This window comes from Roseovarius sp. MBR-154 (assembly GCF_053628595.1).
The window spans coordinates 565,715-623,385 of record NZ_JBRJGR010000001.1 but is presented as its reverse complement, the minus strand read 5'-3'; the positions used below and the strand labels follow the sequence as shown (position 1 = coordinate 623,385).

Annotated in this window: 50 protein-coding genes (2 of these 50 running past the window's edge); 24 read left to right on the top strand and 26 right to left on the bottom strand. The window is 64.5% G+C overall.

Annotated features, from left to right (window positions below; all coding sequences use genetic code 11):
• The 3 genes from ACSSV4_RS02910 to ACSSV4_RS02900 all read right to left on the bottom strand — a co-directional run.
• Positions 1–191, bottom strand: partial view of an ABC transporter permease gene (locus ACSSV4_RS02910; protein ID WP_454273287.1) — the start only. The gene continues 712 nt to the left of window position 1, outside the view; the window shows 191 of its 903 coding nt (coding positions 1–191); the start codon lies at positions 189–191; the stop codon falls past the left edge of the window.
• Between the two features lies 1 nt (position 192).
• Positions 193–1,110 (bottom strand): ABC transporter permease, encoded by a 918-nt coding sequence (locus ACSSV4_RS02905; protein ID WP_454273286.1) that lies wholly within the window; start codon positions 1,108–1,110, stop codon positions 193–195.
• A 95-nt stretch (positions 1,111–1,205) separates the two neighbouring features.
• Entirely contained in the window at positions 1,206–2,723 is a 1,518-nt protein-coding gene (locus tag ACSSV4_RS02900; RefSeq protein WP_454273284.1) for an ABC transporter substrate-binding protein, read from the bottom strand.
• A 171-nt stretch (positions 2,724–2,894) separates the two neighbouring features.
• Between ACSSV4_RS02900 and ACSSV4_RS02895 the strand changes: the two genes are divergently transcribed.
• Positions 2,895–3,686, top strand: a complete 792-nt coding sequence (locus ACSSV4_RS02895) for an IclR family transcriptional regulator (RefSeq protein WP_454273283.1) — start codon at positions 2,895–2,897, stop codon at positions 3,684–3,686.
• Positions 3,687–3,897: 211 nt separating this feature from the next.
• Here the strand turns inward: ACSSV4_RS02895 and ACSSV4_RS02890 are convergent, their stop codons facing one another.
• The 5 genes from ACSSV4_RS02890 to ACSSV4_RS02870 form a co-directional block, all read right to left on the bottom strand.
• Positions 3,898–6,999 (bottom strand): efflux RND transporter permease subunit, encoded by a 3,102-nt coding sequence (locus ACSSV4_RS02890; protein WP_454273282.1) that lies wholly within the window; start codon positions 6,997–6,999, stop codon positions 3,898–3,900.
• Positions 6,996–8,234, bottom strand: coding sequence for an efflux RND transporter periplasmic adaptor subunit (locus ACSSV4_RS02885; RefSeq protein WP_454273280.1), 1,239 nt, complete (start codon positions 8,232–8,234; stop codon positions 6,996–6,998). The genes ACSSV4_RS02890 and ACSSV4_RS02885 overlap by 4 nt, the downstream gene beginning before the upstream one ends.
• Positions 8,235–8,618: 384 nt before the next feature.
• Positions 8,619–9,845, bottom strand: coding sequence for an ergothioneine biosynthesis protein EgtB (gene egtB / locus ACSSV4_RS02880; protein ID WP_454273279.1), 1,227 nt, complete (start codon positions 9,843–9,845; stop codon positions 8,619–8,621).
• 1 nt (position 9,846) lies between these two features.
• Positions 9,847–9,987 carry an alpha/beta fold hydrolase gene (locus ACSSV4_RS02875; protein ID WP_454273278.1) on the bottom strand — a complete coding sequence of 47 codons (141 nt, stop codon included), beginning with the start codon at positions 9,985–9,987 and terminating at the stop codon, positions 9,847–9,849.
• A 140-nt stretch (positions 9,988–10,127) separates the two neighbouring features.
• A complete protein-coding gene (locus ACSSV4_RS02870; protein ID WP_454273276.1) occupies positions 10,128–10,817 on the bottom strand; it encodes a TetR/AcrR family transcriptional regulator in 690 nt (229 codons plus the stop codon).
• A gap of 163 nt (positions 10,818–10,980) precedes the next feature.
• Between ACSSV4_RS02870 and ACSSV4_RS02865 the strand changes: the two genes are divergently transcribed.
• The 5 genes from ACSSV4_RS02865 (at position 10,981) to ACSSV4_RS02845 (ending at position 16,930) form a co-directional block, all read left to right on the top strand.
• The gene (locus ACSSV4_RS02865) at positions 10,981–11,985 is read left to right on the top strand and encodes a Bug family tripartite tricarboxylate transporter substrate binding protein (protein WP_454273275.1); all 1,005 of its coding nucleotides are present in this window, start codon (positions 10,981–10,983) and stop codon (positions 11,983–11,985) included.
• Positions 11,986–12,115: 130 nt separating this feature from the next.
• The gene (locus ACSSV4_RS02860; RefSeq protein ID WP_454273273.1) at positions 12,116–12,691 is read left to right on the top strand and encodes a tripartite tricarboxylate transporter TctB family protein; all 576 of its coding nucleotides are present in this window, start codon (positions 12,116–12,118) and stop codon (positions 12,689–12,691) included.
• Positions 12,691–14,199, top strand: a complete 1,509-nt coding sequence (locus ACSSV4_RS02855) for a tripartite tricarboxylate transporter permease (protein WP_454273271.1) — start codon at positions 12,691–12,693, stop codon at positions 14,197–14,199. The genes ACSSV4_RS02860 and ACSSV4_RS02855 overlap by 1 nt, the downstream gene beginning before the upstream one ends.
• Positions 14,196–15,047 (top strand): shikimate dehydrogenase family protein, encoded by an 852-nt coding sequence (locus ACSSV4_RS02850; RefSeq protein WP_454273270.1) that lies wholly within the window; start codon positions 14,196–14,198, stop codon positions 15,045–15,047. Before ACSSV4_RS02855 ends, ACSSV4_RS02850 begins: the two co-directional genes overlap by 4 nt.
• On the top strand, positions 15,044–16,930 hold the full coding sequence (locus ACSSV4_RS02845; RefSeq protein ID WP_454273269.1) for a bifunctional sugar phosphate isomerase/epimerase/4-hydroxyphenylpyruvate dioxygenase family protein: 1,887 nt from the start codon (positions 15,044–15,046) through the stop codon (positions 16,928–16,930). Before ACSSV4_RS02850 ends, ACSSV4_RS02845 begins: the two co-directional genes overlap by 4 nt.
• A gap of 70 nt (positions 16,931–17,000) precedes the next feature.
• On the opposite strand, the gene ACSSV4_RS02840 is transcribed toward ACSSV4_RS02845, so the two are convergent.
• Entirely contained in the window at positions 17,001–17,804 is an 804-nt protein-coding gene (locus ACSSV4_RS02840; RefSeq protein WP_454273267.1) for a helix-turn-helix transcriptional regulator, read from the bottom strand.
• 119 nt (positions 17,805–17,923) lie between these two features.
• Here ACSSV4_RS02840 and ACSSV4_RS02835 point away from each other — a divergent pair, with 119 nt between their 5' ends.
• The 8 genes from ACSSV4_RS02835 to ACSSV4_RS02800 all read left to right on the top strand — a co-directional run bounded on the left by ACSSV4_RS02835 (position 17,924) and on the right by ACSSV4_RS02800 (position 26,955).
• Positions 17,924–19,069 (top strand): ABC transporter ATP-binding protein, encoded by a 1,146-nt coding sequence (locus ACSSV4_RS02835; protein WP_454273266.1) that lies wholly within the window; start codon positions 17,924–17,926, stop codon positions 19,067–19,069.
• A 40-nt stretch (positions 19,070–19,109) separates the two neighbouring features.
• Positions 19,110–20,264 (top strand): ABC transporter substrate-binding protein, encoded by a 1,155-nt coding sequence (locus tag ACSSV4_RS02830; protein ID WP_454273264.1) that lies wholly within the window; start codon positions 19,110–19,112, stop codon positions 20,262–20,264.
• Positions 20,265–20,280: 16 nt separating this feature from the next.
• Positions 20,281–21,138, top strand: coding sequence for an ABC transporter permease (locus ACSSV4_RS02825; protein ID WP_454273263.1), 858 nt, complete (start codon positions 20,281–20,283; stop codon positions 21,136–21,138).
• A 7-nt stretch (positions 21,139–21,145) separates the two neighbouring features.
• Positions 21,146–21,952, top strand: coding sequence for an ABC transporter permease (locus ACSSV4_RS02820; protein WP_454273262.1), 807 nt, complete (start codon positions 21,146–21,148; stop codon positions 21,950–21,952).
• Between the two features lie 21 nt (positions 21,953–21,973).
• A complete protein-coding gene (locus ACSSV4_RS02815; protein ID WP_454273261.1) occupies positions 21,974–22,729 on the top strand; it encodes an SDR family NAD(P)-dependent oxidoreductase in 756 nt (251 codons plus the stop codon).
• A 379-nt stretch (positions 22,730–23,108) separates the two neighbouring features.
• Positions 23,109–23,597, top strand: coding sequence for an oxidoreductase (locus ACSSV4_RS02810; protein ID WP_454273259.1), 489 nt, complete (start codon positions 23,109–23,111; stop codon positions 23,595–23,597).
• Between the two features lie 181 nt (positions 23,598–23,778).
• The gene (locus ACSSV4_RS02805) at positions 23,779–26,649 is read left to right on the top strand and encodes an error-prone DNA polymerase (protein ID WP_454273257.1); all 2,871 of its coding nucleotides are present in this window, start codon (positions 23,779–23,781) and stop codon (positions 26,647–26,649) included.
• 66 nt (positions 26,650–26,715) lie between these two features.
• Positions 26,716–26,955, top strand: a complete 240-nt coding sequence (locus ACSSV4_RS02800; protein WP_454273410.1) for an Lrp/AsnC ligand binding domain-containing protein — start codon at positions 26,716–26,718, stop codon at positions 26,953–26,955.
• A gap of 313 nt (positions 26,956–27,268) precedes the next feature.
• On the opposite strand, the gene ACSSV4_RS02795 is transcribed toward ACSSV4_RS02800, so the two are convergent.
• The 15 genes from ACSSV4_RS02795 to coxB all read right to left on the bottom strand — a co-directional run bounded on the left by ACSSV4_RS02795 (position 27,269) and on the right by coxB (position 43,269).
• Positions 27,269–29,785, bottom strand: a complete 2,517-nt coding sequence (locus ACSSV4_RS02795) for a cation:proton antiporter (protein WP_454273256.1) — start codon at positions 29,783–29,785, stop codon at positions 27,269–27,271.
• Between the two features lie 61 nt (positions 29,786–29,846).
• A complete protein-coding gene (locus ACSSV4_RS02790; protein ID WP_454273408.1) occupies positions 29,847–30,476 on the bottom strand; it encodes an ATP-binding cassette domain-containing protein in 630 nt (209 codons plus the stop codon).
• 13 nt (positions 30,477–30,489) lie between these two features.
• Entirely contained in the window at positions 30,490–32,139 is a 1,650-nt protein-coding gene (locus ACSSV4_RS02785; protein ID WP_454273406.1) for an ABC transporter permease, read from the bottom strand.
• Positions 32,140–32,235: 96 nt separating this feature from the next.
• Positions 32,236–33,453: an ABC transporter substrate-binding protein gene (locus tag ACSSV4_RS02780; RefSeq protein ID WP_454273255.1), complete on the bottom strand. Its 1,218-nt coding sequence runs from the start codon at positions 33,451–33,453 to the stop codon at positions 32,236–32,238.
• Positions 33,454–33,481: 28 nt separating this feature from the next.
• Positions 33,482–34,534: a phosphotransferase gene (locus tag ACSSV4_RS02775; RefSeq protein WP_454273254.1), complete on the bottom strand. Its 1,053-nt coding sequence runs from the start codon at positions 34,532–34,534 to the stop codon at positions 33,482–33,484.
• Complete coding sequence (locus ACSSV4_RS02770; protein ID WP_454273252.1) at positions 34,531–35,601, bottom strand: radical SAM/SPASM domain-containing protein; 1,071 nt, start codon at positions 35,599–35,601, stop codon at positions 34,531–34,533. The genes ACSSV4_RS02775 and ACSSV4_RS02770 overlap by 4 nt, the downstream gene beginning before the upstream one ends.
• A 149-nt stretch (positions 35,602–35,750) precedes the next feature.
• Entirely contained in the window at positions 35,751–36,338 is a 588-nt protein-coding gene (locus ACSSV4_RS02765; protein WP_454273251.1) for a GNAT family N-acetyltransferase, read from the bottom strand.
• On the bottom strand, positions 36,338–37,600 hold the full coding sequence (locus tag ACSSV4_RS02760; RefSeq protein WP_454273249.1) for a M16 family metallopeptidase: 1,263 nt from the start codon (positions 37,598–37,600) through the stop codon (positions 36,338–36,340). Before ACSSV4_RS02760 ends, ACSSV4_RS02765 begins: the two co-directional genes overlap by 1 nt.
• The gene (thrC, locus tag ACSSV4_RS02755; protein WP_454273248.1) at positions 37,597–38,985 is read right to left on the bottom strand and encodes a threonine synthase; all 1,389 of its coding nucleotides are present in this window, start codon (positions 38,983–38,985) and stop codon (positions 37,597–37,599) included. The genes ACSSV4_RS02760 and thrC overlap by 4 nt, the downstream gene beginning before the upstream one ends.
• Positions 38,982–39,665, bottom strand: coding sequence for an SURF1 family protein (locus tag ACSSV4_RS02750; RefSeq protein ID WP_454273247.1), 684 nt, complete (start codon positions 39,663–39,665; stop codon positions 38,982–38,984). Before ACSSV4_RS02750 ends, thrC begins: the two co-directional genes overlap by 4 nt.
• A gap of 105 nt (positions 39,666–39,770) precedes the next feature.
• The gene (locus ACSSV4_RS02745) at positions 39,771–40,571 is read right to left on the bottom strand and encodes a cytochrome c oxidase subunit 3 (RefSeq protein WP_454273245.1); all 801 of its coding nucleotides are present in this window, start codon (positions 40,569–40,571) and stop codon (positions 39,771–39,773) included.
• A gap of 24 nt (positions 40,572–40,595) precedes the next feature.
• Positions 40,596–41,183: a cytochrome c oxidase assembly protein gene (locus ACSSV4_RS02740; protein WP_454273243.1), complete on the bottom strand. Its 588-nt coding sequence runs from the start codon at positions 41,181–41,183 to the stop codon at positions 40,596–40,598.
• Complete coding sequence (locus ACSSV4_RS02735) at positions 41,183–41,347, bottom strand: hypothetical protein (protein WP_050664212.1); 165 nt, start codon at positions 41,345–41,347, stop codon at positions 41,183–41,185. Before ACSSV4_RS02735 ends, ACSSV4_RS02740 begins: the two co-directional genes overlap by 1 nt.
• Complete coding sequence (gene cyoE / locus ACSSV4_RS02730; RefSeq protein ID WP_454273241.1) at positions 41,344–42,300, bottom strand: heme o synthase; 957 nt, start codon at positions 42,298–42,300, stop codon at positions 41,344–41,346. The genes ACSSV4_RS02735 and cyoE overlap by 4 nt, the downstream gene beginning before the upstream one ends.
• 84 nt (positions 42,301–42,384) lie before the next feature.
• Complete coding sequence (gene coxB, locus ACSSV4_RS02725) at positions 42,385–43,269, bottom strand: cytochrome c oxidase subunit II (RefSeq protein ID WP_454273239.1); 885 nt, start codon at positions 43,267–43,269, stop codon at positions 42,385–42,387.
• A 205-nt stretch (positions 43,270–43,474) separates the two neighbouring features.
• On the opposite strand from coxB, the gene tldD reads away from it, so the two are divergent.
• Positions 43,475–44,896, top strand: a complete 1,422-nt coding sequence (tldD, locus tag ACSSV4_RS02720) for a metalloprotease TldD (RefSeq protein WP_454273238.1) — start codon at positions 43,475–43,477, stop codon at positions 44,894–44,896.
• Positions 44,897–45,053: 157 nt separating this feature from the next.
• On the opposite strand, the gene ACSSV4_RS02715 is transcribed toward tldD, so the two are convergent.
• A complete protein-coding gene (locus tag ACSSV4_RS02715) occupies positions 45,054–45,713 on the bottom strand; it encodes a hypothetical protein (protein WP_454273237.1) in 660 nt (219 codons plus the stop codon).
• A 587-nt stretch (positions 45,714–46,300) separates the two neighbouring features.
• On the opposite strand from ACSSV4_RS02715, the gene dprA reads away from it, so the two are divergent.
• The 4 genes from dprA (at position 46,301) to ACSSV4_RS02695 (ending at position 51,685) form a co-directional block, all read left to right on the top strand.
• On the top strand, positions 46,301–47,443 hold the full coding sequence (dprA, locus tag ACSSV4_RS02710) for a DNA-processing protein DprA (protein WP_454273235.1): 1,143 nt from the start codon (positions 46,301–46,303) through the stop codon (positions 47,441–47,443).
• A gap of 99 nt (positions 47,444–47,542) precedes the next feature.
• Entirely contained in the window at positions 47,543–50,179 is a 2,637-nt protein-coding gene (gene topA, locus ACSSV4_RS02705) for a type I DNA topoisomerase (RefSeq protein WP_454273234.1), read from the top strand.
• A 178-nt stretch (positions 50,180–50,357) separates the two neighbouring features.
• Entirely contained in the window at positions 50,358–51,053 is a 696-nt protein-coding gene (locus ACSSV4_RS02700; protein ID WP_454273232.1) for a CoA transferase subunit A, read from the top strand.
• 2 nt (positions 51,054–51,055) lie between these two features.
• A complete protein-coding gene (locus ACSSV4_RS02695) occupies positions 51,056–51,685 on the top strand; it encodes a 3-oxoacid CoA-transferase subunit B (RefSeq protein WP_454273230.1) in 630 nt (209 codons plus the stop codon).
• Between the two features lie 32 nt (positions 51,686–51,717).
• On the opposite strand, the gene ACSSV4_RS02690 is transcribed toward ACSSV4_RS02695, so the two are convergent.
• Positions 51,718–52,521, bottom strand: coding sequence for a lytic transglycosylase domain-containing protein (locus ACSSV4_RS02690; RefSeq protein ID WP_454273228.1), 804 nt, complete (start codon positions 52,519–52,521; stop codon positions 51,718–51,720).
• A 353-nt stretch (positions 52,522–52,874) separates the two neighbouring features.
• On the opposite strand from ACSSV4_RS02690, the gene ACSSV4_RS02685 reads away from it, so the two are divergent.
• The 5 genes from ACSSV4_RS02685 to ACSSV4_RS02665 all read left to right on the top strand — a co-directional run.
• Positions 52,875–53,102: a Flp family type IVb pilin gene (locus tag ACSSV4_RS02685; protein WP_454273227.1), complete on the top strand. Its 228-nt coding sequence runs from the start codon at positions 52,875–52,877 to the stop codon at positions 53,100–53,102.
• Positions 53,103–53,280: 178 nt separating this feature from the next.
• Positions 53,281–54,150: a Flp pilus assembly protein CpaB gene (gene cpaB / locus ACSSV4_RS02680; protein ID WP_454273225.1), complete on the top strand. Its 870-nt coding sequence runs from the start codon at positions 53,281–53,283 to the stop codon at positions 54,148–54,150.
• Positions 54,151–54,348: 198 nt separating this feature from the next.
• On the top strand, positions 54,349–55,782 hold the full coding sequence (locus tag ACSSV4_RS02675) for a type II and III secretion system protein family protein (protein WP_454273224.1): 1,434 nt from the start codon (positions 54,349–54,351) through the stop codon (positions 55,780–55,782).
• 14 nt (positions 55,783–55,796) lie between these two features.
• Positions 55,797–56,450 (top strand): OmpA family protein, encoded by a 654-nt coding sequence (locus tag ACSSV4_RS02670; protein ID WP_454273222.1) that lies wholly within the window; start codon positions 55,797–55,799, stop codon positions 56,448–56,450.
• Positions 56,451–56,715: 265 nt separating this feature from the next.
• A protein-coding gene (locus tag ACSSV4_RS02665) for an AAA family ATPase (protein WP_454273221.1) crosses the window boundary here: on the top strand, positions 56,716–57,671 show its 5' portion. The gene runs 271 nt beyond the window's last position; only the first 956 of its 1,227 coding nucleotides appear in the window; it begins with the start codon at positions 56,716–56,718; its stop codon lies off the right edge, out of view.

Sequence of the window (57,671 nt, the reverse complement as noted above, 5' to 3'; positions counted from 1 at the left end):
ATCAGGCTTTGGGCATAAGGGTCATGCGGGGCCAGGAGCGGCGCAAAGATCGCGACCAGCGTCAGGATCACCAGCACGCCCGCGCCGATCATCAGGCCCTGATGGCCGAACACGCGCTTGCGCAGCATCTGCCCCGGCGTCGGGCCGGTGATCTCTGCCAGAATCGGATCCTGAGTATCGAGTTGGGTCATCTCAGCTGCTCCGCATACGGGGGTCGAGCCAGGCATTCAGCACATCGGCAAGGAAGGTGAAGACGATGTAGAACATCGAAAAGACGAGGATCAGCGCCTGCACCGTCGGCAGGTCGTTGCGCGCGATGCTTTCCCAGGCAAGGAACCCCGCACCATGCAGCGCAAAGATCGACTCGACCACGATCGAGCCGCCCAGCATGAAGCCCATCTGGACGGCGGCCAGCGACACCACCGGGATGATCGCGTTGCGCAGCGCATGGCGGAACAGCACCCGGCCCTCCGGCGCGCCCTTGGCCCGCGCGGTGCGGATATAATCCGACGATAGCACGTCGAGCATCCCGGCCCGCGTCAGGCGCATGATCGCGGGCATCGCATAATAGCCCAACACAATGGTCGGCATGATGAAATGCGCAGGCGTGGATGCGCCCGACGGCGGCAGCCATCCCAGTTGAATCGCAAAGATCACGATCAGGATCAGGCCGAACCAAAAGCTTGGCATCGCCTGCCCCGCCACCGACAAAAACAGCGCCACCCGGTCAATGATCGAATTCGGCCGGATCGCGGCGGCCACGCCCAGCGGCACGGCGGTCAAAAGCGCAAAGGTGATCCCGCAAACCCCCAGCGTCATCGTCACGCCCAGCCGGTCCACGATCAGCGACGACACTGGCAGGCGGAAATAATAGCTTTCCCCGAAATCGAATTGCAGCGCCGAAATCAGCCATTCGCCATATTGCACCAGCATCGGCCGATCGAAGCCATAGAGCTTGCGGATCGATTCGATATCCTCGCCGCTCGCGGTCTCGCCCGCCAGCGCCGCCGCAGGATCGCCCGCCATGAACAGCAGGCTGAAGCTGATGAAGGACACGGTAAAGGCCACCAGAACGGCAAGGCCAAGTCGTTTTAGAATGAATAAGAGCACGGGCAGGCCCCTCGTTTTCTGGCAGATCGCTGAAGGCGCGGGCGTCGGGGGATACGGAGGGCCGCAGGCGCGGCCCCCCGATCAGAGGACGTGGTTCACTTCCACTCCATCGTGGTGAAGCGCAGCACCTCGTCGGCGGTCGGCGTGTATTCCACCTCGTTGGTGGACACGTAGTTGGTGTTGTACGAGAACATCGGCGCCCAATAGGCCTGCTCGGTGATCCGCTCGATGGCCTTGGCGTAATGCTCCTTGCGCACCTCCGGGTCGGTCGCGCTGTCGGCCACCTCTAGATCGGCCAGCACCTGATCGTCGCGCGCATCGTCGAGCGAGCCATGCTTGAAGAACTGGCTGACCATCGCCGAGGCGTCGTTGACCGAGAAGCTGCCCCAGGTCAGGAAGGCCAGCGGCACGTCGCCGCTCATGTTCATTTCCCGCAGCGCGGAATATTGCAGGAAGTTGAAATTCGCGTCGATGCCCACGGCATTGAGATAGCTCAGGATCGCCTCGGCATATTCACGGTCGCGATAGGCGTAGAACTCGGTCTCGAACCCGTCGGGATAGCCCGCCTCCGCCAGCAGGGCCTTGGCCTTCTCGGGGTCGTATTCATACTGTGTCGCGGCCTCTTCCACGCACCCGAACTGGCTCGGGAAGCACGGCGTCCAGACCACCTTGGATTCGCCCTTGAGCAATGCCGCCACCAGTTCTTCGCGGTTGATCGCGTGGTTGACGGCTTGGCGCACCTTGAGCTTGGTAAACGGCGTGTCGCCCGAGCGCCCGGCGGCATCCATCGACAGATACCCCACCCGCATGGTCGATTCGTTGGTGACCGTGAACTGATCCATCTCGGCCAGTTTCTCGGCCTGGTCCGAAGGCACTTGCCAGATCAGGTCAAGCGAGCCGCTGAACAGCTCGGCCATCTGCGTGTTGACGTCCGGAATGGTGCGGATGTCGACATGGGCGATCTCGGGCTGACCCTTGGGGCTGTCATGGTAATTCTCGTACTTCTCCAGAACGAAATGCTGCCCCGGCGTCACCGACACCACCTTGTAGGGGCCGGTGCCCACGGGCTCCAGACCCATGCCCGACGGACCCGCCTCGGCGTAATACTCGTTGGGATACATCGACACCGGGCCGGACAGGAATTCGATAGCCGCCGGGAACTTGTCCTTGAGGTGGATGCGAACGGTATAGTCGTCGATCTTCTCAGCCGATTTCATCCAGTTGACGTTCCGCTGCGTCTTGACGCCGTTTTCTTCCTTGGCGACGAAATTGACGGTGTAGACCACGTCATCGGCGTTGAACGGCTCGCCATTGTGAAAGGTCACGCCCTCGCGCAGCTTGAATTCAAGCGTCAGGTCGTCGATCCATTCCCACGAGGTGGCAAGGTTGCCCTGGTATTCGTTGGTGGCCGGATCGCGGTAGATCAACCCGTCCCAGATCGCGCGCTGCAAAACGACACCCTCACGCGAGGAGTTGAAGTAGCTGTCGACGTTCTCCAACTCCTTGGTAAAGGCCACGCGCAGCGTGTCGTTGGCCTTGTCGGCATAAGCCGCACCAGAGGCCGCGACAATCGCCAGACCGGCAATTGCATGTCTCAAAGAGGACTGTTTCATGTCTCTCTCCCTATGTTGGTCGCGCGCCGATATGGCGAGGCGCGTGAGGTTGGCTTTTCGTTGACGTATCATATTATGATACATATAATCGCCATATGATCCATTAAGGCGAACATCACGTATATCGTCAAGCCCGGCTTTGGGTGCGCGGCCAGATTTTATGAGAGATGCATGAAAACAAAGCAGGATACGCTCTACGTCGGCTCGCTCGCCAAGGGCCTGCGCCTGCTGCGCGCCTTCGACGAGGGCCATACCGACCTGTCGCTTGGCGAACTGGCGCAACGCACCGGGCTCGACAAGAGCGCCACGCAACGCCTCGCCAACACGCTGCATGTCGAGGGCATGCTCGACAAGGACCCGGCCACGCGCCGCTTTCGCCCCTCGCATGCCTGGCTGCAGATGGCCTATGCCTATTACTGGTCCGACCCGCTGATCGGTCAGGCCATGCCCAAGCTGATCAGCCTCAGCCAGGACTTGGGCGAGACCGTGAACCTTGCGGAAATCTCGGGCGATCACATCATCTATGTCAGCCGCCTGCCCTGCAAACGTACCTATTTCGCGGCCACCATCATCGGGCGTCGCCTGCCCGCGCTCTCCACCTCGGGCGGGCGCGCGATGATCGCCACCTTCCCCGAGGAGGAACGCCGCCACGCCATCGAGACATGGCCGATCACCCCCTTCACCCCCAGCACGACGCTCGACCGCGCGCAGATCGCCACCAGCATAGAAGACGCCGCCCGCGACGGCTTCGCCATCTCCACCGGGCAGATGATTCTCAACGAAATCGGCGTCGCCAGCCCGATCATCGGCCATGACGGGCGCGCCTTCGCCGCCGTGCAATGCTCGGTCTCGGCCCATACCTGGACACGCGAGCGTATCGTCGCCGAGATCCTGCCCAAGCTGCAGGACACCGCTAACGCGATTTCCCCCGCCTTCCGTGCGCATCGCGCAGGCTGGGACTGATCGGCGTGCACCGCAAACGACTATGCTCACCGGTGCGGCGGGCATCCGGACCGGCACGCGCAATGAACCCGCGTCGCGACAGGGCGGGCATTGCTGATCCTCCCGGTCTGAGAGCTGTGCAGTCTGGCCGTAAGATCCGGGCCGACGCCCTGCAATCGCCACCTCCGCGACCCGGCCGAGACGGCGAAGGCAGGTGTATCGGAGGCCGGGCTCAGCCCTTGCCGAGGCGACGCGCGCGGAGGTCCTCGACGATCACGTAGAGCACCGGCACAAGCAACAGCGACAGTACCGTCGTCGCGAGCATGCCTCCGATCACCGTGGTGCCCAGCGAGATGCGCGCATTGGCGCCGGCGCCGGTCGACAGGATCAGCGGCAGCGCGCCGAGGATGAACGACACAGCCGTCATCAGGATCGGCCGCAGCCGCAGCCGCGCCGCGCTCAATGCCGCCTCGACCGGTCCGAGGCCGTCCATCCGCTGGCTGCGGGCGAACTCGACGATCAGGATGGCGTTCTTGGCGCTCAGCCCCACCAGCATCAAGAGCCCGATCTGCCCGAAGATGTCGAGATCGAGCCCCGCAACGGTCAGCGCCCCGATCCCGCCGAGGGCGGCGAAGGGCACCGACAGCATGATCACGAGGGGCATGCTCAGGCTCTCGAGCTGCGCCGCAAGGACAAGGAAGACAAAGCCGATGGCGAGCGTGAAGATCAGCGGCGTCCATCCGGCGGACTGCTTTTGCTGAAAGGTGGCACCGGTCCACTCGAACCCGAAGCCGGGACCCAGAACCTCGTCGGCGGTTTCCTCGACGGCCGCGACGACTTCGCCCGAACTCGCCCCCGGTGCGGTCTGGGCCTGGATCTCGACGGCTGGAAACAGGTTGTAGCGCGAGATCGCCTGCGGCCCGGTCGCGACCCGCGCATCGAGCAGCGTGTCGAGCGGCACCGGCGCGCCATCACGGTTGCGCACCGACAGATCGGCAAGATCGGCGACCGAGTCGCGCGCGGCGGGTTCAGCCTGCACGAACACGTTGTAGGTCTGGCCGAAGCGCGTGAACTCGTTGACGAAGGCCGAGCCGAGATTGGCCTGGGTGACATCGAACAGCCGACGGACCGGCACACCCGCCTGCTCGGCCTTGTCGCGGGCGATGTCGAATTCGTATTGCGGCACGCTCGCGGTGAAGGTGGTGAAGGCCGAGCCGATCTCCGGGCGCTGGTTGAGCGCGCCGATGAACTCCTCCGCCTGCGCCGCGAGCGCGTCGGTCTCCTGAAAGTCGAGCCCCTGCATCTGCAGCCGCACGCCGCCGGTGGAGCCGACGCCAGGGATCGGCGGGGCGTTGAAGATCTGCACGCGCGCCTTCTGGTAGCCGACGAATTCCCCGCGCAGCCGCTCGATCAGCGCCGTGGCGGATGTGTCCGGGCCGCGCTCGGCCCAGGGTTCCAGGATCGGGATCAGGAAACCGAAATAGGGCGCGTTGACATTGCCGACGAAGCTGCGCCCGGCCACCGCCACAACGTCGCGCACGCCGGGAATCTCGCGCACGCGCTCCTCGATTTCGAAGACCACCTCACGCGTGCGCTGGAAGGCGGCGGCCTCGGGCAGTTGCACGTTGATCACGAAATAGCCCTGATCCTCGGACGGCACAAAGCCGGTCGGACGCTGCGAGAACAGACCCGCCGTGATGGTAGCGACCACGACAAGCGCGATCACCGCGACCGCCTTGTGACCGGAAAGCCGGTCCAGAACGGCGCAATAGCCGCGCCCGAGCCGGTCGAGCCCTGCGTTGAAGGCACGGAACGGAGCCGCGGGCGCGCGCTCCACCCGGCGCAGCAGCCGCCGTGAGAGCGCCGGCGTCAGCGTCAGCGACATCAGCGTCGACAGTCCGACGGCAATCGCCACCGTCAGCGAGAACTGGTTGTAGAGCAACCCGCTGATGCCGGGAATGAAGGCCACCGGCACGAACAGTGCGAACAGCACCGCAGTGGTGGCGATGATCGGGCCGAGCACCTCGGAGACGGCGCTGCCGGTGGCGGTCTCGGGCGGTTCACCATCGTCGAGATGGCGCTGGACATTCTCGACCACGACGATGGCGTCGTCGACCACCAGCCCCACGGCGAGGATCAGGCCGAGCAACGTCAGCTGGTTCACCGAAAAGCCGAGCGGGAACATCACCGCAAAACTGCCCGTCAGGGCCACCGGGATCACGATAGAGGGGATCAGCGTCGCGACCCCTCGCTGCAGGAACAGATAGACCACGAGCACCACCAGCAGGATGGCAAGCCCGAGGGTCTTGACCACCTCGATCACCGCCGCGCTGACAAAGCGCGAGGTGTCAAAGCCGATCTCGTAGCCGAGACCGGGGGGCAGGCGCTCCTCGACCACCGCCATCTCCGCCTTGATCGCGTCGAGCAGCGCGAGGGCGTTGGCGTCGGGGGACTGGAAGATGCCGATCTGTGCGGCAACCTTGCCTGAGTAGCGCGCCGCCGAGCCGTAGGTCTGCGCGCCCAGCTCGACGCGGGCCACGTCGCCCAGGGTCACCGTCGCCCCGCCGGGTTCGGCGCGCAGCACGATGTCGCGGAACTCCTGCGCCAGCATGAGCCGCCCCTCGGCGGTCGCGACATATGAGAATACCTGATCCTCCGGTGCCGGGGAGCCGCCAAGGGTCCCACCCGACACCGCGGCGTTTTCCTCACGGACAGAGGCGATCACATCGACGGCGTCGAGCCCGAAGCTCTCGAGCTTGGCCGGATCCAGCCAGACGCGCATGGCATAGTTGCGCTGCGTGAAGTTCACGACGCGGCCAACCCCTGGCAGGCGCCGGATACGGTCGACGATATTGATGTCCGCATAGTTCGAGACGAAGAGCTCGTCGAAGGTGCCGGTCTCGGAGAACAGGCTGATCACCGCCGTAAGCTGCGGCGAGGCGGTCTCGATGGTGATGCCACGGTCGATGACATCCTGCGGCAGTTGCGGCCGGGCCTGGTTGACCTCGTTGAGCACATCCGTCGCCGCCTGATCGCCCTCGGTGCCGACCGAGAAGGTGGCGGTCACAACCGCGCTGCCGTCATTGCTCGAGCTCGACTGGATGTAGATCAGCCCGTCGACCCCGTTGATCGCCTGTTCGAGCGGGGTTGCGACCGTTTGCGCGACGGTGGCGGCGTCCGAGCCGGTGAAGGTCGCCGAGGTGCGCACCTGCGGCGGCACGACGTTGGGATAGCGCGACACCGGCAGCACCAGAAGCGCCACGGCACCGAAGATCACCAGCATCAGCGCGAGAACCGAGGCAAGGATCGGCCGGTCGATGAAGACGCGGATCATTCCGGGCCCGCCTCTGTTGCGCGCGCCGCCGTCGTCGCCGGGTCCGCCGGTTGCACGCTTTGGCCGGGCCGCAGCGATTGCAGCTTGCCCACGGCCACGCGGTCGCCGCGCGCCAACGCACCCTCGACCGCAGTCCGCCCGTCATGCTCGGGGCCGGTCTCGACCGTGATCAGCTCGATCCTGTTCTCCTTGGTCAGGCGAAACACGGCGCGCGTGTTCTGCGAGGTCACAAGGGCGCGCGTCGGCACCGTCAAGTGCGCACGGGTGCCGAGATCGGCGCTCACCCGCGCGAACTGGCCGGGCACGAGCGTGCGTTGCGGATTGGCGATCACCGCGCGCACCGCAAGGGTGTTGGTCGCCGGGTCGAATTCCTGGCCGATCCCGTCAATCGTGCCCTCATGCACCTTGTCATCGCCCTCGACGCGCACGCGGATCGGCACCGGCGCGCCGCGCGCCGCCCGCGCGCTGCGCAGATCGGCAAGTTGCCCGGCACTCGGCTGCACCTCGACCTCGATCGGATCGACCTGAACCAGGGTCGCGAGACGCGTCTCGCCGGCGGTGACCAGGTCGCCAACATCCGCCTTGGAAAAGCCGACCTTGCCGTCGAATGGCGCCTTGATCACCGAGAATTCGAGATCGAGACGGGCACGCTCGAGCTGGGCCTCGAGTTCACCGATCTGCGCCGCCGCCGCGTCGCGATCGCGCCGTATCTCGTCGAGGTTGCTCTGCGAGGCAAAGTCCTCGTCGGCAAGTTCGGCAATCCGCGTCACCTCACGCTCGAAGAAAACCAGCGAGGCCCGCGCACCCTCGAGCCGCGCCTGAAGCTCGTCGATGCGCACCTCGAAGGTGCGCGGATCAAGCCGGAAGAGCACCGCGCCCTTCTCGACAAAGCTTGCATCCTCGACGTGGCGCGCCTCGAGATAGCCGGTGACACGCGGGGTCAGCTCCACCCGCTGCGGGGCAATCAGCCGCCCACTGAAGGAGGCCGATGCGGGAATATCCTCGCGCGTGACCTGCGCGACATCCACCCTCGGCGCGCCGCTCTCCCCGGGCCGGGCGGCACTGCTTTGCGTCGGCGCGACCAGTTCCGTGATCGGCTCGGGCACGAGGCGGTCCTGCCAGCCGGTGCCCGCGAGCAGGCCGAAAAGCGGCTGGCCGCTCGACACGAGCGACACCGCGATGATCGCCGCTGCGCCGAGCGCGGTCGCGGCGGCGGTGGTGAAAAGTCGGCGCATTTGCTCCCTTTTCCTCTTGGCATTGACCGGACACAAGCCTTGGAGCATCCGATGTAGCTACTCGAATGAGCTAGTGCGATGTAATGCACCGGCTAGCCCGGGTAAACCATCGGGCAGACCGGCGGAGAGACGAGACCCGACGCGGCGGAGGCCGATCAATCTCGCCGGGACGGACGGGACTGCGGACCTGACCCCGCATATCGCGCGCAACCCATTGGCGACGCGCCGCCACCGGCACCCATGATTGGGCAGATCCACGCCCTCGCAAAGCACCATGTCCCTAAACGCGCATTCCGACCCCTCGCCTGACAAAACCACCGTTCAGGGAGCGCCTCATCACCGCCCGGCCAGACGTTTCCAGTTGAGCCGCGTGAATGAGGCCCGTCAGGCATCTCGCGCCAGCCGAAGACCGGTCATCTGCCAGCGCTGATGCGGGTAGAAGAAATTACGGTAGCTCGATCGCATCTGGCGAACCGGTGTTGCGCAAGAGCCGCCGCGAAGAACCATCTGGTTGATCATGAACTTGCCATTGTACTCGCCCAAGGCCCCGTCGGGTTGGCGAAACCCCGGATAAGGGCTGAACGGGCTTTGGGTCCACTCCCAGACATTGCCCCACATCGCGTCGCCGGGCGATGGCCGCAGGTGGCCGCTTTCCAGAAAATTGCCTTCGATCGACACAGGTGCTGCGGCTTCCCATTCGGCCTCTGTCGGCAGGCGCGCCTCTGCCCAGCGGGCAAATGCGTCCGCCTCGTAATAACTGACATGAACAACGGGCGCATCCAGATCGACCGGCTGTGGTCCGCGCAGCGTATAGGACCACCAACCGCCATCCTGCCACCACCAATAAAGCGGGGCGGTCCAGTCCTCGGCACGACAGGCGGCCCATCCATCGCTGAGCCACAGCGTCTGCGTGGCATAACCGCCATCCTCGATGAACGCGATCCAGTCCCGGTTGCTGACCGGGCGGGACGCCAGGGCGTAGGGTGCCAACATCACGCCATGGCGCGGCCTCTCACAGTCGTAACTGAATCCCTCTCCCTCATGTCCGATTTCCGTCAGGCCGCCATCATGCCGGGTGAACGCGAGATCTCGCGAGGTCGATGGCCGCGGCGCCTCGGCAGGTTTGTACGCGATCAGAAGCGGGTTATACGACAGGCCGTGCAGAACATCCGTAACCAGCAGCTCTTGATGCTGCATTTCGTGATGAGAGCCGAGCGTCACACGGTCCATGATCTCCGGATGCTCCGCTCGATTCTGCCGGAGCAGGTCGGAGATGGCACAGGTGACGTGCCGACGATACGACATCACCTCCTCGAGGCTCGGTCGCGAAATGAGACCACGCTTGTCGCGCGCGTGACGTGGCCCGGCCTGCACGTAATAGGAATTGAACAGGAACGCGAAGCGCTCGTCGGGCGAAACATAGCCGGGCAGGAATGGCTTGAGAATAAACTCCTCGAAGAACCAGGTCGTATGCGCGAGGTGCCATTTCGGCGGGCTGGCGTCTTCCATGGATTGAAGCATGCAGTCCTCGGCCGACAGGGGGCTGATCAACTCCTCCGTCTGGCTGCGCACGTCCTCAAAGAGGTCGGGAATCCCGGACATGTCTTTCATCTCAGGCACCATCCTTTTTTTCGTGGCCGAACGTCGTCGGCTCGGCAAGGAACGACACGATCCGATCCGCCACGACATCGGGCTTTTCTTCCATGACCCAATGCGCGGCACCGGCGATCCATTCGAGCCTGGAACCGCCCATGACCCGCTCGGTATCGTTGTCCTCGGGTGGAAACTGCGCAGGAACGGGTTTGTTCCTTCAGATATCTCGCGTCATCGCGACACGCCGAACCGGATCAGACAGACCGGGATCGGGATCGACAGGAGTTCGGCCCCGCCACGTCAAACCGCATGCGAGGTTCCCGGCTCATAGCCGATGACCACCGCGCCGAGGATCATGTCGATCACATGCTCCTTCAGCCGGTCCTGCCGGTCGGGCGCGAACAGCGTCTCGCCGAAGGAAGTCGAGAAGGTCGCCCGGTTCGAGACGTTGTAAAAGCTGGGCGCGCTGATCATCCAGTGCAGTTCCAGCGGATCGGCACTGTCGCGGAAAAGGCCCTGCGCCTTGCCCCGCGCGCAGACATCCGCCAATTTGTCGATGATCGACCGGTTGAGGCGCGGGATGATATCCGAACGGCGCAGATAATCGGCATTGTGGATGTTCTCGATCATCACCAGCCGGATGAAGTGGGGCGTTGCGGCATGCGCCTCGAACGTCGCCTTGACCAGAAGCGCCAGACCCTCCACCGGGCCGAGATTCTCGACCTTGAGCCGGTCCTCGTTCTCGCGCAGCGTCGAATAGACCCGCTCCAGCACGGCCTGATAAAGCCCCTCTTTGTCGCCGAAATAATAGTAGATCATCCGCTTGGAGGTCGAGGTATTGCGGGCGATCTCGTTGATATTGGCCCCAGAAAGACCATGCGCCGCAAACTCCTGCGTCGCGATGGTCAGGATGTTCTCCTTGACCGCCTCGGGGTCTTTCTTCCACGAGGTCTTCCGTTTCTTCGCCGGATTCTCTGCGCCGCCATCCATCGCCTGACCTCTTGCCGTCGCCTGATTCTGCCCCCTTGAATAGCATAAAATTAACTCCGGGGTACATTAACGTTGACAAGTTAACCCCCCGGTACAAAAAAGTGAGGTGATCAGCGATGCGAGGAGCGAATCGCTGACCGGAACACACCAAGGGAGGACAGGAATGTCTCGCAAACTGATTGGCGCACTCGTGGCGCTTGGCCTGGGCGCCACCATGGCCACCGCGCAGAATTACCCCAGCAAGGAAATCCAGGGCATCATCCAATGGGGCGCGGGCGGCTCGACCGACACGGTCATGCGCTCGGTCACACCCCATGCCGAGGATGCGCTTGGCGGCACGGTCGTCATGCAGAACATGACCGGGGCGGTGGGGGCCATCGCGCTGAACCATGTCGCAAACGCGCCCGCCGACGGCTACACCCTGCTGATGGGCGCGGAAAACCCGATGCTCTACAAGATCATGGGTCTGGGCGACAAGGATTACTCGGAATTCGTGCCGATCAACATCCTGGCCCGGGGCACGCCGATTCTGGTGGCCAACAACGAGGCCCCGTTCGACGACTATGTCGGCATGATGGCCTATATCGCCGAGAACCCCGGCGAATTGCGCATCGGTTCCACCGGACCGGGCGGCGTGCCATCGGTGGTCACCGCGATGATGAACACGGTCGAGGGCGAGCTTGACGTGATCGCCGTCCCCTATGATGGCGACGGCCCGGCGCTGACCGCGCTTCAGGGTGGGGCGATCGACGTGATGCCTGCGGTTCTGGGGGCCGCCATCGAAGGCATTCGCGCAGGCACGATGAAGCCGCTGGCGCTGTTCGATACCGCGCCGAGCGCCAAGCTGCCCGAGGTGCCTGCGGTCACCTCGTTCAACGAAGGCTATGCCACCTACCTGCCCTGGGGCCCGTTCTTTGGTGTTTTCGTTCCCAAGGGCACGCCGGATGACGTGGTGGCCAAGCTGAGCGCAGCCTATGCCAAGGGTGCGGAGCACCCCGATTTCGTGAGCCTGATGGACAGCCGAGGCTTTACCATGATGGCGATCAGCGGCGACGAGGCCGAGGCGTTTCTGACCAAATGGCAGCAGGGCACCGCGTGGCTCCTGCACGATGCCGGTCTGACCAAGGCATCGCCGGAAGAGTTCGGCATCGCCCGTCCGGGCGAATAACGCCTCCTGTCTGACGATTGCGGGTCTTCGGACCCTGTGAACATGGCGCCGCCCGCGCCGACGAAAGGCTGGGCGGCGCTTTGCGTTCCGGGAGAGGAGCCCGGGATGAACCTTGAGGGAGGAGAGCATCATGGACCCGGAATTCAGAGGCGACAGCGATCATCACGATGGCACATCGGATGCGACGCCCGGCGGCTACAGCGAACAGCGCAGGCCCGGCGAACTGGGCTTTGCGCTGGCACTGACCGCAGCGAGCCTCTACCTGCTTTACAGCGCCTATGGCATCTCGGGCTTTACCGCCCTGTCGGGCCCCGGCGCGATCCCGATGGCCACCACCTTTGTGATGGTCGTGGCGGCGGGCCTCGTTGCGCTGCGCTCATGGCGGCTGCCACGGATCACCACCGAGACGCTCGGCCGCGATATCCTGCCGCCGATGGTGATCCTCTTCATCGGGTTTCTGATCGTCTTTAGCCTGCTTCTGAAACCGCTCGGCTTCGTGCCGACCGCCGCACTTTTCCTGACGATTGCGATCAAGGTGCTGGCTCGCCGGGGCTGGGGCTATACGCTGGCGGTGGCGCTTGGCTCGTTGATCCTGATCTGGATCGTGTTCCGGGTGGTGTTCACCGTGCTCTTGCCCGCCGGTATCCTGCCCGAGGCTGAATTCATCCAGTTTTTCCGCGACCTTCTCTCCGGAGGGGCGTCGTGATGGACACGCTGCTTGCCATTCTGACGGTCTTTTCGCATCCCGACCTGCTGCTGCTTGTGGGCCTGGGCACCTTCGCCGGCATCTATATCGGCGCGATCCCCGGTCTGTCGGTGACGATGGCGGTGTCGATCCTGATTTCATTCACCTTTTCCTGGGATGTCTACCCGGCGATTTCGCTGATGGTGGGCATCTACATGGGCGGCGTCTATGGCGGGTCGCGCACCGCGATCCTGCTCAACATCCCCGGCGCGCCCTCGGCCATTGCCACGGCAATGGATGGCTATCCGATGGCGCAGCGCGGCGAAGCGGGACAGGCCATCGGCGTGACCACCGTGATGTCGTTCTTTGGCGGGCTGGTCGGCATTCTGGTGCTGGCGCTCGCGGCGCCCTTCGTGGCGGATTTTGCGCTCACCTTCCAGCCGCGCGATTACATGCTGCTGGCGGTGCTGGGCATCCTGCTGGTCGGCTCGCTCTCCACCGGTTCGCTGGTCAAGGGCATCTTTGCGGGTGCCTTGGGCATTGCCATCGGGGCCGTGGGCCGCGACCCGCTGACCTTTGCCGAGCGGTTCACCTTCGATCTGCAACTGATGGAGGGCGGAATTTCCTTCATCGCCGTGATGATCGGTATGTTCGGCGTGTCCGAGGCGCTGTTGCAGCTCCGAAACGTCGACAAGACCGCCGTGCGCCAAAAGATCACCAAAATCGTGCCCTCCTTTGGCGTGATCCGCAAATACCTGCCGCTCTCGCTGCAAACCTCGACCATCGGCGTGATCATCGGCGCGCTGCCCGGCACCGGCGGCGATATCGCGGCCCTCATGGCCTATGACCACGCCAAGCGCGTGACCAAAAACCCCAAGGTGCCCTTTGGCAAGGGCGCGATGGAGGGGCTCGTCGCACCTGAAACCGCAAACAACGCCGCCGTGGGCGGGGCCTTCATCCCGATGATGACGCTGGGCATCCCCGGCGATGCGGTCACCGCCATCATGATCGGCGCGCTTTTCATCCACGGGCTCAACCCCGGCCCGATGCTGATGGTGGATCAGCCCGATATGTTCTGGTTCATCGTCGGCGCGCTCTTCATGGCCAATATCTTCATGCTGATCTTCGGCCTCACCGGCATCCGCATCTTTACCAAGATCGTGGAAATGCCGCGCTCCGTCATCATCCCGCTCATTCTCTTGCTGTCCATCGTCGGGGCCTATGCGGTCAACAACTCGATTTCCGATGTCTACTGGATGCTGGGCTTTGGCGTCTTTGGATACTTCATGCGCCACTACGGCTATCCACTTGGCCCCGTCATCCTCGGGGTGATCCTGTCGCGCCTGCTCGATGACAACTGGCGCCGCGCCATCATCTCGGAACGCGAGGACCTTGGCCGCTTCTTCGAAGGCATCCTGACCAGCCCCCTCTCCTTCACCCTTTTCGCGGCGGTGATCCTGATCTTCGTCAGCCAGACACCGCTCTGGACCGCGCTGAAAACCCGCCTCTTCCGAAAGGCATCCCAATGACCGCGACCATCACCCGCACTGTGAAACTTGGCCTCATCGGCGACAATATCACCCGCTCGAAATCCCCCCGGCTGCATGTCACCGCCGGGCAGCTTACGGGCCTCAACGTGACCTATGACCGCCTCATTCCCCGCGACCTGCACCTCACCTTTGACGAGGTGTTCGATCAGGCGCAGGCAACCGGCTATCGCGGCCTCAACATCACCTACCCTTACAAGGAACTCGTGACCCGCCGCGTCACTGTCTCCGACCCGCTGGTGCGCGCCATCGGCGCGGTCAATACCGTGGTCTTTGACGCGGACGGCCCGCAGGGGTTCAACACCGACTACACCGGCTTCAAGCGCGCCTATCGCGCAGGTCTGGGCACCGCCAATCCCGGCACCGTCTGCCTGATCGGCACGGGCGGCGTGGGCAAGGCGGTGGCCTTCGGCCTCATCGGCCTCAACGCCACCGCCATCCGCTGCGTCGATCTGGATGCCGCCAAGGCCGAGGCACTGGCCTCTAGCCTGCGCGCCCTTGGCACCGCCACGCGGATCGAGGTCTCGACCGATCCCATCGCCGCCGCCAATGGGGCCGATGGCCTTATCAACTGCACGCCTCTCGGGATGGTCGGCATCGGTGGTACCCCCCTGCCCCCCTCCGCCATGGCTGGGGCCAACTGGGCCTTTGACGCGGTCTACACCCCTGTCGATACCCAATTCCTGCAAGATGCCACCGCCGCCGGGCTGCACATCATCTCGGGCTACGAGCTTTTCTTTGGTCAGGGCGTCGATGCCTGGGCGATCTTCACCGACACGCCGCTCAACGAGCCTGCCCTGCGCGCCGCCATCGAAGGGGATGCCCCATGAAAACCTCCATCGCCACCGTTTCCGTCTCCGGCAGCCTGCCCGAGAAACTCGAGGCCATCGCCGCCGCAGGCTTTGACGGCATCGAAATCTTCGAGCAGGATTTCATCGCCCATGACGGGACCCCCCGCGAGGTGGGCGAGATGATCCGCTCCATGGGGCTTGAGATCACCCTGTTCCAACCCTTCCGCGATTTCGAAGGTCTGCCCGCCCCCCTGCGCGCCAAGGCGTTCGACCGGGCAGAGCGCAAATTCGACCTGATGCAGGAACTCGGGACCGTCCTCATTCTGGTCTGCTCCTCCTGCCATCCGCAATCACTGGGCGGCATAGACCGCGCCGCCGAGGATTTTCACGAACTCGGAGAACGCGCGGCAAAACGCGGCCTGCGCGTGGGCTTCGAGGCGCTCGCCTGGGGCCGCCATGTCAACGATCACCGCGACGCCTGGGAAATCGTGCGCCGCGCCGATCACGCCAATGTCGGCCTCATCCTCGACAGCTTTCACACGCTCTCGCGCGGCATCGACCCCGACACCATCCGCCGCATCCCCGGCGACAAGATCTTTTTTGTCCAACTCGCCGACGCCCCCCGCATCGACATGGACCTGCTCTATTGGTCCCGCCACTTCCGCAACATGCCCGGCGAGGGCGATCTTGACGTGACCGGCTTCACGCAGGCGGTCGTTGCCACCGGCTACGCGGGCCCCATCTCGCTCGAAATCTTCAACGACCAGTTTCGCGGCGGCAGCACCCGCACCGTGGCCGAAGACGGCTATCGCTCGCTCACGGCCCTCCTTGACGATGTGCGCAGACGGGAACCCGACACCGCCCTGAACCTGCCCGCAATGCCCGCCCGTGCACAGGTCAAGGGCGTGTCCTTCGTCGAATTCGCCACGCGCGGGGATGAGGCGACAGCGCTCGAGTCGCTCCTGCAAACCTTGGGCTTCACCCCTGCGGGCCGCCATATCTCGAAACAGCTCTCGCTCTGGACCCAAGGTGACATCCGCATCGTCGTGAACCGCGAAACCTCAGGTTACGCCAGCAGCGCCTATACGATGCACGGCACCACCGTCTGCGATGTGGGCCTCAGCGTAAACGACGCCCCCGCCACCGTCACCCGCGCCACGGGCCTTGGCGCGCATCCCTTCTCACAGCCGCTTGGCCCCGGCGAATTGGACATTCCCGCCATCCGTGGCCTCAGCGGCAGCGTGCTGCATTTCATCGACGACAAAAGCGGGCTGAGCGATGTCTGGTCGGTTGAATTCACCCCCGACCAGCCCGCCCAAACCGGCGCGGGCCTCACCCGCATCGACCATCTGGCCCAAACCATGAGCTATGATCAGATGCTTTCGTGGTCACTGTTTTACACCACGCTCTTTGACATGAGCAAATCCCCCATGGTCGATGTGGTCGATCCCGATGGCCTTGTGCGCTCTCAGGCGTTGGAAACCCCGGATGGTGCCTTCCGCATCACGCTCAACGGCGCGGAAACCCACCGCACCATGGCGGGCAATTTCCTCGCCGACAGCTTTGGCGCGTCGGTCCAGCATATCGCACTGGCCACAGACGATATCTTTGCCACCGCAAGCGCCCTCACCACACGCGGCTTTGAACCTCTGCCCATGTCGCCCAATTACTACGCCGATCTCGCCGCGCGCTTCGATCTCGCGCCCGACCTTCTGGCGCGGCTCGAGGCGGGCAATATCCTCTATGACGAGGATGCAGCAGGCGCGTTCTACCAGCTCTATTCGCGCCCCTACGCAGGCGGCATGTTCCTCGAAATCCTAGAGCGCACGGGCGGCTATCAGGGCTACGGCGCGCCCAACGCCCCCTTCCGCATCGCCGCCCAGAAACGCCTCATGCGTCACAAGGGGATACCGAAACGATGACCGACAGACATGCCAAAGGCATGGCCGTGCGCCGCCGTCCTTGCCGCTGCCCAGGACCTCAGCGACAGGATCACGCCAGATCCGACAATGACGCCATGAACGTCGAGAACAGCTCACCCTGCGAGCTGACGCGCAGCTTGGCATAGATGTTGCGGCGGTGAATGCGCACCGTGCCGGGGGTGATGCCGAGCGCGCGGCCCGTCGCATCGGCGGAATGGCCCTTGAGGACATATTCCACCACCTCGGCCTCGCGCGGGGTGAGCAGGTTGCGCCCGAAACTCTGAAAGGCATCCTCGATCAGTTGCGGCAGGCGCGGCCCGTTGCCTGCCGGTTGCGACGAGAACTGCCCGATCAGGCCGCCCCACTGCTTTTGTGCGATGGCCGCGACGAACGGCAATAGCGCTTCCAGATCGCGGAACTCGCGGGCCGAGAACACCTTGTGCGCGCGCATGGCGGAGATCACCACGCTGACCTCGTCGCCGACATCGACGACAAAGCCTATTTCTTCGGCAAGGCCGGTCTGCACGTAGTAATTGCGGAAATATTCAGCCTGATAGAATCGGTCCGGCGCGAGATCGCGCAAGCGCGCCAGCCTCGCCTTGGCCGGGCGTTGCGAATGCAGGTAGAACGGATCCAGAAGGTACGGACCCGCCTGGTAGTCGTCGACCATGACCGTGCGCTTGGTGGCGGGGAAATCGTCAAACAGATCAATAGGTTTCAGGTCGCGGTGATAGGCGAAGATCACCGTGAACTCGAACGGAACGATGACCCGCAGGGCGTCGGTGAGCGCGACGGCGAAACCCGGCTTGCCCAGGTTCGAAACGGTGCGCGCGCTGGCCGCAACCCAATCCGAAAGCTGCGATTTCGTGGTCATCTATGCCCTTTATGATATATACAACATATCCGGCATTTCGTAGCATTTTCCCTGATAGCGGTATAGCCCCCCTGGGGCCGATAAATGCAGGACATGTTGTGCTGGACGCATATGCAGGGATGGGAGTAGACATGCGGGCCTCCTCGGAAACGGATGCAGATCGGGGCGCGCGCGCCGCGTATGTCGCGGAGTTCGTGAATGTTTCCAAGCGCTTCGGGCCGGTGCTGGCGGCGGATCGGTTGAACCTCGGGATCAGGCGGGGCGAGTTTCTGTCCTTCCTCGGCCCCTCGGGCTGCGGCAAGACGACGGCGCTGCGCATGCTTGCCGGGTTCGAGGCACCGAGCGAGGGCCGGGTCCGCATCGACGGATCCGACATGAGCGCGGTGCCGTCCTACCGCCGCCCGGTCAACATGGTGTTCCAGCAATATGCGCTCTTTCCGCATATGAGCGTGTCGCAGAACGTGGGCTATGGCCTGCGCCAACGCCGCCCGCGCATGGCCAAGCCCGAGATCGCGCAGCGCGTCGCCAAGGCGCTCGACACCGTGCGGCTGGGAGAGTTCGGCGCGCGCCGGGTCTGGGAATTGTCGGGGGGCCAGCAACAGCGCGTGGCGCTGGCGCGCGCGATCATCAACGAACCCAAGATCCTGCTTCTGGACGAGCCGATGGCCGCGCTCGATGCCAAGCTGCGCGGCGAGATGCAGCGCGAGTTGCTCGATCTTCAGCGCAGCCTCGGGATCACCTTCGTGCTGGTCACCCACGATCAGGAGGAGGCGCTGTCGATGTCCGACCGGATCTGCATCATGGGCAACGGGCGGATCGCGCAGGTCGGCAGCCCGCAGGATCTCTATGACCGGCCGCGCAACCGCTATGTCGCGGATTTCGTCGGCAAGGCGAATATCCTGTCCGGCGAGGTCGTCGCGCGCGGCGAGGGGCGGGCCAAGGTCGCTCTGGCCTCGGGCATGCAGGTGCTGGTGTCGGACGAGAGCCCGGATGCCCGCCGACAGGTCGAGATCGTCGTGCGCCCCGAGGCGCTGGGCCTGGGCACCACGGCAGAGACCGGGGGTGCCGCGCTCCGGGCGCGCATCACGCATCACACCTTTCTGGGCGATCATACCGAATACCTGCTGGAGGCCGAGGAGATCGGACCGGTGCAGGTGAACCTGCCGAGACAAGCCGAAAGAGCGTCGGGCGGGCATGGGGTGGGCGATGAGGTCCACATCCTGTGGGCGGCGGATACGGGCCGTATCCTCGCCACCGAAGACTGACAGAACATGAACCTGAACAATCCAACAAGGGAACACGATCATGACCAAGGACAATACGCTGATCACCCGGCAGAAATTCATCGAACACCTGCGCAGCTATGAAAAAGGCTCGATCTCGCGTCGGCATTTTCTCGGCGCGACCGGCCTCGGCACCGCGATGGCGGTGATGGGCGGGGCCCTGCCGGGGCTGATGCCCGGCCGGGCGCGGGCGCAGGATCTGGGCGACCGGGTGGTTCTGGCCACCTGGCCCAACTATCACGACACGGCGAATTTCGACAGTTTCACCGACGCGACCGGGGTTTACAGCCAGGTCAACGTCTTTGGCTCGAACGAGGAAATGCTGGCCAAGCTGCAAGCGGGCGGATCGGGCTGGGATGTCTTCGTGCCGACCAACTATGCCATCTCCACCTATGTCAAAGCGGATCTGATAGAGCCGCTCGACCTGTCGAAACTGCCGAATTACGATCCCGCGGCTTTCGATCAACGGTTTGCCGATGCGGGCACGATCGACGGCACCGTCTATGCCGTGCCCAAGAACTGGGGCACCACGGGCATCGCCTTCAACTCCGCCAAGACCGGCGGCGTCGTGGATAGCTGGAAAACCTTCTTCGACGGCGCGCGCGATCAGTTCGACGGACGGGTGATGGTGCATGACTATCAGCTCACCACCATCGGCAATGCGCTGGTCTATTTCGGGCACAGCTTCAACTCGGTCGACGAGGCGGAACTGGCGGATGCCGAAAAGCTGCTGATCGACGTCAAGCCGCATCTCTTCGCGATCTCCTCGGATTATCAGCCGTCGATGCGCAATGGCGATGCCTGGCTGACGATGTGCTGGACCGGCGATGGCAAGCAGATGAACAGCGACATGCCCGAGATCGGTTTCGCGCTGGGCAAAGAGGGCGGCGAGATCTGGTCGGATTACTATGCCATCCCCAAGGACGCGCCGCATCGCGAGGCGGCCTATGCGCTGATCAACTATCTGCTCGATCCGCAGGTGAACGCGCGCGAGGCCTTGGCGCATGGCTATCCGGTGGCCGATGCCCGCACCAACGCGCTCCTGCCCGAGGATCTGCTGAGCGATCCGATCCTCTATCCTGCCGCCGAAGTTCTGAGCCCGCTGGAATTTGGCGCGGCGGTCACGCTGACCGATCCGAACCGGGCCGAACTGATGGCGCGGTTCAAGTCGGCCTGAGGCAGAGGGACGGACGATGGCCATGGCACACACCCGGGCGCGCGCGCTGCTCCTGACGCCTGCGGGCCTGTGGTATGCGGCGCTTTTGTTGTTCCCTCTGGCCGTCGTCCTGATCTTTTCCTTCGGCGAGCGCAATCCGATCGGCGGCTATGCGCCGGGCTTCACGCTCGCGCAATATGCCAACCTTCCGGCACGCTTCGCCGCCTTTCGCAACACGCTGACGCTGGCACCGCTGGGCACCATCGCGGCGCTGCTCATCGCCTATCCGCTTGCTTATTACCTGGCACTACGGGTGTCACCGCGCTGGAAGACGACGCTGCTTATTCTGGTGATCGTGCCGTTCTGGACCTCGATCCTGATCCGCTCCTATGCGTGGATTTACCTTTTGGGCGGCAATGGCATTCCGGCCCTGCTCGAGGCGTTCGGCTTGGGCGATATCCGGCTGATCAACACGCCCTTTGCGGTGCTGGTGGGCATTGTCTACGGCTATCTGCCGCTGATGGTCTTTCCGATCTACGTGGCGCTCGAAAAGCTCGACAAGAGCCTGCTGGAGGCCGCCTCGGACCTGGGCACGCCACCCTGGCGCAGCTTTCTGCAGATCACCCTGCCGCTCTCGATGCCGGGGGTTCTGACCGGCTCGATGCTGGTCTTCATCCTGCTGACCGGGGAATTCCTGATCCCGGCCATTCTGGGGGGTGGCAAGGTGTTCTTTGTCGGCAACGCATTGGTCGATCTGTTCCTGCAGTCGCGCAACTGGGCGTTCGGCTCTGCGGTGGCGGTGGCGCTGATCGTGATCATGCTGATCGTCGTGGCGCTCTATACGCGGGCGGTCAAACGCTTCGGGGCCAGCCGCGACGATGTCGGGCTGATGTGAGGATGCCATGAGATTTTACGCGGTCGCCGTCTACGGCTTTCTTTACCTGCCCATTGCGATCATCGCGCTGTTCTCGTTCTCGGCGGGGCGGAGCGCCAGCTCGATGCAGGGGTTTTCGACCGAATGGTACGGGCGCGCGCTCAACAATCCCTTCGTGATGGAGGCGCTCTGGACCTCGCTGAAGGTGGCGTTCTTCTCGGCGGTTCTGGCCACGGTTGCGGGCACCATGGCGGCGCTGGCACTGACCGGCATGAAGGGGCGGTTGCGCGCGGTCTTCGATGTCCTGGTGATGATTGCGGTGATGATTCCGGGCGTCGTGATCGGGATCGCCGCGCTGATCGCGCTGGTCACGGTGTTCGATCTCGTCAATCCATGGGTCGAGAGCCTGACCGGGCGGCAAGTCTCGCTCGGCCTCGGGTCGCTGATCGGGTTGCACGGCATGTTCACCATGTCGCTCGTGGTGCTTTTGGTGCGCGGGCGGCTGGAGAGTTTTGACCGCGCCCAGATCGAGGCGTCGAACGATCTCGGGGCCAGCCCTTTGGGGACCTTCCTGCAAGTGACCCTGCCACAGATCGCGCCGGCCATTCTGGCGGGGTTTCTGCTGGCCTTCACCTTCAGCTTTGACGATTTCATCATGGCGTTTTTCGTGGCCGGGTCGGAGACGACGCTGCCGATCTACATTTTCTCGTCCATCCGCCGTGGCGTGACGCCCGAGATCAATGCCATCGGCACCATGGTCATGGCGGCCTCGCTCACGCTGCTGATCGTCGCGCAGGTCCTGCTGCGGCCGGGTCAGTCACGGACGAAAGGGTAAACCGGGGTGCAGGAGACAGCCATGCTCAAGGATCGTATCGCGCTGGTCACGGCGGCCGGATCGGGGATCGGCAGGGCGGGCGCCTGCGCCATGGCCCGCGACGGGGCCACGGTGATCGTCACCGATCTGGATGGCGCCCTCGCAAAGGAGACGCTGGCGCAGATCGAGGCCGCAGGCGGACAGGGCGCGGCCTTTGCGCTCGATGTGACGGATGACGCGGCCTGCCGGGCGGCGGTCGACCGGGTGCTCGCGAATCATGGACGTCTCGACATCCTGCACAGCCACGCCGGCATCCAGATCCCCGGACGGCTCGAGGACATCAGCGCCGACCAGATGGATGCGGCCTGGGCGCTCAACGTGCGGGCGCATTTCGTGCTGGCGCAGGCGGTGATCGCGCCGATGCGGGCACAGGGCGGCGGATCGGTGATCGTGACCGCGTCGAATTCGGGCTGTCAGTATGATCGCGGCATGATCTCCTACGCCACCACCAAGCATGCCGCCGTCGCGATGGTCAAACAGATGGCGGCGGATTACGCGCCCGAGAACATCCGCGTCAACGCGCTCTGCCCCGGCTTCGTCGACACGCCCTTCAATGCCGGGTTCGAGACCCAGATGGGCGGGCGGGCGGCGCTCGAATCCTATGTCGCGGGCTCGATCCCGATGGGCCGTTGGGCCAGCGTCGAGGAGATCGCCGAGGGCATCGTCTATCTGGCCTCGGACCGGTCGAGTTTCGTCACCGGGCTGGCGCTGGTCATCGACGGGGGCGAGCGGCTCTGATGATCCGTCAGGCGCCTGAATGGTCTTGTTGATGGCCCGAAGACCCGCGCCGCACGGCGTTCCACCGCCGGTCACACGCACATCCCGTAAACGTGACCGTGGAAAACGCCGGTGCCGCCGTCCTGTGTCCTGCCCGCTCGCGGCCCACCGGGTGCGTCCGTAGCGATCTGGAAAATAAATGAAAATCAGATCGTTATATTTTTTTGAACGGGATTGCCCGATGGCGGTACCGCCCCCCTTGGTCCGCTGCCGACAAGAACGCCCAACGGTGAACTGTCTTTCGATCCATCGCATCTCTCTATAGAGTCGGGCCGAGGCGAAACTCTGCCATCCAGACGCCGCCCCATCCCGTGTCGCGAGCGTAAAAGAGTATATCGTGATGAAGCGCAGACAGGTCATGATCCTTGCAACCGCCACCGCACTGACCAGCGCGGCCCCGCATCCAGCGCATGCCGATGCCACGATCCTCACGCTCAACGATCTCAGCAGCGGCACCACGACAGGGTTCAGCGATGCCGATCTCGCCGCCCTGCCGCAGCAAAGCTTTGATACCGGCACGATCTGGACCGATGCGGTACGAACCTTCGCGGGCCCCTCCCTGCATGCGATTCTTGCGGCAGCGGGCACCGAACCGGCGCGCCTGCGGATCCATGCGATCAACGAGTACAGTGTCGAGTTTCCCGCCGACAAGATCACCCGGACCACCCCGATTCTGGCCAACCGGGTCGATGGCAAACGCTTTTCGGTGCGCGAAAAGGGCCCGCTCTGGGTGATGTTCCCCTTCGACCAGAACCCGGAATTCCAGAGCGAGGAAATCTTCGCGCTGAGCGTCTGGCAGGTCAACCGGATCGACATTCTGGCAGACTGACCGTGGCCCGACTCTCGCCCTCCGGCGGGACGGCGGATCGGCTGCGCAGCCCGCGCGGAATCAAGATGCCGCGCAGCGCCCACGCGCCTCCCCTTGTCTCGACACCATCCGACTCGAAACCGGAACAAAACGTGAATACAATGCAACCCTGTCTGCCACGCCCTCCGAGTCGCACCCCCACATGCCCTTTGCCGAACTCTCTGCCCTCTCGAATTTCACCTTCCTCACCGGGGCCGTCCATCCCGAGGAGTATATCGAGCGTGCCGCCACGCTCGGCCTCTCGGGCGTGGCCATCGCCGATGAGAACTCCGTCGCGGGCATCGTGCGCGCCCATGCCCGCGCGCGCGAGATCGCCCGGCAGGTGCGCGAACGCCAGAGACAGGAGGCGCGCGACGGGATGATCGGCCCATCCGCGCCCTGGCCCACCACCCCGCACTGGGCCGCCACCCCCCGGCTCATTCCCGCCGCCCGGCTGGTACTGCGCGACGGGCTGACGCTCACCGCCCTGCCCCGCGACCGGCAGGGCTGGGCCAGCCTCTGCCGCCTGCTCACCCTCGGGCGGCGGCGCGCGGCCAAGGGCGGCTGCGAACTGCATCTCGCGGATCTGCTGGCGGGGGCGGCTGGCCTCGCGCTGCTGCTGCATCCCGGCGCGGGCCGGGACTGGTTCAGGCACGCGCAGCACCTGACAGAGCGCTTCGGTGCTCACATGCACCTGCTGCTGCGCCCGCATTATGACGGGCGCGACCGGGCACGCTTTGACCGCCTGACCCAACAGGCCGCCCGGCTGGGCCTGCCCACCCTTGCCGCCGCCTGCCCGATCCTGCACCGCGCGCAGCGCCGCCGCCTTGCCGATGTCCTCAGCGCCATCCGGCTGGGCGTGACGGTGGACCGGCTGGGCCGCCACGCCCTGCCCAATGCCGAAGCGCGCCTGCGCTCCGAAGCCGAGATGCGCCGCCTCTTCACCGGTCATGAGGCGGCGGTCGACCGCGCCGCCAGCCTCGCCAGGCGGCTCACCTTCTCGCTCGACGAATTGCGCTACGAATACCCCAGCGAGGTCGCTGCGAACGAGACCCCGACCCAGAGATTGCGGCGGCTGGCCGAGGCGGGGCTCGACTGGCGCTATCCGAACGGTGCCTCGGCGCGGGTGCGGGGCCTGATGGAGCATGAGCTGACCCTGATCGCCAAGCTGCGCTACGAGCCTTATTTCCTGACCGTGCGCGACGTGGTGGCCTTTGCCCGCTCACGCGGCATCCTGTGTCAGGGGCGCGGCTCGGCGGCCAATTCGGTGGTCTGCTACTGCCTCGGCGTCACCTCGGTCTCGCCCGAGATCGGCACCATGGTGTTCGAGCGGTTCGTCTCCGAGGCGCGCGACGAGCCGCCCGATATCGACGTCGATTTCGAGCACGAGCGCCGCGAGGAGGTGATCCAGTGGATCTATGAACGCTACGGGCGGCACCGCGCCGGGCTCTGCGCCACGGTGATCCACTACCGCTCCAAACGCGCGATCCGCGAGGTCGGCCGCGCCATGGGCCTCAGCGAAGACATCCTCGGCGCGATGACCTCGCAGATCTGGGGGTATGGCGGCGATGGCAGGCTCAGCCCGGACCGCCTGCGCGAACTGGGCCTCGATGCGAGCGAGCCGCGCCTTGCCCTCACCCTCGATCTGGTGCGCGAGATCATCGGCTTTCCCCGCCATCTCAGCCAGCATGTCGGCGGTTTCATCATCACCGAGGGGCGGCTCGACGAACTGGTGCCGATCGAGAACGCCAGCATGGCCGACCGCACGGTGATCTGCTGGGACAAGGACGATATCGACGCGCTCGGCATCCTCAAGGTCGACGTGCTGGCGCTCGGCATGCTCACCTGCATCCGCAAGGCGTTCGATCTCCTGCACGATCATCGCGGGCAGGCGCATACCCTGGCCACCCTGCCGCCCGAAGACCCCGCCGTCTACGAGATGCTCAGCCGCGCCGACAGCCTGGGTGTCTTTCAGGTCGAAAGCCGCGCGCAGATGAATTTCCTGCCACGCATGCGCCCGCGCTGCTTTTACGATCTGGTGATTCAGGTGGCGATCATCCGCCCCGGGCCGATTCAGGGCGACATGGTGCATCCCTTCATCCGCCGCCGCAACGGCGAGGAGCCGGTCAGCTTTCCCTCCGACGCACTCGGCCGGGTGCTGGGCAAGACCCTCGGCGTGCCGCTCTTTCAGGAACAGGCGATGCAGATCGCCATCATCGGCGCGGGGTTCACCCCCGAAGAGGCCGACCGCCTGCGCCGCTCGCTCGCCACCTTCAAGAAACACGGCAATGTCAGCGAGTTTCGCAACCGCTTTCTGCGCGGCATGCGCGCCAATGGCTATGACATGGTGTTTGCCGAACGCTGTTTCAGCCAGATCGAGGGCTTCGGCAGCTACGGCTTTCCCGAAAGCCACGCCGCCAGCTTTGCCCATCTGGTCTATGCCAGCGCCTGGATCAAGCATCACCACCCGGCGGTCTTTGCCTGCGCGCTGCTGAATTCGCAGCCGATGGGGTTCTACGCCCCCGCCCAGATCGTGCGGGATGCGCGCGAGCATGACGTGACCGTGCGCCCGGTCTGCATCAACGCCTCTTATTGGGACAACACACTGGAGCCCGACCGGCAGGGGCGGCTGGCGCTGCGCCTCGGCTTTCGCCAGGTCAAGGGCGTCGCCCGGGACGAGGCCGACTGGATCGCGGCGGCGCGCGGCAACGGCTATGCCGGACCGCAAGACGTCTGGCGGCGCGCGGGCCTTGCACCTGCGCTGCTGGCGCGTCTGGCCGAGGCCGATGCCTTCGCCGCCCTTGGCCTCACGCGACGCGATGCGCTCTGGCAGGCCAAGGCGCTGCTCAGCCCCGAACCACTGCCGCTCTTCGCCCATGATCTCGATGGCGAGGCGATCCACGAACCGGCGGCGCATCTGCCGAAAATGACCCTCGGCGAAGAGATGGTCGAGGATTACGCCGCCCTGCATCTGAGCCTGCGTGCGCATCCGCTGGCCCTGCTGCGGCCCCTCCTGACCCCGCCCGACAGCTGAGGTCATTGCCAATCCGGATCGTTACGGAAATACTCGGGCCGGAATCCAGATCAACGCCAAGGAGCCATCATGCGCTGCGTCTTCATCAATATCCGCTGCAAGCCGGGCCACTCCTACCGCGTGGCCGAGGCTATCGCCCTGCGCGAGATCCATTCCGAACTTTACTCGACCTCCGGCCCTTTCGACCTGCTGATGAAACTCTACATCCCCGAGGCTGAGGATATCGGCAAATACATCAACGACAACCTGCTCGATATCGACGGGATCGAACGCACCGAGACGACGCTGACCTTCAAGGCGTTCTGAGAACAGGAATGGGATGGATCTGTCGTTTAAGCTTGGTGCCAATGCGCGGAATCGAGGTGCCGCAGGCACCGCCGCGCAGCGCCCGACCGCCCCCCGGGCGGGCGCTTTTGTAACGTGTCAAATATCTGAAAGCGCAGGAATATTTGACTACTATAAAGTGCCTTCCGGCAAGGTTGAAGCGCCCACCCGCGGTCGGGCACCGCGCGGCTCCTCCCTGAAACCGCCAATGTCCCCTCCAGCCCCGCAATCACTGCCTCTCGCAACACCCGCAGCAGGGCCGACACCCTCAAATTCACCGCGACACTGAAACCAATCAGCCCGCCTCCTGCGTGATCTCCGACAGCAACCGCGCCGGGTCTATCCCGCGTTTCTCGGCACTGCTGCGCACCGCCTCCCGAAGCCCCGTGCTGCGGCGCAACAACCGGCGGAACCGCTGCTCGTCGAGCACCAGAAGCGTGCTCGGCGCAATCGCACGCACCTCGGCGCGCCGCGCCTTCTTCATCAGGATCGCCATCTGGCCGAACATCTCGCCACGCCCCAGCCGCCAGGTCTGTCCCGCGCCCTCCAACTCGACCGCACCCGAGGCGATGAAGAACACGCTCCGCGCCGGGCTGTCCGTGCGAAAGATCACGTCCCCGGCATTGACATAGCGGGGCTTGAGCGCGCGCGCGAGATGCCGCAGCGCCTGCGCGTCCAGATCGGCAAAGAGCGGAAACTGCCGCACCAGATCCGTGCGCCGCAACGCAATATCGAGCGGCGGGCGATCCTCCGAGGCGGCGCGGCGCAGGGCGATCTTCTCCATCAGCTTGGTATGAACTTCGGCCCCGATCAGCCCATCCTCGCGCATCGTGGCATATTCGCGCTCTTCCAGCCGCAGCGCGGTGCGGCGGATGAACCGCCGCTCCAGCTCCTCGGCATAGCCCGGATATTGCAGGCGCAACCCCTCGAGCGCGGTCTCCACCGCCTCGACCCGCCGCGTCAGCAGATCGTGCAGCAGTTCGGCCACGCGCCGCCCGTGAATGCGACGGATGCGCCCGTCGATGAAGGTGCCGAGATCGCGCAGGATCAGACGCTGTGACAGCAGCCGCTCGAACCGGTCCGCCGTCAGCCGCGCCAGCGGCCGCGACAGGCCCAGCCGGTTATGCAGCACCACGGCGGCGCGAAACGCCCGGCCATAGGCGATGCTGCGCCGCGCCGCGCGCCGGTAGCCGTTGCGCCCGCCCGCGCGCGCGCCCTCGATCAGCCGGTCGGCATCCGACAGCACGGTGTCGGCCATCCGCGCCGAGATCGTGCGCTCGCGCATCCGCGCCAGAATCGTGTCGCGCTCATGCCCGGCCAGCGCTATCAGCCCCAGCGTGATGCGGTCGCGCTCCAGGATATCGGCCCGGTCCTCGGCGGATTTCACCGCCATCTCCAGCCGCTCGCCGAACCGCTTGGCCTCCGAGCGCACGATGTCATGGGTCAGCTCGTAATTCTCGTTGGTGCGGGCGACATCCTCGCGCACGGTCTGCAGGGCCACGGCCACCACCTGCCGCGACAGCGCCTCATCGAGCGCCGACAGCCGGTCGAGGCCAAGCCGCCGGATGACCCAGCGCAGCGTCGTGCCCTGCACGATCAGCGTGAACAGGGTAAAGCCGGTCGCCAGAATGCCCGCCACCCGCTGAATCCCGTCCGGCACGCGAAAGCTTTCGGTCACCGCCAGCGCCAGCGCCAGCGTGACCGCCCCGCGCAAGCCCCCCCAGAGGATGGCAACCCGGTAGGGCCGCTCGACGGCGGGCGACAGGCGCAGCGCGGTCAGCAGCGGCAAGAGCCCGTATAGCACCACCACGCGCGCCGCGAGCGCGGCCAAGATCACCACGCCGACCAGCGCGAAATCCCCGACCTGCACCTCTTCCAGCAGCCGCGGAATGAGCAGCGCCGCAAGGATAAAGATCAGCGCCCCCGCCCAATGCGCCAGCACGTCCCACAGCTCGCGCAGATTGCCCCAGCTTTGCGGCGTCAGCCGCCCCGGCCCCGCGAGGTTCAGCGTGATTCCGGCCACCACCACCGCAATCACCCCCGACGCGCCGACCAGCTGCTCAGCCCCGATATAGGCCAGATAGGGCAGCGCCACCGAGATCGACAATTGCGCCAGCTCAAAGCGCGCGGCGCGGGTCATCAGCCAGATCGCAACCTGCGCCGCGAGCCATCCGATCACCGCGCCGCCCGCGATCAGCACCGGAAACCGCAGCAGCGCATCGCTCAGCGCCGGATTGGGCGTGCCCAGCATCACAAAGCCCATGAACAGGCCGAAAAGCGCAATCGCTGCGGCGTCGTTCAGCAGGCTCTCGCCCTCGATGATCCGCGCCAGCCGTCGCGGCGCCGAGATCGAGCGAAAGATCGACACCACCGCCGAAGGGTCCGTGGTCGACACGATCGCCCCGATCAGCAGGCAGGCGGCCAGCGGCAGCGCGCTCACCCAGAAAAGCGCATAGCCCACCGCCAGCGTCGCCACCACGACCGCCACCACCGCCAGCATCAGGATCGGCACCCAGTCGTCGACCATCCGCCGCAGGTTCATGCCCAGCGTGACCTGAAACAGCAGCGTCGGCAGGAACACGTAGAGAAACACGTTCGACCGGATCGGCAGCGCGAGAATCGCCTCGGCCACCGGGTTGAGCGCATCGGTCAGCTCGGTTTGCAGGAAAAACAGCGCGCCCGCGCCGATCAGGATGCCGATGATCGCGAGTATCACGCTATAGGGCACCCGTAACCGCGCCGCCAATGGCTCGGCCACGCCGATCACCAGAAACAGCGCGGCAATGATGCTGAGGATGAGAACGATATCCATGCTGTCGAAATATCACACTGACCGGCGAACACATCGGGAAAATCCCGCGCCTGACGTCAGATCAGAGGCGCACGGTCTCGCCCCCCGCCGCCTCGGCGTCGGAATGATCATGCGTCACCTGCAGGACCGGCAGGGCGCGACTGCGGGCGGTCTCGAAGACCAGCGCGCGCACCTGCGCGCGCAGCCCGGTATCAAGCTTGGAAAACGCCTCATCGAGGAGCAGCGCGCGCGGCTCTGACAAGAGCATCCGTTGCAGCGCCACCCGCGCCCGCTGCCCGCCCGAGAGCGTGGCGGGGTCACGATCGGCAAAGCCCGCAAGCCCCACTTCCGCCAGCGCTGCAAGGGTCCGCGCACGCCGCGCCGCACGGCCCCTGAGCCCCGGTTTCAGGCCAAAGGCGAGATTGGCCCCGACCGACAGATGCGGGAACAGGTATTCGTCCTGAAAGAGAATGCCGATCTGCCGCGCCTCGGTGGGCAGACCCGCCAGATCGCGCCCGTCCAGCCGGATGCGCCCGGTCATGGTGAACACGGGCTCCAGCGTGCCGGTGATCGCCGCCAGCAACGTCGACTTGCCCGAGCCCGACGGCCCCATCACGGTCAGCACCTCACCCGGCCCGACGGTGCAGTCAAGCGCCATCAGCCGCACATCGCCCAGTGAAAGCACCACCTGCTCGAACCGCAGGCCGGTCATCTGCGCGGCCCCGTCAGCCATTCAGCAATCCTTTCCGGTTGCGCCACATCAGGCGCGGCAGCAGCACCGCCAGCGCGAAAGGGGCAAAGGCCGCCGCCATCTGCGCCAGCGCATAGACCCCGATCACCCGCCGGTCGCCGCCCGAGGCCAGCGCCACCGCCTCGGTGGTCAGCGTCGGCACCCGGCCCGCGCCGACCAGCAGGGTGGGCAGGTATTGCCCCACCGACACGGCAAACCCCACCGCCGCCGCCGTCAGCACCGGCCGCAAGAGCATCGGCAAGCGCACCGCCCAGAGCACCCGGTCCGGCCCCGCCCCAAGCGCGCGGGCGATGATATCCTGCCGCCGGTCCCAGGCCCGCCACGGATCGGCCAGCGCGAGAAACACATAAGGCAGCACGAAGACCAGATGCGCCAGCGTCACCGCCAGCCGCCCGCCATCCACCCCGGCGCTGATCGACAGCGTCTGAAACCCCGCCAGAAACGCCACCTGCGGCACGATCAGCGGCAGGTACAGCAGCCACAGCGCCCGCGTGGCGGGGCGCAGCCCGTGGCGATGCTCGGCCTCCAGACAGGCCAGCGTCAGCAAGAGCGCAAGGCCGGTGGCGGTCGCGGCGATGATCAGCGTCTCGGCCACCGGCCCCGCCAGGCGCGGCCCGTGGCGCGCCCAGTTGCGCAGGGTAAATCCGTCAGGCAGCAGATCGGGAAACTGCCAGAGCCCGGCAAACGACCAGACCACCTGACCCGCCAGCCCCGCGATCACCGCCAGCGCCGCCGCCGCCCCAAGCGCCAGCGCGAGACGGCGGATCGCCTGATCGACGCCGCGATGCCCGCGCGCGCCCGACGCGATCCAGCGCCGCCCGAGACCCGCAACCGCCATCTCCATCAGTCGCCACAGGGCCAGCCCCACAACCACCAGCCCCAGTTGCAGCACCGCCCCCGCCGCCGCCTGAAAGCGCAGCGCAAGGTCAGGGTCGTTCATCCAGCGCACCACCTGCACCGCCAGCGTCGGCGGCGTGTTCGGCCCGAGGATGATCGCCACATCGACCACCGACATGGAAAACGCCAGAACCGCATAGACCGGCAGCCGGATCTGCCGGTAAACCAGCGGAAACACGGTCTTGAGCCAGCCGGTCACCCGCGCATAGCCCAGCGCCTGCGCCATCCGCAGGCTTTGGGCGGGGCGCGCCTGCGACAACGCGGCAAGCGTCATCAGCAACAGGAACGGCACCTCCTTGGTGACCAGGCCAAAGATCAGGCTCAGCCCCGCCGGATCCTGTAGAATCAGCAGATCGGGCGGCTGCTCCCAGCCCGTGCCCCAGGGCGACAGCCCCCGTACGATCCAGCCCGACGGCGCGATCAGGAACGCCAGTCCAAACGCCGCCGCCGCATGCGGCACCGACAAAAGCGGCGACAGCAGCCGCTCGATCATGCCAAAGGTGCGCGTCCCCGCCCAGCCCGCGCAGATCAGCACCACAATCGCCAGCGAGATCGCCGTCGCAGCGAGCCCAACCCCTAGGCTCAGCGCCACCGCGCGGGGCAGCCCCGGCCAGGCAAAAAGCTGCTCGAACGGCGCAAGGCTGACCCCCGTGCCGCCCAGCGCGGGCATGTAGCCCAAGGCGGGGGCCAGCGTGCCCAGAAGCCCCGCCAGCACCGGCCCCAGCATCACGCCCAGCGTCAGCAGCGGGGCCCAGGGCAGGAACCGCGCCCGCCGCGCCGGCCGTGCCGGGGGGGTGGTGCTGGCAGCGGCGCGCACGGGTCTTTACTGACCGACGCCGTAGCGCGCGGTCCAGTCCTGCTCCAGCCGAACCATCCACGACGGGTGCGGCTCGGGCAGCGCATCGCCCAGCTCATCGGGCGAGAGCGTCGCGACGCCCAACTCGATCGCGTCGAATGTCGCGCGATCCTCGGGGCTTAGCTTGTCCAGCGCCAGCACCGTGCCATTGCCCCAGACCGCCGGGTCGGATTTATGCGCCTGCGCCTGCGGAGACATCAGGAAATTCGCCAGCACCAGCGCGCCCTCTTTCGCATTGGCGTTATAGGGAATGGCGACAAAGCTCGCATTGCCGATGGTGCCGCCGTCCAGCACATAGCTGCGCACCGTGTCGGGCAGCTCGAAATTGGCGATGGCGTTCGACGGCTCGTTCGGGTTGAAGCTGAGCGCGAGGTCGATCTCGCCATCGTTCATCAACTGAATGAGCCGCGGCCCCGATTGCGGATAGGCCGCACCGCTGCGCCACAGGTGCGGCGTCAGCGCATCCAGATACGCCCAGAGCGGCGCGGTGGCGGCCTCATAGCTCTCCTCGCTCACCGGCTCGGTCAGCACCGACGGATCAGGCGTCAGCTCCATCACCGCCTGCTTGAGAAAGGTCGAGCCGACGAAATCGGGCGGCTGCGGATAGGCAAAGCGGCCCGGATTGTCCCGCGCCCAGTCAAGCAGCGCGGGGATCGAGCGGGGCGGCTCGGCCAGTCGCGCGGTATCGTGGAAAAAGACGATCTGCGCCATGCCCCACGGCGCCTCCAGCCCCTCGGTCGGCACGGTGAAATCCGACGTGACGGCGGGCTTGCCCTCGACATCGACGAATTGCCAGTTGGGCAGATCCTCGGCCCATGGGCCATAGAGCAACCCCTGCTCCTTCATCGCCGCAAAGTTCTCGCCGTTGATCCAGATGAGATCGACCGCGCCGCCCGCATCCTTGCCCGCCGATTTCTCGGCGATGACCCGGCTCACGGCATCCGAGGTGTCCTTAAGCTTCACATGCTCGACGGTGACGCCATAGCGCTCGGCCACCTGATCGCCCGCCCAGGCGATATAGTCATTTGTGGCGTTCGAGCCGCCCCAGGCGTGCCAATAGACGGTCTGTCCCTCCGCCGCGCCGGTGATCGCGTCCCAATCCTTGGGGTCCGGCACCACCTCCTGCGCGGCCAGCGGTGCGGCCAGCGCGAGGGCTGCCAGCGAGGTCAGAATCTGTCGGATCATCTCGGGGTCTCCTTGTCGGGTTGTCTCGTTATAGCAAATCCGCCAGCCGCGCGAAGCCGTCATCCATCCGCGCCGCCGTCTCGGGATCAAGATAGTGATCGACGCGGCCCTTCACATGGGCAATCAGCGCCGCCTCGCTCTTGCCCGCCGCCCAGTCCTCGCCATCCTGCGTCGCCTTGGCCTCGGCCCCCGACAGGACACGCCATTTCGCGCACCATGTCATCGACCAGAGCCACATCGCCCGCCGCATCGGCAATATCCACGGCGCGAGGGCGACGCGCTCGGCCTCGGGCAGGCAGGCGAGCCAATGGCGGCAGGCCCCGGCCACCGCCTCGGCGCTCAGCACCGCATGGCTCGCCACATCCCAGGTGGTCGAGGTGTAGAGCGTGGCATGCGCCAGATCGAGCGGCGGCGCGCTATACCGCGCCTTTTCCAGATCGACCAGCACGGCACGGCCCTCGGGCGTGACGATGAAATTGCCGGGATGCGCATCAAAGGAAATCAGCCGCTTGGGCGGGCGCGGCCCTTGCTCGGCCAGATCGCGCAAGGCGACGATATGGGTCTCAATGATACCCCGCGTCGCAGGCTCCGCTGCATGCAGATACGCCGCCTGCGCCTCGATCTCCTCCAGCAGCCCGACCAGCGGATCCGCCGGGTCGAGCAGCGGCGCACGCGCCTCCGGCACCGGCAAGCTGTGGATCGCGGCCAGCGCCGCCATGATCGCTGGCAGGTCGTCGGGCAGGCGCGCGGGGCCGCCTTCGATCTCCTCCACCACCAGCCCGCCGCGCGGCAGCGCATCCGAGGGCGGCAGCACAGCCGAGAGGCGCGGCGCATGACCCGACGCGCTCGCGCGCTCGAAACAAGCCGCCTGATAGGCGAGATTCGCCGCAGGCGCGAGCCGCATCTGGCTCTGCTTCGGCAACCGCGCGATCCAGCCGGTGCCGCCCAGCCGCACATGATCATGCGCCAGCCCGGTATCGGCCATCAGGTCCGGCACACCGCGCGCGATCCCCGCCGCATCCAGCGCCTGAGACAGCGCCGGCAGCAGCGCGCCGCGCCGATCCCCGGCCCTGACGGTCATTCCGCCGCCCGCTTCGCCGCAATGCGCTCCTCGCGCAGCCGCGCCAGTTCCGGCCCCAGCACCTTTTCAAAGAACCGGTCACAGCCGATGCAGAGGTTGCGATAGGGCTCGCCATCGGGCCGCTTGGTGCGCGATTCCTCCAGAAACCGCGTCAGATCCCAGCCATGCACCATCCCCATCCGCTCGGGGTGCCCCATGGAAATCGCCTCCAGCGCCGGATGCCCGACGAGGCTGTCAAGGATATCCTCCAGCCGCTCCTCGCAGAGATTACCCAAGGGAGCGGCGGTCTTGAGACAGCAGGGAAACACATCGCCATTGGGGTCGATCGACACCTCGGACCCCGAATAGCCACGGTTGAGAAAACCCAGCCCCCCCGACCACACATTGCAGAAATTGTCGGTGATCCCGGCCTTGCTGAGCGAATTCTCCCACGCCCGCCCGCGCGGCCAGATCTTGCCGATCCAGGCGTCTTCCGTGGCACCGAACATCGAATAGACCGGCTGATCCTCGGTCTGATCGGCCCAGTTGCGGGTGGTCGAGGCAAGCGCGCTGTCGCGCATCCCCGCCGCCTCGAACATCTCGCGCAGCCGGTCGATCAGCGGCATCCGCTTGTCGCCCTCGTGGCCGACATGGAAATCGTCCATCCCGGCGCAGGAGATCATCCAGACCCCGCGCGCCAGCAACTCATCAATGATCTGCGGCGTCACCAGATCACCGGTGGTCTGCACGATCACCCGCACGCCCTGCGGCCCGTATTTCGCCTGAATCGACTCCAGCGCGGGATAAAGCACCTCCTCGCGCACCGGATCGACCAGCACCTCGCCACCCGCCAGGATGATTCGGCTCGCACGCCGCTCGTAACCGCCGGGGGCCGTCTCCGAAGGCGCGTTCAGGTCGAGATAGCTCAACTCCTCGGGCAGGCTGTCCAGAACCTTGGGAAAGGTGGCTTTCGATTCCTCCACCACCTCGCGCAGGGCATCGCGCACATAGGGGCGAAACCGCCCCTCGTAGCAATGCTTGCAGCGGCGGTGACAGGCCCAGTTCAGAACGTAATAAATGCTTTCCATCGCGAACCTCCTGTCTCACCCCGGATATCGGGATTTGGCCCCTGCATGCCCAAGCCCGCCCCGGGTTGAAAGGGCCAGCGCCGGAGGATCACGGGATTGTCAGTCTTGTAACCCGCGAACGCCTGACGCGTCACGCATCAGCCAGCGCCTCAGCCCACATACGTCCGTCCGCGCCGGTCCAGGCGCAGCGCGGCATAGAGCACATGCGTCCGCCAGCGCCCGTTGATCTGCAAATAGCTCTGCGCGACGCCTTCGTACTTGAAGCCGCATTTCTCCAACAGCCCGCGCGAGGCGTGGTTCTCCGGCAGGCAGGCCGCCTCGATCCGGCTCAGATCCAGCCGGTCAAAGGCGTAATGCACCACCCCCGCAATCGCCTCGCCCATATACCCCTGCCGCGCATGCGGCTGACCGATCCAATAACCCAGCGTGCCCGCCTGCGCCGGGCCACGCCGGATATGATCCAGCGTGATCGCCCCCATGAGCACCTGATCCTCGCGCCGGATCAGGAACAGCGGCAGCGCCGAGCCGCTCGTGATCGACCGCTGCGCCCAGAACACCCGATTGGAAAACCCCTTGCGCGCCAGATGATCGGCGGCCCAGGCGGGCTCCCACGGCATCAGGAACTCGGCGCTCTGCGCGCGCAGGCTGCTCCACTCCCGGAAATCGCTCATCGCCGGTTGCCGCAGGGTCAGACGCTCGGTCTCGATCCTGAGCTTCCGGCGTGGCAAGAGCAGCATCAGGCCGCACGCCTCGCATTGAGGCTGTCGAGCGTCGGCGATTGCGACACCGGCCCGTAAAGCGCCAGCGCCGAGGGCGCGCGCGTCACCGTGTGCTCGGCCAGACGCCGCACATCCGCCAGCGTCACCGCGTCGATCCGCTCCACCACCTCCGGCAGGTCGGGCACCCGGCCCCAGATCTGCAACATCCGCGCCAGCCGTTCGGCGCGGTTCGACGGGCTTTCCAGCCCCATCAAGAGCCCCGCCTTCATCTGCGCCCGCGCCCGCTCGACCTCCGCGTCACTCATATCCTCGGCCGCACGTTTCATCTCGTCCACGGTGATCCCCGCCAGATCGCCCATCTGATCCTCGGAGGTGCCCGCATAGATCGTCATCATGCCGGTATCGGCATAGGCCCCGGCCTGCGCGAAGATCGTGTAGCACAGCCCCCGCCGCTCGCGGATCTCCTGAAAGAGACGCGACGACATCGACCCGCCCAAGGCCGAGGCGTAGATCTGCGAGGTATAGATATCGGGATGCCCGTATTCGGGGCTCTCGAACGCCAGCGCGAAATGCGCCTGCTCCAGATCCTTGACATGCCGCGTCTCGCCGCCCGCGAACCGCGCCTTGGGCGGCTCGATCGTGTCGCTCGGGATCATGTCGCCATAGGTCGCCTCGGCCATCTTCACCAGCGCGTCGTGATCCACAGCACCCGCCGCCGCCAGCACCATCTGACCGGGCCGGTAATACTGATCGACGAACCCCTCCAGATCGGGCCGGCCAAAGCCGCGCACCCGCGCCTCGGCCCCCAGAATGGTGCGGCCCAGCGGATGGTCAGGGTATGCCTGCTCCTGCAACCAGTCAAAGATGATGTCGTCGGGCGTATCGGCGGCCTGCCCGATCTCCTGCAGGATCACACCCCGCTCCACCTCGATCTCGCGCGGATCGAACACCGGGTTGCGCAGGATATCGGCCACCACATCCATCGCCAGCGGCACATCGTCCTTCAGCACGCGGGCATAATAGGCGGTCACCTCGCGGCTGGTATAGGCGTTGATATAGCCGCCCACATCCTCGATCGCCTCGGCGATCTCCAAGGCAGAGCGCCGCTTGGTGCCCTTGAAGGCCATGTGTTCGAGAAAATGCGCGATGCCGTTCTGTTCGGCCCGCTCATGGCGTGCCCCGGCCATGACCCAGACACCGATAGCCGCCGATTCGAGACCGGGCATATACTCGCTCGCGATGCGAAATCCGTTCGGCAGCGTGGTCAGTTCTACACTCAATGCGTGATCCGTTCCTTGATCAATGTTTCGATAGCGCCAAGGTCATTGGCAATGCGCGTCACGCGCTCGTCCCGCTCATACAGGTCCGCCATACGCTCGGGCAAGGGGGGGTGAATGCCGCTCGCCTCTTCGACAGCGGCGGGAAACTTGGCCGGATGCGCGGTGGCCAGCGTGATCATCGGCACGCCGGGGCTGCGATGCGCCTCGGCCACATGCACGCCCACCGCGCTATGCGGACAGAGCAACTCGCCGCTGCGGTCCCAAGTGGCTCGGATCGTGGCGCGCGTGGCATCCTCGTCGCAGCGCCCGCTCTCGAACGCCTCGCGCAGAGCCTGCAACGCGCCTTGACTGACCGAAAACCCCCCGACCTTCAGCTCGTCCATCACCTGCGCCACGGCCCCGCCATCCTGCCCATAGGCATAATACAGCGCGCGCTCGAAGTTGGAACTCACCTGAATATCCATCGACGGGCTGATCGACGGGATCACCCCGTCGGGCCGATACGCGCCCGTGCTCAGACAGCGATGCAGGATATCGTTCTGATTGGTCGCCACCACCAGCTTGTCGATGGGCAACCCCATGGCCCGCGCGATATAGCCCGCAAAGATATCCCCGAAATTGCCCGTCGGCACGGTGAAACTCACCTTGCGGTCCGGCGCCCCAAGGCTCACCGCAGCGGTGAAATAATACACCACCTGCGCCAGCACCCGCGCCCAGTTGATGCTGTTGACACCCGCCAGCCGCACGCGATCGCGGAACTCGAAATCGTTGAACATGTCCTTCACGCGCGCCTGACAATCGTCGAAATGCCCGGTCATAGCCAGCGCATGCACGTTGCCCTCGACCGGCGTCGTCATCTGCCGCCGCTGCACCTCGCTGACGCGGCCATGCGGATAAAGGATGAACACATCCACCGCATCCAGCCCCCGAAACGCCTCGATCGCCGCCGACCCGGTATCGCCGGAGGTCGCGCCGACGATGCTCACCCGGCTCCCCGACCGCTTGAGCGAGAATTCAAACATCTGCCCGATCAGCTGCATGGCGAAATCCTTGAAGGCCAGCGTCGGCCCATGGAACAGTTCCAACAGGAAATGCCCAGCATCCAACTGCTTCAACGGTGCCCGCGCCGCATGGCCAAAGCCCGCATAGGCCCGCGCGATGATCCCGCGAAATTCCTCGTCGGTAAAGGCATCGCCGATGAACGGCCGCATCACCCGGAACGCGGCCTCCTCATAGGGCACCCCCTCCAGCGCGCGGATATCCCCGGCGCTCATCTGCGGAATGCTCTCCGGCAGATAGAGCCCGCCATCGCGCGCCAAACCCGTCAGCATCGCCTCTTCAAAGCTCAAGCTAGGCGCGCGGCCCCTCGTCGAGATATATTTCACCGCTGCTGCCCTTCCCTTGGCTGGCGCATCCGCCAGATGAAAACCCCGGTCATCGCGGCCCATATGGCGGCCAGCGAGAACCACGTGATCGCGTAACTCAGGTGATCGTTCGGAATCCCGCTCGTGTCTACCGGCAGCGGCGTCACGCCGCGCTCCGGCGGCGACACCTCGCGCGCGATGATCATCAACGGCTCGGTCTCCAGCACCTGCGCCATCTGCGCGATATCGCGGGCGAACCACATGTTGCCCGGCACATCGTTCTCGGGCGTGGAACTCAGCCGGTCATCGGGCCAATGCAGGTTGCCGACAACCCGCACCGCGCCCTCGGTCTCGGGGATCTCTCCCGCCACCTTGACGAACCCGCGATCCAGCAGCACCCGCCGCCCCTCGGTCTCGAAGGCGGAAATCACCCGGTATCCCGCGCCGACCTGCTTCTGACTGACCAGGACCCGCAGCGCCCGCGCGCCAATCTCACCCGTGGCCTGAACCGGCAGATAGCGATCCCGCTCCGGCTCCGCCGCCTCGGGCAGCGGCACCGGCGCGGCGGAAATCCGGCCCTCGATCTCGGCCAGCACGCCCTCTTTCCAGGCCAGCCGCTCGACCTGCCACGTGCCCAGCGACACCAGCACCGCCACACCGGCAATGCCAAAGATCAGCGGCACCAGAACGCTTTTTCGCATGGGTTCCTCTCAAAAGGAAAATGCGGGAGGGCCAAATCCCCCCGCATCTTCATCTTGCCAAAAATACTCGCCGCCTGCCGGGCCCGATTTTTCGCCGAAAAATCGTCACCCGCCCCAGACGTAGACCGCAGCGAACAGGAACAGCCAGACCACGTCGACAAAGTGCCAGTACCACGCCGCCGCCTCGAACCCGACATGCTGCTCGGGCGTGAAATGCCCCTTAATCACCCGAATCAGGCAGACGAAGAGAAAGATCGTTCCAATCACCACATGCGCGCCGTGAAAGCCGGTGGCCATGAAGAAATTGGCACCATAGATATTTCCGGCAAACCCGAAACCCGCGTGACTGTATTCATAGGCCTGAAACACCGTAAAGATTGCGCCCAGCGCAATCGCGATGATCAGACCCCACTTCACGTCCTTGCGGTTGTTCTCATGCACCAGCGCGTGGTGCGCCCATGTCGCGGCACAGCCCGAGCACAAGAGGATCAGCGTGTTGATCAGCGGCAGGTGCCACGGGTCAAACGTCTCGATACCCGCCGGCGGCCAGACGCCGTCGACCATCGGAGAGTTCTCGCCCATCGGGTACATGGCATGCTTGAAAAAGCTCCAGAACCAGGCGGCAAAGAACATCACCTCGGACATGATGAACATGATGAAGCCATAGCGCAGGCCGATCCGCACGACGGGCGTGTGATCGCCGGTCTCGCCCTCATGCACCACATCGGCCCACCAGCCGAACATCACGTAAAGTACGCCGACGACGCCGGCCAACAGCATCCAGGGCCCGTGGTCGTGGAAAAACAGAACCGCCCCGAAGAGCATGACGAACCCCGCCAGCGCGCCCAGAAGCGGCCAGATGGAGGGGGGCAGAATGTGGTAATCGTGGTTTTTCGCGTGTGCCATCTTGGTTTATCCCTCGTCGAAGGCTCAGTTCAGGGTTTTATCGGTTTTCTTGGCAGGCTCAAGCGCCGCCTGCTGGTCGGTTTCGGGCAGGTCGATCTCGTGGAACGTATAGCCCAGCGTGATCGTGTGGATATACTGCCCTTCGCGATCATCGACAATCGCGGGGTCCACGTAGAACGTCACCGGCATCTGCACCCGCTCGCCGGGTTGCAACACCTGCTCGGTAAAACAGAAACAGTCGATCTTGGTGAAAAAGCCGCCCGCATCGTAAGGCGCGACATTGTAGCTGGCCGATCCGGCGACAACCCGGTCGGTCGGGTTGTAAGCCTCGTAAAAGGCCAGCCCGGTCTCGCCGATGCGCAATTCCATCTCGCGCTCGACCGGCTTGAACTCCCACGGCATGCCACGCTCGCGGCTGGCATCGAACCGGACCTTGATGGTCTGATCCAGAATATCCTCGCTCGCCACGTCCGACACGCCGGTCACCCCGCCAAATCCGGTGACACGGCAGAACCAGTCATAAAACGGCACCGACGCCCAGGCGAGGCCGCCCATCAGCACCACCACGCCCACGGTCTGGGTCAATGTCCTGATCTTCGGATCAAGCGCCATCAGTTCCCCTCCTGCTGTTGTGTCGGCACCATGAAATCGTCATCGGTCACCTTGGCCACGGTCAGGCCAAAGATCAGCGCCACGAACCCCGCCAGCACCAGCCCAAGGCCAAGATTGCGGCCAAAGCGGCGCTTGTGCAGCTCATGTTCCTCGCGAAAGCTCATGCCCAGCCCCCCAGGCCAAAGCCCGACAGCGCCGCTTCGGCCAGAATGGCGGTGAAATGCGCGAAAAGATACCACAGCGACAGCCGGAAGGCGCGCTTCTCGACGCGGTAATTGTCGGCCTCGGCCTGATCCTCGTCGCGCCGCCAGATCGCCACCGCATCGCGCAGGAAGAGCGCGTTGAAGACCAGCGCCACGCCAAGGTAAACCGGCCCGCCAATGCCGGTGAACGCGGCCCCGATCGCCATGATCGCCAGCAGCACCGTGTAGACGAGGATATGCAGCCGCGTCGATTTGCGGCCATGCGTGACCGTCAGCATCGGCACACCCGCCGTGTCATAGTCACCCCGCATGAAGAGCGCGAGCGCCCAGAAATGCGGCGGCGTCCACATGAAGATGAGCGCGAACATCAGCACCGACTCGATGCTCACCGTGCCGGTCGCGGCGGCCCAGCCGATCATCGGCGGAAACGCCCCGGCAGCCCCGCCGATCACGATATTCTGCGGCGTCCAGCGTTTGAGGCCGATGGTGTAGATCACCACGTAAAAGAATATGGTAAAGGCCAGGATCCCAGCCGCCAGCGCATTGGTGGCCAGCCACAGCATCACCACCGAAAACACCGCCAGCGTGATGCCAAAGGCGAACGCCTCGTCGCGGCTCACCTTGCCCGCCGGGATGGGGCGCTTCGCGGTGCGCTTCATCACCGCGTCGATGTCGGATTCCCACCACATGTTGAGCGCGCCCGCCGCGCCCCCGCCCACGGCAATGAACAGGATCGCGGCCAGCCCGACGACCGGATGCACCGCCATGGGTGCGGCCAGCAAGCCGACCAGCGCGGTGAACACCACCAGCGTCATCACCCGCGGCTTCAGGAGCGCGAAGAAATCGCGAAACCCCGCCTCGCCGGTCTGCGCGGCAGCGGCTTGGCTGGCTGTGTTCAGGCTGGCATCGCTCATTTTCGTCTCCTGTCAGGCGGCGCATCGGCGCGCCCGCCCGGCGGGGTCATTTCGGGCGCGCCCTGGCGGCGCACCCGGCTCACGTCACTCGGCGGCAGCCACCTGCACGCCGCGCGGCGTGCCGGCATATTCCTCGATCGCCCCGTCGAGCCATTGGTCATACTCGTCCTGGCTCACCACCTTGACGGTGATCGGCATATAGGCATGCGCCTGCCCGCAAAGCTCCGAACACTGGCCGAAATAGATGCCTTCGCGCTCGGCCTCGAACCACAGCTGCGCCAGACGCCCCGGCACCGCATCCTGCTTCACACCGAAGGCGGGGATGGTCCAGCTATGGATCACGTCGGCGCCGGTCACGGTCATCACCACGGTCTTGCCCACCGGCACGACGACGGCGGTATCGGTGGCCAGCAGGAACTCGTCGCGGCTATAGCCCGCCTCGACCAGCTGCTCCTCGACCTCGGGCGTCAGGCGATTGTCGCCCCCGGTGGCCGGAGAACCGATCATGTAGCTGTCAAAGGCAAACTCGTGATCGGTATACTCGTAGCCCCAATACCACTGATAGCCGGTCACCTTGATGTTGATATCCCCCTCGGGGATCTCCTGCTGCTTGAACAGGATCGGCAGCGAGAACGCCCCGATGAACACCAGGATCACGATCGGAATGATCGTCCAGGCAATCTCCACCGGCGAATTATGGGTGAACTTCGCCGGGTTCGCGTTGCTGCGCCGGTTGTAGCGCACCGCCACGATGGCCAAAAGCGCCGTCACAAACAGCACGATGGCGATGATGATCACGTTGATCATCCCGTCCAGCCATTGCAGATCGCGCGCCAGTTCGGTCGCGGCCGGCTGAAAGCCCATCTTGCCCTGCTCGGGCTTGCCGACGATCTCAAGTCCTTCCTGCGCGGCGGCAGGAAGGGTGGAAAGGGCGGCCAGGACGGCCAGAAGGCTGGAAGTTAGTCGCATTTTACACCCTGATCGGTTGAAGCGGTTCATGTCTTTATGGCAGGTCTTGCGCCGCATGCGGCGGAATCCCGTTGTCTTGATGCTGTCTAAAACCATATTCTGCCGCAAACGACAAGAAAGAGCATTGCGGCAAACGGACGCTTTTTTTGATCTGGATCAAATCGGCACGGCCCCCGCTCTGCGCCATCATATAGGACGCGCCCCCATGACTGACACCGCCTTTCGCCCCTTCGACAGCCTGCTTGACCGGGATGCGGCGCTGACGCACCTGCAAGAGGCCACGCGCGGCGCCGATGACGGAGAGCTCTTTCTCGAACGCCGCCGCGCCGAGGCGCTGACCTTCGACGATGGCCGGGTCAAGACCGCCTCCTATGACGCCTCCGAGGGCTTCGGCCTGCGCGCCGTGCGCGGCGAGGTCACCGGCTACGCCCATTCCTCAGAGGTCAACGACTCCGCCCTCAAGCGCGCCGTCGAGACCGCCCGCCTTGCCGTGGGCGACGGCGGCGGCACTCTCTCGGCCGCCCCCGCCCGCACCAACCGCCACCTCTATACCGATGACGACCCGATTGCCGGGGCGTCCTTTCCGGTCAAGCTCGACACATTGCGCGAGATCGACGCCTTCGCCCGCGATCTCGACCCCCGCGTCGTGCAGGTCACCGCCTCCATCGCCGCCTCATTGCAAGAGGTGGTGATCCTGCGCCCCGACGGCACAGAGGTGGGCGACATTCGCCCGATGACCCGCGTCAACGTCTCGGTGATCGTCGAACAGGACGGCCGCCGAGAGAACGGCAGCGCCGGGGGCGGCGGGCGCGTGGGCCTCGACGGCCTGCTCATGCCCGCCGACTGGCAGGCCAAGACCCGCGAGGCGCTGCGCATCGCGCTGGTGAACCTCGAAGCCGAGCCCGCGCCCGCAGGCGTGATGGACGTGGTGCTTGGCCCCGGCTGGCCCGGCATCCTGCTGCACGAGGCCATCGGCCACGGGCTCGAGGGCGATTTCAACCGCAAGGGCTCCTCCGCCTTCGCCGGTCTCATGGGCCAACGCATCGCCGCCCCCGGCGTCACCGTGCTCGACGACGGCACCCTCCCCGACCGGCGCGGCTCGCTCACCATCGACGACGAGGGCACCCCCTCGGCCCGCAATGTCCTGATCGAGGACGGCATCCTTGTCGGCTACATGCAGGACCGTCAGAACGCCCGCCTGATGGGGGTCAACCCCACCGGCAACGGCCGCCGCGAAAGCTACGCCCACGCCCCAATGCCGCGCATGACCAACACCTACATGCTGGGCGGCGACGCCACCCCCGGCGATCTGGTGGCGGAAATGAAAGACGGCATCTATGCTGTGGGCTTTGGCGGCGGGCAGGTCGATATCACCAACGGCAAATTCGTCTTCTCCTGCACCGAGGCCTACCGCGTCAAAGACGGCCAAATCGGCGCCCCGGTCAAAGGCGCCACCCTCATCGGCGACGGCGCCACCGCCCTGCAACAGATCCGGGGCCTGGGCAACGACATGGCGCTCGATCCGGGCATGGGCAATTGCGGCAAGGCCGGGCAATGGGTGCCCGTCGGCGTCGGCCAGCCCACCGTGCTGATCGGCGGGCTGACGGTCGGGGGATCGGCGGCGTAGGGGGGTGGGGCTGTAAGGGGTGCAGCCCTCCGCTCTAATACTCGGAAGGCGCGTAGAGGGGCATTTGCAAATTCGGTTGGCATATTGCTTGAGGGCATGCGTCGGCCTGTCACTTGTGTGGAGTGTAACCAATAGGTTTTCTACTACCGCTAATTCTTTATTCTACAGGCCCCAGTGGTGGAAATGCCTTGATCCAACTGTCGTCTTCAAAAACAATCCCAGCGTCGGTTAATTCTGCAAGGTCCTTTCGGTTTTGCCTGATTTCCTTGTCTGCTTGGTATTCTTTCTCCCAACAGAAATTACTTTTGAGACATCTTGTGAGGTCCGCGAAATAGAATTTTATTGCCAAAGCTGTGCTGTAAACACTGGCAAGATAACCGTTTGAAATCTTCACCGCCTCTCGGGACCACGTGTTTGTTGCTGTTTTTACAAACCGCTCAAAGGTCCAAGTAATTCGGTCCGGTGTTGTCTCAGAGTAAAATACTGACCCGTGAGCAATGATAGCTCTTATTTCATAGAGTTCGTCTAGCTGGTATTGTAGCCATAATAGGTTGAGTTCTCCGGTATGGAACATCGGGACTTGTCTTAATTCTTGGATGTTAGCCACGGCATTAATCAAGAAGTCTGTTTTGTCCTTAAATTGTCTTGGGAACCGCCTGGAAAGGCCGACGGATAAGTCAAGGTATGTCTCGTGCATTCTGAACACGAACTCATCGTGAGCGAATTCAAGATTTGATAACGCAACCAATGTCTTGCCCAGTGCGCCATATTCTCCTGAATTCGCTATGAAATCAGTTGGGTCAGGATGGTATATCAAGCAGCATTTCCCAAGTACGTACCGTTAACAAAAGAGTGCTTTACGGCACGCCCTTTGGCAACTGCTGGCTGCTACGACATAAGCATTTGAGCGCATAAAACACTCGGGTGTGATGGGTCGAGCGGTTTAACATTGGTCGCTCCCGGCTGGGTCTGGCCAATGTATCCTCTAGCCCCGACAGCGGGTCACCCTGCCCTACAAGCCACCCAAGCCCCCCTTTCACCTTTCCCAAAATACTCAAATCCCCCCACCCAAGCTGGGCCACCCCGCCCGCCTTCATCTTGCCAAAAATACTCAAATCCCGCCCGGTGCCGCCCGGCGCACCCCTTGCCATCCCGTGCCCGCACCGCGCGCCCCGGTCACACCCGCCCCCCGTCAGCACCCCCCGCATCCGCCACCGACGCGATACAGACAGGATACCGACGCGATACAGACACCGACCATTTCCCAACCACAAAAATAATTAACTTCACATTTCAATATCTTAGCCGAAACTCCCGAAAAACCCGCGACTCACCCGATTTCGGTTTACCGGGCATTAACCTTGCCCGCGCTACCCATGATCCTGCAAGCAGGCGAGGTCACGGATGCCCGAGGATACACATCCTTCCACTCACCCCCCACTCCCACCCACCACGGAAGATGATCGGGTGTCATGGCTTCGCCTCTTGCGCTCCCGCCGGGTCGGCCCGGCAACCTTTCACCGGCTGATCTGCGAACACGGCACCGCCCAGGCGGCGCTCGACGCCCTCCCCGAGGTCGCCCGCGCCGCCGGTGTCACCGACTACACTCCCTGCCCCGCAGGCGTGGCCGAGGCCGAATTGCGCGCGGGCCAGGCGGCGGGCGCGATCATGCTCACGCACGCAGACGCCAAGTATCCCAAGGCCTTACGCGATCTGCCCGACGCCCCGCCCGTGCTCTGGGTGATGGGCGATCTTACAGTTCTCGACCGCCCGATGATCGCCCTCGTGGGCGCGCGCAATGCCTCGTCGCTCGGCACCCGCATGGCCCGCTCGCTGGCGGCAGAGCTGTCCGAGCAAGGCTATACCATCGTCTCCGGCCTCGCCCGCGGCGTCGATACCGCCGCCCATCTCGCCAGCCTCAAGGGCGGCACCGTGGCCGTCATGGCCGGCGGCGTCGACGTGATCTACCCCGCCGAAAACACCCCCCTTGCCGCCGATATCCTCAGGACCGGCCTGCGCCTTTCGGAACAGCCCATCGGCCTCATCCCCCAGGCCCGCCACTTCCCCAGCCGCAACCGCCTGATCAGCGGCCTGGCACATGCTGTGGTCGTGGTCGAGGCCGCCGCTAAATCCGGGTCACTGATCACCGCGCGCACCGCTCTCGATCAGGGCCGCGAGGTGCTCGCCGTGCCCGGCCATCCCATCGACGCCCGCGCCTCGGGCTGCAACATGCTCATCCGCGACGGTGCCACATTGGTGCGCAGCGCCGCCGACGTGATCGAGGCACTGCCAGCGGACGAACCCCAGAAAACACAGGCGGAAATGCCGCTGGAGACGGCCCCGGAGCCGCCCGCCCGCAGCCTGCGCGACACCGCCGCGCTGCACCAGCAGATCCTGCAACGCCTTGGCCCCTCGCCCCTGGCCGAGGATCAGCTGATCCGCGACCTCGGCGCCCCCGCGCGCAGCGTCGCCCCGGTGCTGGTCGATCTCGAACTCGACGGCCGGATCACCCGCCAACCCGGCGGCTTGCTCTCCCTCGCCCGCTGATCCCGCGTCGGCAGGTCACAAGGGCCACATTGACAATTCCCCTTGCCAGCCCACATGTTGCGCCGCCATAAGCCTCGACCTGAGTCGGAAGGAGTGCCCATGCCCGTTGTCGTTGTCGAATCGCCCGCCAAAGCCAAGACGATCAACAAGTATCTGGGCGACGGCTACACGGTTCTGGCAAGCTATGGCCACGTCCGCGACCTGCCCCCCAAGGACGGCTCGGTCGATCCCGAAAACGGCTTCGACATGACATGGGAGGTGGGGGCCGACAGCCGCAAGCATGTCAAGGCCATTGCCGATGCGCTCAAGGATGACAACGCCCTCATTCTCGCCACTGACCCCGACCGCGAGGGCGAGGCGATCAGCTGGCATCTCGAGGAAACCCTGCGCAAGCGCAAGGCGATCACCAAGAACACGCCGGTCAGCCGCGTGGTGTTCAACGCGATCACCAAATCCGCCGTGACCGAGGCGATGAAAAACCCCCGGCAGGTCGACGCGCCGCTGGTCGAGGCCTATCTGGCGCGCCGCGCGCTAGATTACCTTGTGGGCTTCAACCTCTCGCCCGTGCTCTGGCGCAAGCTGCCCGGCGCGCGCTCTGCGGGGCGCGTGCAATCGGTCTGCCTGCGCCTCATCGTCGAGCGCGAGATGGAGATCGAGGCGTTCAACGCGCGTGAATACTGGTCGGTCAAGGCACTGCTCGCCACGCCGCGCGGTCAGGAGGTCGAGGCGCGGTTGGTGACCCTTGCGGGCAAAAAGCTCGACAAGTTCGATCTGGAGAACGCGACACAGGCCGAAATGGCGGTGCAGGCCGTGGCCTCGCGCGCCCTTACGGTCACCTCGGTCGAGGCCAAGCCGGGCACACGCAACCCCTCGGCCCCGTTCATGACATCGACCCTGCAACAGGAGGCGAGCCGCAAGTTCGGCATGGGGGCCAAGCAATGCATGAGTGCAGCACAGCGTCTTTATGAGGCGGGCTACATCACCTATATGCGGACCGACGGCATCGACATGGCCCCCGAGGCGGTGATGGCCGCGCGCGACGCGATCAAGGAACGGTATGGCGACGACTATCTGCCGAAATCCCCGCGCATGTACAAGAACAAGGCCAAGAACGCGCAGGAAGCACATGAATGCATCCGCCCCACCGAGATGACGCGCGACGCGGGCAAGATCAAAAGCACCGACGCCGATCAGCGCAAGCTCTACGATCTGATCTGGAAACGCACGCTCGCCTGCCAGATGGCCGCCGCGCGGCTGGAGCGCACGACGGTCGAGATCGGCAGCGAGGACGGTCAGGTGAGCTTGCGCGCCACCGGTCAGGTCATGCTCTTCGACGGATTCCTCAAGGTCTATGAAGAGGGCCGCGATGACGTGGTGGGCGACGACGACGACCGCCGCCTGCCGCAGATCATGCAAGGCGACAAGGCGGCTTTCGCCAAATCCTCGCTGCGGGCTGAATTTGCCAAGGCGCAGGACGGGGCCGAGACGACGGCCGCCGTGATCTCGGAGAATGAATCCGTCCTCAGCCTGCAACATTTCACTCAGCCCCCGCCGCGCTATACCGAGGCGACGCTGGTCAAGAAGATGGAAGAGTTGGGCATCGGTCGCCCCTCTACCTATGCCAGCGTGCTGGGCACGATCCAGGACCGCGAATATGTCCGGAAGGAGCAGAACCGCCTCTACCCAGAGGACAAGGGGCGGATCGTCACGATCTTTCTGATCAACTTCTTCCGAAAATATGTGGGTTATGAATTCACAGCCAATCTTGAAGAAGACCTCGACCGCGTGAGCGCGGGCGAGGCAGATTACAAGGACATCCTCTCACGCTTCTGGCGCGATTTCTCGTCGGCCATCGCCGAGACCTCGGAACTCAGGATTTCCGAAGTGCTCGACGTGCTCGACGACGCGCTCGCCCCCACGCTCTACCCAGCCCGCGAAGATGGCGGCGACCCGCGCCAATGCCCGCTCTGTGGTACTGGGCAGTTGCATTTGAAAACGTCCCGCTCGGGCGGCTTCGTGGGTTGCGGCAATTACCCCGAATGCCGCTACACCCGTCCCATCGGCGGGGACGCGGCGGAAAACGGCGACCGGATCCTGGGCGAAGACGAGGACGGCAACGAGATTTCCCTGCGCTCAGGCCGGTTCGGCCCCTACGTGCAACGCGGCGAGGCCACCGAAGAGAACAAAAAGCCCGAGCGCGCCAGCCTGCCCAAGGGCTGGAAGGCCGAGGAAATGACGCTGGAAAAGGCGCTGACCCTGCTGAGCCTGCCGCGAGAGGTGGGCGAGCATCCCGAGGGCGGCATGATAAAATCGAATTTCGGGCGGTTCGGCCCCTATATCATGCATCAGGGCCCGGAGGACGCGAAACCCGTCTACGCCAATCTCAAGGATCCGGCGGATGTGTTCGAGATCGGCATGAACCGCGCTGTGGAACTCTTGGCCGAAAAGCGTGCCAACCCCGGCGGGCGCGGACGGGCGGCAGCCAAGCCGCTGCGCGATCTCGGCGAGCATCCCGGCGAGGGTGGCCCGATCCACATCATGGACGGGCGCTTCGGGCCTTATGTCAAATGGGGCAAGGTCAATGCGACCTTGCCCAAGGACGTGAAGCCCGATGATGTGACACCGGACATGGCAGTTGAACTCATCGCCGAAAAATCGACGAAAAAGGGCAAGCCGCGCAAGACCGCGAAAAAGCCCGCCGCCAAGAAACCTGCGGCCAAGAAGAAAACGGGCTGACGCCGCATGCGCCCGGAATCCTGAAACGATCTCGACCCGCGTGCTTTGCAAGAACGCGGGTGCGGCTCGTGTTACGTAGTAATCCCTATTTCATGGCATTTGGCCGCCGCCCCGCGTTGACACCGCCCCATGATCCACCCGATACCGGTGGCGGACAAACTTCAGGAGGAGTTTCGCAATGAAAAAGGTATTTGGCTCGGCCGCCGAGGCGCTGGACGGGCTGCTGTTCGATGGAATGACGATTGCGGCGGGGGGCTTTGGCCTCTGCGGCATTCCCGAGTTGCTATTGCAGGCGATCAAGGAGGCAGGCACCAAGGACCTTACATTCGCCTCCAACAATGCAGGCGTCGATGATTTCGGCATCGGCATCCTGCTGCAGACCAAGCAGGTCAAGAAGATGATGTCGTCCTATGTCGGCGAAAATGCCGAGTTCATGCGACAGTATCTGAGCGAAGAACTGGAGCTCGAATTCAACCCGCAAGGCACGTTGGCCGAGCGCATGCGTGCCGGCGGCTGCGGCATTCCGGGGTTCTATACCAAGACCGGGGTGGGCACACAGATTGCCGAGGGCAAGGAACACAAGGAGTTTGACGGCGAGACCTATATTCTCGAGCGCGGCATCTTTGCTGACCTCTCGATCGTCAAGGCGTGGAAGGCCGACACCACCGGCAACTGCATCTTCCGCAAGACCGCGCGCAACTTCAACCCGCCCGCCGCGATGTGCGGCAAGACCTGCATCATGGAGGTCGAGGAGATCGTCGAGCCCGGCGCGCTCGACCCCGACAATATCCACCTGCCCGGCATCTACGTGCATCGCCTGATTCAGGGCGAGCATGAGAAACGCATTGAACAACGCACTGTGAGGGAGGCCTGATCATGCCCTGGGATCGCAATCAGATGGCCGCGCGTGCGGCGCAGGAACTCGAGGACGGCACCTATGTCAATCTCGGGATCGGCATCCCGACGCTGGTGCCCAATTACATCCCCGAGGGCGTGCATGTCACGCTGCAATCGGAAAACGGGATGCTGGGCATGGGGCCGTTTCCGGTCTCGGGCACCGAGGATCCGGATCTCATCAACGCGGGCAAGCAGACCATCACCGAACTGCCCCATACCAGCTATTTCGACAGCGCCATGTCCTTCGGCATGATCCGTGGCGGCAAGATCGCGATGGCGATCCTCGGCGCGATGGAGGTGGCCGAAAACGGTGATCTGGCGAACTGGATGATCCCCGGCAAGCTGGTGAAGGGCATGGGCGGCGCAATGGATCTGGTCGCGGGCGTGCGGCGCGTGGTGGTGGTGATGGACCACACCAACAAGCATGGCGACAGTAAGCTGCTCAAGGAATGTACCCTGCCGCTGACCGGCACCGGTGTGGTCAACCGGATCATCACCAACCTGGGCGTGCTGGATGTGGTCGAGGGCGGGCTCAGGATCGTCGAAACCGCCGAGGGCGTGACCGAGGACGAGATCCGCGCCGCCACCGAGGCGACCATCGTCAACTGACGGGCGGGCCCGGCCCTCGTGGGCCGGGTCGCCTAATTCGACGCGAGGGTCAGGGCGCAGGCGTCGGTGATCAGATCCGGCCGCGTCTTGCACAACCCGCGCGCCACCTCGTAGGCCGCAAGCACCTTGGGGATGTAATCGCGCGTCTCGGCGAAGGGCGGCACGCCCGCATGGGATTTCACCGCGTTCTCCCCCGCGTTGTAGCCTGCAAGTGCCAATAGCACGTCACCCCCGAATTCCCCGATCAGCCAGTCGAGATAGGCGACACCGCCCCTGATGTTGTCTCCGGCCTCGAACACATCCGCCACGCCGAACCGTGCGGCGGTGTCGGGCATGAGCTGCATGAGACCCTGCGCGCCCGCGCTGCTCACGGCGTCAGGCGTCCCCGACGATTCGACCGCGATCACCGCAAGCACCAAGGCAGGCGAGACCCGGGTGCCGATGGTCGCGCGCAGGATATGCGCGCCGTTGTCGCGGGCCACCCGCTGGATGGCGTCGAGCCGTGGGGCAGCAATGACCTTTCCATCGGGCGCCCGCGCGAGTTGTTGCGTGGCGGCGGCGAGGCGGGTTGCCGGATCGGTTTCAATCTGCCACGGCACGACCTCCCAGAACCAGCCGTGCCGGGAACCTTGCGGGGCGACAGGGTCACGCGGGGCGGGGCGAGCGATGGCGGTATTTTCCTCGGGCGCGATCTGCACGAGCGGTTTGCGCCGCTCGCCGGGCTTTGGGGCCGTCTCGCGCTTGAAGGTAAATTCCGGAAATGGCGGTGCGCCCTCTGCCTGCGCCACCGCGCCCATCAGGCAGATCACAAGCGCCATGTGACTCGGGCGTTTCATTTCGGGCTGCTCCGCCTCTGATGGATTGGCGCAGGTATCGCAATAATCCCCGCGCAGGGCCAGTATTGTTGGTTTTCAGCACGATTGATACGGCGAATTTATGCCACATTGTACAATTTTAAGATGTATAATGCATCGGAGCTTTATTTTTTATCGTTTTTACTCAATGACTTGCTGATTTTCTTTCGAAAAACTTAATCTTCACGAAAAAGGCTTTAATGCCGCCAAAATCCCGCCTGATTCTCTTGGCTATATGTCCTCACACCACGACGGCAGCGGGCCATTAAAACTCGACGGGTCCTAAACCGAAGTGGATGTGACAACTGAGCAACTGATCCTTTGGAGAGACCAAAATGAACACCTTTATCAAGAACTTCCTGAACGACGAAGACGGCGCTGTCACGGTTGACTGGGTCGTGCTGACCGCAGCCATCGTGGGCCTGGGCATCGCAGCGATCACTGCTGTCAACGGTGCCGTCGTGGGCCTTGGCCAAGACATTGAAGCCAACCTCACCGCAGGCGGTGCCGACAACGCACTGATCGGCGCCGGCATTCCTGCGGCTGACGCTGGCGGATCGTAAGCCGAGCCAACGTCATCAGATCGCAAGCTATCTGGCCACCGATACACGTGTATCGGTGGCCAGTTTCTTTGACATCGGTCACACAAGCTGCGTCAAACTTCCCTGATTTCGACACATTGGTAGCATATCAGCAGCTAGGAATGATCGCGGGATCAGTCTTTAGCGAAAGGAACGCCCCATGCGCCTGATATTCGGACTAGTTCTAGTTCTTGGCATCGGCCTGGCCGGGTTCGCCGCCTACATGGCGAAGAACTATATCGACGGCTATCAGCGCCAGTTGGCGCATGCCCGGCAGCAGAGCGCGCCGAAGATCGAGACCGTCGATGTCTATGTCGCAACGCGCGATCTGAAATATGGCGAAACGCTGGGCGAGGATACGGTGCGCCTGACCGCCTTCCCAAAGCAATCGCTGCCCGAAGGCATCTTCGCCACCGCAGACGCACTGTTTCCGGAAGGTACAGCCACCAAGCGCGAGGTTCTGCGCAGCATGAGCGCGAACGAGGTCGTTCTGGCCAACAAGGTGACCCGCCCGGGCGAGGATGCGGGCATCACCTCGCGTCTCGATTCCGGCATGCGCGCCTTTGCCATCAAGGTTGACGCGACAAGCGGCGTCTCGGGCTTTCTGCGTCCCGGTGATCTGGTCGATGTCTACTGGACCGGGTCCACCGGGCGGGGCAACCTGCGCACCGAGGGCGATTCGACCGGCGAATTCACCAAGATGATCGAGAGCCGGTTGAAGCTGATCGCCGTGGACCAGAGCGCCGATGAGGAGCGCTTTGAGGCGCAGGTCGCGCGCACCGTCACCGTCGCGGCCACGCCGCAACAGGTCGCGGGTCTGGCACAGGCGCAGGCCTCGGGGCGGCTCACGCTGTCGCTGGTCGGCGCGCTGGACGAAACACTGGCGCAGGTCGTCGAGGTCGATCAACGCCGCCTCCTCGGACTGGAGGAAGCGGCCGTCGAGGCCCCGGAGCCGGAAAAGCAGGAATGCGCCATCCGCACCCGGCGCGGCTCGGAAGTGGTGATTACGCCGATCCCCTGCACGAACTGATTGCAAGCAGGGCGGTTACTGGGGGGGGCGGCCCGATTGGCCGCCCCCTGCCCGTGCCGAGGCAAGGGCATCACATTCTGTCTAAAAAAACGCATATTTGCATTGATTCTTGCAAAATAATCAAAACTGCCCCAAGGTGACGACAATTACGGGCACCAAGACCCGAATAAATGAGGCGTGATCGGAAAGGCAGGTCACATGAAAATCAAGAGCATCGTCGCGGCGGCCCTCGCAGGGTTCGCCATGGCAGTGATACCGGTTGTGCCCCCCACAGCGCAGGCCCAAACCGTCCGGGTGTTGCGCGAAGGCGCATCCGGTAATCTCAGCGTCTCGATGAACCGTGCGATTGTCGTGGAAAGCGAGGTGCCGTTCGCCGAGCTCAGCATCGCAAACCCCGCAATCGCCGATTTCTCTACCCTGTCGGACCGGACCATTTATGTCCTGGGCAAGACACCGGGACGCACCACGCTGAGCCTGTTCGACGGAACCGGACAGCTGATCACCAATCTCGACGTGCACGTCAACACCGATATTTCCGAGTTCAAGGAACGGCTGCGCCAGATTCTGCCGGGTGAGCCCATCGAAGTGCGCACCGCGAATGACGGCATCGTTCTGTCAGGCACGGTTTCGAGTTCGGCGCGGTTGCAACGCGCGCTCGATCTTGCCGAACGCTATGCGCCAGAACGTGTGTCGAACCTGATGTCGGTCTCCGGCAAGCAGCAGGTCATGCTCAAGGTGCGCTTTGCCGAGATGCAGCGCAGTGTCTCCAAGGCGCTGTCCACCTCGCTCGCGGTTGACGGCATTGGTGCCACCAGCGGCACAGGGGGCGGCTTTGTTGGCAGCAATCTGAGCACCGGACAGATCGGCGGCGGCGCGGGTGACTTGATTGTGCCCGGAACAGTCGCCGGCAACACTGCCCAAGGCACCGCGTTCTTCGGCTTCGACATCGGCTCGGTCGAGGTCGGCATCCTGCTCGAGGCGTTGGAAACCAAGGGCGTTGTCCGCACACTGGCGGAGCCGAATCTGACCGCCCTGTCGGGGCAGGAAGCAACCTTTCTGGCCGGCGGCGAGTTCCCGATTCCCGTCGCGCAAGAGAACGACACCACCACGATCGAGTTCAAACCCTTCGGTGTTGAGCTGAATTTCATCCCGAGGGTCGTGGATGACGGGATCATCAATCTCGAGATCGACGCAGCAGTTTCTTCTATCGACAGCTCGGTTGCCGTTTCGGCAGGTGGGATCAACATACCGGCCTTCCGTCGGCGGGACACCTCCACCACCGTGTCGATGCGTGACGGCGAAAGCTTTGCGATTGCCGGGCTCTTGCAGGACGATTTCCGGGACAACAACGCGCAAGTACCATGGCTGGGTGACATTCCGGTCCTAGGAGCCCTGTTCCGCAGCGCCGATTACGAACGGGCACAAACCGAACTGGTGATCATCATCTCGGCCCATCTCGTCTCACCAACGCGCGGCGAGGCGCTTGCCCTGCCCACCGATCGTGTACGGCTGCCCACCGATGGCGACCTGTTCCTGAACGGCCGGGTCGCAAGGGGGATCGAGCGTGGCGGTGCCGCAGGCGAGGTCGCCAAGCAGGACTTCACCGGCTCTTACGGCTATGTGATGGATTGAGAGAGGGCTGGGCCATGAAACAGTATCTTGCGATGAGCGGTCTGATCGTTCTGGCTGCCTGTGCGCCACCGGATGGCGAAGTGGTCCAGTCCTATTTCAGCGAGGCTGGTTCACTCGTCGACAATGGCAGCTTTGGCGAATCGGTGATGAACAACCATCTCGTCATGACAGGAGAGCGCGGCTATGTGCTTGATCTGTCAAACAGATTTTCACAGGAAGTCCCCAGCATGGTGACCTTCCCCTTCGACTCCTCCGCACTTGACGCGCAGGCTCGGGAGACGTTGCGGGAACAGGCACGCTGGATCCGCCAGTTTCCCGAAGTGCGTTTTCGCGTCTACGGCCATACCGACGCCGTCGGCCCGAATGCCTACAACAAGTCGCTTGGCCAGCGTCGCGCCAACGCTGTTGTCGGATACCTCATGAGCCAGGGAATCAGCCGATCACGGCTCGAGGCCGTCGCCTCGTTTGGCGAGACGCAGCCGCTTGTCGTCACCCAGGGACGCGAACGCCGTAACCGGCGCACGGTGACAGAGGTGACCGGCTTTGTCAGTTCCCATCCGCATGTCATGGACGGCAAGTATGCCCAAGTGGTCTACCGTGAATATGTCGCAAGTGCGGTGCCTGAGACTGACGTCACGGAGACCGGCGAGGTCACCAGCAACGAGTGACATCGTGCTGCCCAGGCAAACTCCTCCTCCATCGTGACCGGAACCCCAGACCCGCCCCTGGGGGCGGGTTCTTTCGTACCCGTTTCATCGCACAATTACGATGTTTTAGCCCAAATGTCGCCAATATTTCCGGCCATGGTCTGCCTGTATCGAGTGATCTCCGACCTGCAGCAAGCGAGAACATGATCCATGTAAATGGCATGTCCTCACTGAAAGGCTTGTGCACGCGTAATGATAATACAGGATAGAGCGAGTAACCACGAGCATGATGAAGCAGACTGATCCGGCGCCGATAGTCGCCTGCACCATCAGCAGGGATGTGCAGAATTTCGATCTTCTGATCGAGGATATGGAGGCCGCGCTCGGCGAAGCCTGGGGCGATTTGGGATTCAGCGAAGCCTTGGCCTTTATCGGGCAGCCCGAGGCCGATTCGCTTGAGTTTGTAGCCATTGCGATCGACGAAACCGACGAGGCCGATCTCGCCATGCTCGGCGAAATCATCGCATTGGCAAAGCAGGCCGATATCAAGACCATACTTATCGCAGAGGATGTAAGCCCCGCCGCTCTGCATCAGCTTTTGCGAAAGGGGGCCGATGAATTCGTGCCCTATCCGCTGCCGGAAGGCGAATTGCAGGCCGCGATCGACCGTCTCAAGCGGCCTGCTCCCACGAGTGCCGCCACCGCGACCTCTGCGCCGCTGGCGCAACCCACCGATGGTGACGGGGTGATCCTTGCGGTTCAGGGCCTCGCCGGCGGAACCGGTGCCACGACACTGGCGGTCAACCTCGCCTGGGAACTGGCGAATGTCGAGAAGGCCAAGCCACCCCAGGTCTGTCTGCTGGATTTCAGCCTGCAATTCGGGTCGGTATCGACCTTTCTGGATTTGCCGCGTCGTGATGTGGTTTTCGAGATGTGGTCGGACACCGATATTCTGGACGAGGACGTTTTCCGGCAGGCACTGGTGACCTTCGAGGACAAGATGCGCGTCCTCACCGCCCCGACGGATATTCCGCCGCTGGACATGATTACCTCTGAGGATGTGACCCGAGTGCTCGATCTGGCGCGTCGGCATTTCGACTATGTGATCGTGGATATGCCGACCACCCTGGTCCAATGGACTGAAGCGGTATTGAACATGTGCCAGATCTGTTTCACGACGCTCGAACTCGACATGCGGTCGGCGCAGAACGCGCTGCGCGTCAAACGCGCGCTGCAGTCCGA

Excerpts from the sequence above, each read along its gene's own strand:
- ACSSV4_RS02685 (WP_454273227.1), top strand. The coding sequence starts at position 52,875 with ATGAACACCTTTATCAAGAACTTCCTGAACGACGAAGACGGCGCTGTC.
- cyoE (WP_454273241.1), bottom strand. The coding sequence starts at position 42,300 with ATGAGCGATGCCAGCCTGAACACAGCCAGCCAAGCCGCTGCCGCGCAG.
- coxB (WP_454273239.1), bottom strand. The coding sequence starts at position 43,269 with ATGCGACTAACTTCCAGCCTTCTGGCCGTCCTGGCCGCCCTTTCCACC.
- ACSSV4_RS02735 (WP_050664212.1), bottom strand. The coding sequence starts at position 41,347 with ATGAGCTTTCGCGAGGAACATGAGCTGCACAAGCGCCGCTTTGGCCGC.
- ACSSV4_RS02815 (WP_454273261.1), top strand. The coding sequence starts at position 21,974 with ATGCTCAAGGATCGTATCGCGCTGGTCACGGCGGCCGGATCGGGGATC.
- ACSSV4_RS02750 (WP_454273247.1), bottom strand. The coding sequence starts at position 39,665 with ATGCGAAAAAGCGTTCTGGTGCCGCTGATCTTTGGCATTGCCGGTGTG.
- egtB (WP_454273279.1), bottom strand. The coding sequence starts at position 9,845 with ATGAAAGACATGTCCGGGATTCCCGACCTCTTTGAGGACGTGCGCAGC.
- cpaB (WP_454273225.1), top strand. The coding sequence starts at position 53,281 with ATGCGCCTGATATTCGGACTAGTTCTAGTTCTTGGCATCGGCCTGGCC.
- ACSSV4_RS02810 (WP_454273259.1), top strand. The coding sequence starts at position 23,109 with ATGAAGCGCAGACAGGTCATGATCCTTGCAACCGCCACCGCACTGACC.
- ACSSV4_RS02825 (WP_454273263.1), top strand. The coding sequence starts at position 20,281 with ATGGCCATGGCACACACCCGGGCGCGCGCGCTGCTCCTGACGCCTGCG.
- ACSSV4_RS02895 (WP_454273283.1), top strand. The coding sequence starts at position 2,895 with ATGAAAACAAAGCAGGATACGCTCTACGTCGGCTCGCTCGCCAAGGGC.
- ACSSV4_RS02860 (WP_454273273.1), top strand. The coding sequence starts at position 12,116 with ATGGACCCGGAATTCAGAGGCGACAGCGATCATCACGATGGCACATCG.
- dprA (WP_454273235.1), top strand. The coding sequence starts at position 46,301 with ATGCCCGAGGATACACATCCTTCCACTCACCCCCCACTCCCACCCACC.
- ACSSV4_RS02770 (WP_454273252.1), bottom strand. The coding sequence starts at position 35,601 with ATGGAAAGCATTTATTACGTTCTGAACTGGGCCTGTCACCGCCGCTGC.
- tldD (WP_454273238.1), top strand. The coding sequence starts at position 43,475 with ATGACTGACACCGCCTTTCGCCCCTTCGACAGCCTGCTTGACCGGGAT.
- ACSSV4_RS02805 (WP_454273257.1), top strand. The coding sequence starts at position 23,779 with ATGCCCTTTGCCGAACTCTCTGCCCTCTCGAATTTCACCTTCCTCACC.
- ACSSV4_RS02850 (WP_454273270.1), top strand. The coding sequence starts at position 14,196 with ATGACCGCGACCATCACCCGCACTGTGAAACTTGGCCTCATCGGCGAC.
- ACSSV4_RS02900 (WP_454273284.1), bottom strand. The coding sequence starts at position 2,723 with ATGAAACAGTCCTCTTTGAGACATGCAATTGCCGGTCTGGCGATTGTC.
- ACSSV4_RS02695 (WP_454273230.1), top strand. The coding sequence starts at position 51,056 with ATGCCCTGGGATCGCAATCAGATGGCCGCGCGTGCGGCGCAGGAACTC.
- ACSSV4_RS02840 (WP_454273267.1), bottom strand. The coding sequence starts at position 17,804 with ATGACCACGAAATCGCAGCTTTCGGATTGGGTTGCGGCCAGCGCGCGC.
- ACSSV4_RS02875 (WP_454273278.1), bottom strand. The coding sequence starts at position 9,987 with ATGGGCGGTTCCAGGCTCGAATGGATCGCCGGTGCCGCGCATTGGGTC.
- ACSSV4_RS02740 (WP_454273243.1), bottom strand. The coding sequence starts at position 41,183 with ATGGCGCTTGATCCGAAGATCAGGACATTGACCCAGACCGTGGGCGTG.
- ACSSV4_RS02820 (WP_454273262.1), top strand. The coding sequence starts at position 21,146 with ATGAGATTTTACGCGGTCGCCGTCTACGGCTTTCTTTACCTGCCCATT.
- ACSSV4_RS02885 (WP_454273280.1), bottom strand. The coding sequence starts at position 8,234 with ATGCGCCGACTTTTCACCACCGCCGCCGCGACCGCGCTCGGCGCAGCG.
- ACSSV4_RS02855 (WP_454273271.1), top strand. The coding sequence starts at position 12,691 with ATGGACACGCTGCTTGCCATTCTGACGGTCTTTTCGCATCCCGACCTG.
- ACSSV4_RS02830 (WP_454273264.1), top strand. The coding sequence starts at position 19,110 with ATGACCAAGGACAATACGCTGATCACCCGGCAGAAATTCATCGAACAC.
- ACSSV4_RS02790 (WP_454273408.1), bottom strand. The coding sequence starts at position 30,476 with ATGACCGGCCTGCGGTTCGAGCAGGTGGTGCTTTCACTGGGCGATGTG.
- ACSSV4_RS02795 (WP_454273256.1), bottom strand. The coding sequence starts at position 29,785 with ATGGATATCGTTCTCATCCTCAGCATCATTGCCGCGCTGTTTCTGGTG.
- ACSSV4_RS02675 (WP_454273224.1), top strand. The coding sequence starts at position 54,349 with ATGAAAATCAAGAGCATCGTCGCGGCGGCCCTCGCAGGGTTCGCCATG.
- ACSSV4_RS02890 (WP_454273282.1), bottom strand. The coding sequence starts at position 6,999 with ATGATCCGCGTCTTCATCGACCGGCCGATCCTTGCCTCGGTTCTCGCG.
- ACSSV4_RS02865 (WP_454273275.1), top strand. The coding sequence starts at position 10,981 with ATGTCTCGCAAACTGATTGGCGCACTCGTGGCGCTTGGCCTGGGCGCC.
- ACSSV4_RS02745 (WP_454273245.1), bottom strand. The coding sequence starts at position 40,571 with ATGGCACACGCGAAAAACCACGATTACCACATTCTGCCCCCCTCCATC.
- ACSSV4_RS02690 (WP_454273228.1), bottom strand. The coding sequence starts at position 52,521 with ATGAAACGCCCGAGTCACATGGCGCTTGTGATCTGCCTGATGGGCGCG.
- ACSSV4_RS02700 (WP_454273232.1), top strand. The coding sequence starts at position 50,358 with ATGAAAAAGGTATTTGGCTCGGCCGCCGAGGCGCTGGACGGGCTGCTG.
- ACSSV4_RS02775 (WP_454273254.1), bottom strand. The coding sequence starts at position 34,534 with ATGACCGTCAGGGCCGGGGATCGGCGCGGCGCGCTGCTGCCGGCGCTG.
- ACSSV4_RS02780 (WP_454273255.1), bottom strand. The coding sequence starts at position 33,453 with ATGATCCGACAGATTCTGACCTCGCTGGCAGCCCTCGCGCTGGCCGCA.
- ACSSV4_RS02785 (WP_454273406.1), bottom strand. The coding sequence starts at position 32,139 with ATGCTGGGGCCGGTGCTGGCGGGGCTTCTGGGCACGCTGGCCCCCGCC.
- ACSSV4_RS02845 (WP_454273269.1), top strand. The coding sequence starts at position 15,044 with ATGAAAACCTCCATCGCCACCGTTTCCGTCTCCGGCAGCCTGCCCGAG.
- ACSSV4_RS02870 (WP_454273276.1), bottom strand. The coding sequence starts at position 10,817 with ATGGATGGCGGCGCAGAGAATCCGGCGAAGAAACGGAAGACCTCGTGG.
- ACSSV4_RS02835 (WP_454273266.1), top strand. The coding sequence starts at position 17,924 with ATGGGAGTAGACATGCGGGCCTCCTCGGAAACGGATGCAGATCGGGGC.
- ACSSV4_RS02670 (WP_454273222.1), top strand. The coding sequence starts at position 55,797 with ATGAAACAGTATCTTGCGATGAGCGGTCTGATCGTTCTGGCTGCCTGT.
- topA (WP_454273234.1), top strand. The coding sequence starts at position 47,543 with ATGCCCGTTGTCGTTGTCGAATCGCCCGCCAAAGCCAAGACGATCAAC.
- ACSSV4_RS02765 (WP_454273251.1), bottom strand. The coding sequence starts at position 36,338 with ATGCTGCTCTTGCCACGCCGGAAGCTCAGGATCGAGACCGAGCGTCTG.